Raw genomic sequence first — 57,671 nt, forward strand, 5'->3', positions numbered from 1 at the left:
CCGAGCGGATCCTCTCGGTCAGCGCCACCTGCCAGCAGCAGAAGGTGCACCCGCTCGACTTCATTGCTCTTTCCATCGCCGCCCTGCGCTCCGGCAACGCTGCACCCAAGCTCCTGGCTGCTGCCACCTGAACGGTTACGCAGCGAATTCATTCGCCCGCGGGCACCGCGCCTCGAGGTTTCGTGTCGCTGCCGCGCCCGGGTTTCTTGGCATCCCAGGCTAGCTGTCAAGACCCGGCAGATTGTGTGGGTCGTTCCGGAAGAGGTCCGGCCTCCTCCGGAACCAGTCCAGGAGCGCGGCTCGCGGGGTGACGTGACCCAGCGCGCGTTGCGGGATGTGGTTGACGTAGACCTCGCGGTACCCGTTGAGCCCGTCGGCCAGCGCCTGCGAAGAGTCGAAGCGCGTACGGGCGAGCTGGTCGGTGATCCGGCCGTTGTAGCGCTCTACCATGCCGTTCGTCTGCGGATGCCAGGGCGGACTGAGACGGTGCTCGATCCCATGGTCGGCACACACGCGATCGAAGACGTGCTTGCCCGTGGGAGCGCGCTCGCGGCCATGCACGAAACGGTCGGAGAACTCGCTGCCGTTGTCGGTGAGCACCTTGGCGATCTTCAGCGGGCACGCCTCGACCAGGCGCTCCAGGAAGCCGGCTGCGGAGGCCGACGACTTGTCCGGCAGGATCTCGTGGTAGACCCAGCGGGTGGCCCGGTCGATGGCCACGTAGAGGTACTTCCGCTTCGGCTCGTCGGGCATCTGCGGCAGGTACTTCACGTCCACGTGGAGGAATCCTGGCTCGTACGTCTTGAAGCGCTTCGACGGTTCTCGCTCCTCCTTGGGCAGGAGTTCGCGCAGCGAGGACACGCCATGGCGGCGCAGCATGCGGTCGAGCGCGGAGCGGCTCATCGTGGGGCAGATGAACTCGCGCACGACCACCAGCAGGTCGTCGATGCCCAGGAGGAGCGTTCGGCGAAGCTCGACGACGATCTCCTCCTGCTCCGGCGCCAGCGTGGACTGGAGTCGATGTGCACGATGGGAGCCGTCTTCGACGGTGTCGCGCCGCCTCCACTTGCGGACCGTGTTGGAGTGGATGGCATAGCGCTTCGCCAGCGCCTCGGTGGTAATCGAGGCGGGGGCAGCCTGGATCTCCGCACGGATGCGCGGAGTGGTACGAGCGTTCTTGTGCAGTGGGACGTTCATGGCACCTCGGCGCCGCACGCGGCTGGAGGGTCGCCGCGGCGACCCTCCAGCCGCGCGGTCAGAACAGATGCAAGCCAAACCCGTGCAGTGAAGATACGAGCTAGGCGTTCCTCACCACAATCGCACGGGACGCGACAGCTAGATCCTTCGGCCCGCACGGGATGGAGTACGGGCGAATTCGGCGCGCTTGGGCCTCTGGATGACAGAGGGTCGGGGCCGCTCGGAGTGCTGCGGTCGCCCATGTAGAAACACCCCCGCGGTCTCTCGGCCGTGGGGGTGTTTGCGTGGTGTCGGTCGGTCGCCTGGTCAGCGCCGCTCCTGGGCGGGAGGCCGCGCGTTGCTGCCGGTCGGCGGGATGGGCAGGGGCGTTGCCGGCGGGGTGCCCGGTGGCGGCGTGGGTGGCGTCGCGGGTTCAGTCGCAGGCGTCGTGGCCACCGGAGCCGGGGCGGTGGTGTCCGCCGGGACCGGTGGGGGCGGGGGAATGCTGTCCGGGCCGGGGAGCAAACCCCGGTGCGGATGGAAGCGGCCGATGATCCGCACCTGGCTGTACGCGGGCGCCTCACCGCTCCCCGCAAAGGCCGAGAGCACGGAAAGGTCGACCTCCACCGGCACGGCGGCCTGCCCCAGCGAGTACGCGCGCAACGTGCTGTACCGCGCGCCGATGCCCGCCGCGTGCGCCATCCACGCGTCGAGAGTCTCCACGGGCGACGGCAGCACGTCGCCCGTGTACGTGGTGGCACCCGCCCGCGTGAACGCGTACTGCCCGGCGAACGAGAGCTCGCGCGTCAGCCGCCAGCGCGGAACCACGTTGAAGGCCAGCTGCGACCCCGGCTCGCGGCGCACCGTGCGCACCGCGGTGTCGGGCGGAAATGGGCGGTCCGCGGCGAACGCCAGGCGCTGGACGTCCGCCGGCAGCAGCACGTCGAAGCTCGCGGAGGCGCTGACCAGCCATCGGCGCGAAAGAAAGAGGTCGTTGAACGCGTCCACGCCCAGGCCGAAGTGCCCGCCGCCCGGCACCAGCTCGGTGCGGAACATCGTGCCGCGCGCTCCCGTGGGAAGGCGGCCGCGCACGCCCACGGACGTTCGCACGGCGCGGCGTTGCACGGTGTCGGGGATGGGCCACCCCGGCGGGCCCGGCGTCAGCAGGAAGCGCGCGCCCACCTGCACGTCGCCGAAGCGGTAGCCCCGGCTATTGGAGAGCGAATCGAACGCGGCCAGCTGCTGGTTCGCCTGCAGGTTGGCGAAGTCCACCGTGGCGGTGGGTAGGTTCAGCGTGTCGGTGCCGCGCTTGCGGAGCAGCGCCTGGAGCGAGTCGCCCAATTGCGAGCCGCGCGTGGGCAGCAGCAGCCCGCCGCCGTAGCCCGCGAGCGCCGAGTCGATGTTGGCGAGCGCGGCGCGGTTCTTCACCGCGTCGGGGTTCAGCCCCACGTTGCCGCCCAGCAGGAACGGCCCCAGTGACGAGACGGCGCGCCGCTCGATGGGCAGCGTGGCAAAGACGGTGATGCGATCGCGCCAGCCGTAGCGCACGGTGAGCGGCACCTGCCGTACGTCGGCGCGCAGCCGAAGCGAGGTGGTGCCCGGATCGAGCGAGTCGGGAAGCGGACTTCCGCCCGTGAGCCTGCTCCACAATTGGCGCGTTCCTACGTTGGCCCGGGCCAGCGAGTCGCCCAGCGCCTGCAGGGCCAGGTCCTGGAACGGCTGGGCGAACTCCGAGCCCAGGCCGTCACCGCCCAGGCGGCGCTGGTAGTGGGTGAAAACGCCGGTTCCGGTCACTTCCAGCTTGCCGCGGGGCAGCACCCACGCATCGGCGTCCTGCGCCGGCGCGGGAACGGCGGCCAGCAGCAGGAGCGCCAGTGCGAACGTGGTACGAAAAGGCAGATTCATCCGCCGGAAACGTTGGTCGGGGTGTGCAGGAAAATCCGCGAAAATCGGCGCGGCTCCGGCGGGGACGCTAGCGCACGCACGGGGCGCTGTCAAACGCACGGGGCCTGCAATCACGCGGGCCCGCGGGGTTGACGGTCCACGGGATGGTACATACATTTGCCGGGCGCTGAGGGTCCCTGCCGGGGCCCTCTCGCGTGCTGGCGCCGTAGCCAAGTGGTAAGGCAGAGGACTGCAAATCCTCCATCCCCGGTTCGAATCCGGGCGGCGCCTCTGGGCAAGGAACGCCCGGCCGGCGGTTGACGATCTCCGGCCAGGCTGTTAGGTTGCAAGGCTCCAACCAGCCACGCCCCGTTCGTCTAGTGGCCTAGGACATGGCCCTCTCAAGGCCAAAACACGGGTTCGATTCCCGTACGGGGTATAGCAGGTTTCTGGAGGGCAAAGGGTCAGGTCCCCGCAGGAAGCAGCCCACCTTCCGGCGCGGGCGCGGATAACCTCCGGCCCGCGATACGGTCGTTTAGCTCAGCTGGTCCAGAGCGCTCGCTTCACACGCGAGAGGTCGTAGGTTCGAATCCTACAACGACCATTGCAGCCCCGCGACATCGCTCAGATGCCGCGGGGCTGCTTGCGTTGTCCCATGTGCCCAACATCCTTCGTTCCGCCTCCGCGTGAGACCCGTTTTTCTTTTGTCTTGACTTTCGGAACGAAGTGCTGAATATTCTGCATGTGCTGATTCTTCCGCACGTGATGCGCCCTCGCCCCTGAGTCCCGCCGGCATGGAAGCCCAGACCCGATCCGAGCTGAGCCGCAGAGAGCGGCAGATCATGGACATCGTCTACCGGCGCGGCAAGGCGACGGCCGCCGACGTGCTCGACGATCTTCCCGATCCGCCGACCTACTCCGCCGTGCGGGCCGCGCTGCGCCTGCTGGAGGAAAAAGGGCTGCTGAACCACGAGATGGACGGCAAACGCTACGTCTATCTTCCCACCACGCCCCGGACGCAGGCGCGCACTACGGCCCTGCGCCACCTGCTGCGGACGTTCTTCAACGGCAGCCCGGAGCAGGTGGTGAACGCGCTGATCGAAGATTCGCAGCCGTCGCCCGCGGAGCTGGATCGCTTGGCGAAGCTGATCGAGCAGGCCCGCAACGGCGAGGAGGGGCAATGACGGATTCGGCACTGTTCCTGGCCGTCGCCGACGCGGCGGTGCGTGGCACCCTGGTGCTGCTGGCCGCGCTGGCCGCCACGGGGCTGATGCGCCGCTCGTCCGCCTCCGCCCGGCACCTGGTGTGGCTGGCGGCGCTGGCCGCGCTCCTTCTTCTGCCCCTGGCGCGCAGCTTCGTCCCGGAATGGCGGGTGCTTCCGCTTCCCACCGCTCCCATCGCCTCGGCGCCCGCGGTTGCTTCCGCGCCTGCTTCGATCGATCAGTCGTCCGCGTCGATCACCTCGTCCGCATCCGGACCGGCTTCCACGGCTCCGGCCGCCGCTGCTGTGCCGGCGCAGCGGTGGTGGGTGTCGATGGACTGGATTCGCCTGGCGCTGATGGTGTGGGCGGCGGGCGTTCTGCTGTTCGGGCTGCGGCTGGCGTACGGCGTCGCGCGCATCCGGTGGATCGAGCGGCGCGCGACGGAGCTGACGGACGACGAGTGGGTGACGCTGACGGACGGCCTGGCGCGGCGCCTTCGCCTGGGGCGCATCGTCCGGCTGCTGCGCGAGCCCGCAGCCACGGTGCCCATGACGTGGGGCGTGTTCCATCCCGTCGTTCTCCTTCCCGCCGAGTCCGACCAGTGGGAGGCCGAGCGGCGGCGCGTGGTGCTGGCCCACGAGCTGGCGCACGTGGGCCGCTGGGACGCGGCCACGCAGTGGATCGCCCACCTCGCACTCGTGGTGTTCTGGTTCAACCCGCTGGTGTGGGTGGCCGCGCGCAAGCTGCGTGAAGAGCGCGAGCACGCCTGCGACGACGCGGTGCTGGCCATCGGCACGCGCGCGGCGGACTACGCCGACCACCTGCTGGACATCGTCCGCAAGCTGGGTTCGTCCAACGGCCCCACCCCCGCGCTGGCGATGGCGCGCCGCAGCCAGTTCGAGGGGCGGCTGCTGGCGATCCTGGACAACGCCGTGCGCCGCAACGGAGTCAGCCGCACGGCCGGGCTGGCTACGGCCGCCGCGGCCCTGGTGTGCATGCTGCCGCTCGCGGCGCTCCGCCCGGCGCCCGCCGCTGAGGTGCCGGTCACGACCGCGGCTCGGTCGACTGATCAGCCGCCGGTTTCGAAGCCGAGAATCGAGACGCCCGGCGTCGCCACGGCGCTGCGCCCGGAGAAGGCGAGTGCGCCATCCACGGTCGCGCCTCGGGTGATCGAGAACGTCGAGCGGCTTTCCGCACCGGCGGCTGAACCCAAGGCACCGGCGCGCGCGCCCGTGGTGAAGGCAGGCAGCAGCGATGGGGATGCGGCGGCCGTGCTTCGCGAGGCCATCGGCCGGGGCGATCCCGGGCTGTACACCGAGATCATCCGCGCGGCCGAAGACATCAAGTCTGCCTCGGCGCGGCGGATGGTGCTGACGGGGCTGCTGGAGAAGAGCGACCTCAGCGCGGCGAACATCTCCGGGATCGTGGCCGCGACGCGCACGATGGACTCGGACCTGGAGAAGCGCATCGTCCTCACCGCCGTCACCGAGCACCGCACCTTCCGGGCGAGTGGCTCGCTGCCTCCGGCGATGGCCTCGGCGCTGGAGTCGTTCTCGTCGTCGCTGGAGCAGCGCATCGTCATCACCGGGCTGTGGGAGGCGCGGCGCTGGGACACGCCCTCGCTGGCCGCCATCTTCCGCGTGGTCGCGAGCGTCGACTCGGACCTGGAGCGCCGCATCATCCTTACCGGCGCGGCGGCGCGGCAGACGGTGCAGGGAAGCGCGCGCGACGCGTACCTGGCCGCCGCGCGCTCCATCGACAGTGAATTGGAGCGCGGGCTGGCGCTGAACGCGCTGACTTCGAACTCGTCGACGCGCGCCGCGCCCACGGGCTCGCGGTCCTCCACTGGGAGCCGACGCTCGGGCACCGTTGCAAGCGCGCCGCGCAACGCCTCGGGTGAGGGGCAGTGGGACAGCGAAATCGAACTCAGCGGGCTGCGCAACGGAAAGCCGTGCGACGTGGAAATCCACGCGAGCAAGGTGATCTTCAGAACGGCGCGGTCCGACATCCGCCGCATCCTTCCGGGTGGGCGGCTGCACCTGGAGCGGCGCTACGACGGGCACGTGCACATCGTCCGCGGGGTTCCGGGCGAGGGCGGGCGGCCGGTGTTCACGTATACGGTCGACGGACAGCAGCGCCCGTTCGAAGCTGAGGGCCGCGCGTGGATGAACGCATTCATCCGCGAATACACGGGAGTCTGAGCTACACGGTCGCCGGGCCGCGCGCCCGGCGTTTCGTTGCCATCAAGTGCTGATTTTTCACCCCTTTGCGCTGGAGAACGACCATGATCCGTACACTTTCCCTCGCCGCCGCGCTGCTGCTGGCCGTTCCCGCCTGCGCGCAGCGCCACGAACGTAGCGAGCAGACGCACATCGTCCAGGAGCACAACGGCCAGCGGCTGGAGGTGCGCATGCGCGGCGACGTGGAGATCAACGACGACGGCAACTGGGTGCAGCGCGTGAGCCCCGGCGGCAGCCTGATGGTGGAGGAGCGCAGCCGGGGGACCACGCGCCGCGTGGACTTTACCCCCGGCCAGGGTGGACGCGTCGACGTTCGCTACCGGGTGGACGGACGCGAACGGCAGATGGATGCGCGCGGGCGCGAGTGGGCCAGCGCGGCGATCCTGCAGGCGGTGCGCGGCAGCGGCCTGGGCGCGCGCGAGCGGGTGGCGCACCTGCGCCAGCGTGGCGGCGTGCCCGCCGTGCTCCAGGAGGTGGGCCGGATGCGGGGGGACGCGGCGCGCCGCGCCTACTACCAGGCGCTGCTCGGCGGCCAGCCGCTTTCCCCGGCCGACATGTCGCGGGTGATGGCGGACGTCGATCGCAGGATGGACTCGGACTCGGAGCGGCGGATCGTCCTTGTCCACGCGATGGAGCACGCGCGCGGCGAGGGTGCCATGCGAGCGATCCTGGACGCGGCGGGCGGGATGGATTCCGACATGGAGACGCGCATCGTCCTGCATCACGCGCTGGAGCGGGGCCGGCTACCTGCAGGCGCCCAGCAGGCATTCTTCGGCGCCGTGGACGGGATGGACAGCGACATGGAACGGCGGATCGTCCTTACCCGCTGGCTTGAGCGCGGCGGAACGGCGGAGGCGGCGTTCTTTCGCGCGCTGGACGGCATCGACAGCGACATGGAGCGCCGGATCGTGCTGACGCAGGCACTCCGGGGCTCGCCCAGCGAGGCATCCACCGTCGCCGCCCTGCACTCCGCCGCGCGGATGGATTCGGACCTGGAGAAGCGGATCGTGCTGTCGCAGGTGCCGGCGAACCATCTCCGCAACCAGCGTGTGACCGCCGCCTACCGCGCGGTGGTGGACCGGATGGACTCCGATCACGAGCGCGCCATTGCCCTGCAGCGGCTGGCGCGCGGCAACTGAACCGCGGGTTCCGATCGAACGAGTGAAGGGGGAAGGGAGCCAGTGTGGGGCTGCTCCCAAACTGTCGGTGCGCAAAGGCTTGTCATCCTGAGCCCCAGGCGCGCCGGACCGGCCCGGAGTACGAACTTCGCGGGGCGAAGGATCTAGCCTGGGGCACCTTGAAACCTGGGCGCGGCAGCGGTCACCGTTGCCGAGGCCTCGGCTGCCGTGGGGCCCTCACCCCGCCGCGCTGACACGCGTGCGACCCTCTCCCACAAACAGCGTGGGAGAGGGGGTACACCCCAGTTGAGTGGCGTTTCGACTTAGGCCGGCGCATGCCTCGGCCGCCCCCCATCCCCAGCCCTTCCCCCGCAAACCCCGCGGGGGAAGGGGCCAGTGTGGCGCTGCTCCCAAGCTGAGGTCGCGCAGCAGCCTGTCATCCTGTGCGCTCCCAAACCAATGATGCGCAAAGGCTTGTCATCCTGAGCCCCAGGCGCGCCGGACTGGCCCGCAGCACTCACTTCGCGGGGCGAAGGATCTAGCCTGGGGCACCTCCAAGCGTCGGCGCGGCAGCGGTCACTGATCCCGCGGCCTCGGCTCCCCCGGCGGTGACCGGCGCGCGGACGGGCTGGCGCTCGTCTTCGAGCACGGCGAAGCGCTGCTCCCACTGCCTCATCATCTGGACGAACGAGGCGGCCACCCCGGGATCGAACTCCGTTCCCGCGCGCTCCTCAATGTACGTCAGAACCTTTTCCGCCGGCCACGCCTCGCGATAGGGACGGTGGGTGCGCAGCGCGTCGTACACGTCGCAGACGTGGGCCAAGCGGCTCGCCGAGTGGCAGCTTCGGCAGTAATGGAGCGCCGGATAGCCCCCGCCGTCGTGCATGATGTGGTGCTCGTACGCCACCACCGCCGCCATGTCCAGGTTGCGCTCGGTGTCCAGCAGCACCCGCGCGCCGTCGATCGGGTGGCGGTTGATGATCGCCCGCTCCTCGGGCGTCAGCTTGCCCGGCTTGTTCAGGATGTCGCGGGGAATGCGCACCTTACCAATGTCGTGAAGCAGGCCGGCCACGCCGAACGCGCGGATGTCCGACTGCGGATAGCCCAGGAACTCGGCCATCGCCATCGTGAGCACCGCCACGTTCATGGAGTGCGTGGTGGTGTACTCGTCGTGCGTGCGCAGCCGCAGCAGCGGCAGGATCATCTGCTGGTCGCCGTGCATGGCCACGGAAAGTGAGCGCACCACCGCCTCGGCTTCGGCCAGCGGCACCGGGCGCATCTGCTCCACCTCGTCGTGCATCCAGCGGATGGCCTGCACCTCGTCCGCCAGCGAGTAGTCCAGCGTGGCCGTCAGCGTCTCCACCGGGGCCGTCTCGCCCCGCACCCCCACCGCGCCCATGCGGATGCGCGACGGCCGCATCTGCCGGGCTTCCGGCGAGTCCATCACCTGCAGCGTCAGGCGCGCCAGGATCTCCTCCAGCAACGCCTCCAATTCGTCGCGCGACACCCGCTCGTCGAACTCCAGCCGCTGCATTCCCGCGGCGACCAGCCGGCCGCTCCACTCCCAGTTGCGCAGCTCGCCCAGCGGCGTGGAACCGTGCACCACCTCGTCGCCCAGGAATGTGAACGACTGCCGCGGCTGGGCCCCCTGCAGGTCTGCGAGCGGCTGGTAGGCGGCGTCCAGCGCCCGCTCGCGCGCGGGGTGTCCGTCCCCGTACAGCGCCAGCGTGGCGATGGCCTGCGCCATCCCGGTAAGAAAACGTACGGCGTCGCTCATGGGGCGGCGGGCGAAGCGGTGAGCAGGCGAAGCATCTCGGGATGGCCGGAGCGCCGGGCGGCGTCCAGCACGGGCTTGGCGGCTGGATGCTGAGGCCAACCGCGGCCCAGGGCGGCGATGGCGGCCAGCACTTCGGGGGTGGGATGTGCCAGGCGCACGCGGCCCAGCAGGGTGCGTCCCGCGCTGGCCACGCGCACCAGCGTGGCGACGGCGATCGGCTCACGCGAGCTGCCCAATACGCGAGCCGCCAGCGCGCGCACCTCCGGCTCGGTGGCGGGGTCGTCGATGCGCCGGCACACCAGCGGAAGCACCGGCGCCGGGCACGCGTCGGCACAGTCGGCCAGCGCCACCCGCAGCACCTGCGTGTCGGGGTCCGTCAGCGCCAGCCCCAGCACGCGCTCGCGGTCGCCGCCCAGCCGCAGCGCCGCCTTGAACGCCTCGCGCCGCACCCGCTCGTCCTCATGGCGCAGGAACGGCGCGGCGGAGAACCCGTCCGGCGCCGCGCCGATGCCGGCGATGATGGAAAGCAGGTTGCGGATCAGGTACCAACGATCGTCCGCCATCCGCCGGCCGATCTCCGGGAGCGCCGCCGGGCCCAGCGCCACCAGGCGGGCCACGGCGGCCCGCCGGACCGTGCGGCTTTCCGACTCCGCCAGCTCGTCCAGCAGGGCAGGGGCGGCGTCCGCACCCGTGCGCGCCAGCACTGCGTCGAGCGCGGCGGAGGCGTCCCCGCCTTCGCGCAGCAGCTTGCGCACGCCGTCGGGGCGGCACGCGTACGCCCATCCCGCCTCCACCAGCTCGCCTTGGCCCGGCGCGTCGCACAGCAGCTGCACCACCCGGTGCAGCTGGCCGGCCGCCTCCATCCGCTGGACCGCCGCCCAGACGGTGGGGCCGTTGCCGCCCACCTCCAGCGCCGTTTCCAGGATGCGTTCGGGCTCGGGAGAGTTGGGGCCGGGGAGCAGGTCGATGATCCCGGCCAGGGTCGTCGACAGGCCGTCCAGCACGCGGGTGTAGGCCTGCGGATTGGGATCGGCCAGCCCCCAGCCGCCCACCAGCGCCTCCACCTGCTCGCGCAGGGCCGCGTCGGCCGCGGCCCGCGTGGCGCCGGCGGGTTCGCCCGCGTGGGTGGCCAGCTTGTTCAGCAGGCGGACGAGCGAGCTGGAGATGGTCTGCCCCTCGCTCTCGGCCGCGATCTCCACCAGGCGCACGACGGCGTCGCTGGCGAACCCGTGGCTGGCATCCAGGAGAAAGCGGCGGCGCTGTGCCCCATCGCCGCCCATTTCCAGCAGGCGCTTGATGGTGGCCGGGTTCAGCCGCCCCAGCATGTCCGACATGCGGCGCCGCACTTCGGCCGAGCCGCGCCCTCCCTCCGCCCGCAGCTCCTGCGCAAGCTGAAGCAGGTAGCCCACGATCACCTGGTCGTACGCCACGGCGTGAGCGTTCTGCTCGATGGCTCTCGCCACCACGGCGGGCTCGGGCGTCTCGTCCGTGTCCGTTCCCGACGCCAGGGCGGCCCGGGCCAACCCCACCCACAGCTGCGCCGCGCGGACGCCGGCGGTGGCGTGCCCGTCGTCCGTGGCGCCGTCGCCGGTCAGCTCCAGCTGCGCGTACGACAGCGAATGGAGGCTGGCGTGGGGCCACGCCTCGTTGCCCCATTCGCGCGGCGGGCGTCCGGGCTCCGTTTCGCGGGCCAGGAAGCAGAGGAACGCCGACACCTCGTCCACATCCAGCCCGCGCCGGAGCGTGACGGCGCCCACGCGGTGGCGGTGGAGGCGGTCCGCCAGCCCGCTCAGCACCGGGTTGCTCTCGTCCGTCGCCACGCCCTCGATCACCAGCTGCCGGCGCGCAACGCCGAACGAAAGCGAGGCGCGGTCCAGCAGCACCGTGTCCAGCCGGCGCACCACGCCCTCGGCGGAGCGCGCCAGGAACGGATGCCCCGGCGGATAGACGCCGTGGTGCTGCAGCGCGATGGCCAGCTCGACGAGAAAGTTGGCGAGTCCGCGCGAAAGTGCCACGCGGTCGCCGGGCGGCGACGCCGCCACGGGATGGTTCATGGGGATGGAACGAGGGTGTTTGCAATGGAAAGATGAAAGGAAAATCCCGCGTTGACAACCCCGGTTTTACAAGGCGCCGCCTGGAGAACCCGCCCCGTTTCAACGGGCCATTCCTTTGCTGCCGACACGCACGATATACGGACTTCCGGCGCATTCGTCCGTTGGTGTGCGGGAGGCGCCGCAGGCTGGAGAAAATCGCGGGACTCCCCCCGCGCGTTCCCTGTGATGCCACGCTCATGATCCGCCACATCTCACCCTGGCCGATCCGACCCGTGCGGAAGCCGGAACGCGGGTGCTCCGCCGGCGTCTGCGTGCGCGGAGAAGGTCTGCGGCCTACATTGCGGAGCAGGTCACCTCCACCCGCCCCCGCCCGCCCATGCAGCTCGAATCCGCCGATCCGCCGATCGTCTCGCAGGCACGCGCCCACGCCGCGCGCACGGCCGTCGTGGCGCCCGAGGGCCGGTTCACGTACGCGGACCTGCTCGACGCGTCCGCGCGCGTGGCTTCGGCGCTGCTGGCCGGGGCGGACGATCTGCGCGAGGCGCGCGTCGCGTTCCTGGCGGCTCCGGGATGGCACTACGTCGCGACGCAGTGGGGCATCTGGCGGGCGGGCGGCATCGCCGTTCCCCTCGCCGTGTCGCATCCCCCCGCCGAGCTGGAGTACGTGGTGCAGGATGCCGACGCGTCCATCGTGGTGGCGGACGGCGGTTTCGCGGAGGTGCTGCGCCCCATCGCCGAGCGCAACGGGCGGCGGTTCGTGGAGAGTGCGGATGCGCTCGCCGCTGATCCCGTGGCGCTGCCCGGGGTGGACGAGGCGCGCCGGGCGATGATTGTCTACACCAGCGGCACGACGGGAAAGCCCAAGGGCGTGGTGACCACGCACGCCAACCTGCGTGCGCAGGTGACCACGCTGGTGCAGGCGTGGGAGTGGTCGGCCGACGATCGCACGCTGCTGGTGCTGCCGCTTCACCACGTACACGGCATCGTCAACGTGCTCTCGTGCGCCCTGTGGTCCGGCGCGGCGTGCGAAATCCTGCCGCGCTTCGATGCGGACGAGACGTGGCGGGCCATCGAGAGCGGGCGGCTGAGCCTGTTCATGGCCGTTCCCACCGTCTACAACCGCTTGATCACCGCGTACGACCAGGCTCCGCCCGAGCGCCAGGCGCGCATGGCCGAAGGCTGCCGGCGGATGCGGCTGATGGTGTCGGGCTCCGCCGCGCTGCCGGTGCAGACGCTGGAGCGCTGGCGGCAGATCAGCGGGCACGTGCTGCTGGAGCGGTACGGGATGACGGAGATCGGCATGGCACTCGGCAACCCGCTGCGGGGCGAGCGCCGGCCGGGGTTCGTCGGGCTGCCGCTGCCCGGCGTAGCCGTGCGGCTGGTGGACGACGAGGGCGGGGAAGCGCCGCCCGACACGCCGGGCGAGGTGGAAATCGGCGGTCCCAGCGTGTTCCTGGAGTACTGGCGCCGCCCCGCGGCCACGGCCGAGGCGTTCCGCGACGGCTGGTTCCGCACCGGCGACGTGGCCGTGGTGGAAGACGGCTACTACCGTCTGCTGGGCCGCCGCAGCGTCGACATCATCAAGACGGGCGGATACAAGGTCTCGGCGCTGGAGATCGAGGAGGTGCTGCGCACGCACCCCGCCATCGCCGAGTGCGCCGTGGTGGGCGTGGACGATCCCGACTGGGGCGAGCGCATCTGCGTGGCGGTCGAGGCGGCGGATGGGTCGGCCGTGGCGCTGGATGAGCTGCAAGGGTGGGCGCGCGACCACCTGGCGCCCTACAAGCTGCCCCGCGACCTGCGCCGGGTAGATGCGCTTCCGCGGAACGCGATGGGCAAGGTCATGAAGCCCGAGGTGGCGAAACTGTTCGCGGCCGGTGGCGGATGAAGATCCCGCGCATCACCCTGCGCGCCGCCGTGATCGGCGTGGCGCTGGCGGAGGTGGCGCTGATCGTGGGGCTGGCGATCTACCTGGCCGCCGCCGACCGGGTGCTCACGATCGGGTTTCCGACACGGGAAAGCCTGGTGGTGCCCGTGGCGGATGCGGCGGGGCTGACCGTTCCGGTCGCGGGGGTGCTGCGGAGCGAGTTGAAGGACACGTACGGTGCCGCACGTTCCGGCGGCCGGTTGCACAAGGGTGTGGACATCTTTGCGAAGCAGGGCACGCCCGTCGTCGCCGCCGCGGAGGGCGTAATCGTGAAGCGCGATTCCAACGCGGTGGGCGGGATTTCGGTGTACCAGCGGGGCACAGACGCGCGAACCATCTACTACTACGCCCACCTTCACGGGTATCGGCCGGGCCTCAAGGAAGGGGACCTCGTGCGCCCGGGCGACGTGATCGGGTACGTGGGGAGCACCGGGAATGTCACGGGCTCACCGCACCTCCATTTTTCGATCCACACGGTGACGGACCCGAACCGCTGGTGGAAGGGCCGCGACCTGAACCCCTTCGATCTCCTGGTTCCGCACGGGGCTCAGCCCGCCAAGAAAAAGTAAGCGGCGATGCGCAAACCGAGGGGCACCAAGAGCTCCGCTGGCACGATTCCGGCTCGCCACGCCGACCACAGTGGGACATAATCCGTGGTGCCGTGTAACTGCGTCCGGGAAGGGGGAAGTTCAAATGCAACCTGGGCGAGAATGGCAACGGGCCGTCGCGAGGTGCGATGTGCACCGGGCAAAGGCGAATGGCTTGTCCAGCGGGCGATGTGCGGACAGTCTGGCGGTGGGTGAATGCGGGAGCCGCCGTCTGCGATCTTGACGACGGTGAGACCGTTTTGATGCAGGCCAATGAGATCGAACCAAAACGGGAGGCACGATGAGCGATGAATCAGCAAATGGATACGACGCCCGCGCGGACGAATGGGTGGTGGTGCGCAACTGCGGTTACATGCATGAGGCCGAGCTGATCGTCGCCATGCTGGACGCAGAGGGGATCGATGCCTTCATCCCCGACGCGCAGATGGGCGGCGGCGTCGGGCTCACCGTGCTAATCCAAGGTGTTCGCGTGCTCGTCCGCGCGTCGGACCTGGAGGAGGCGAACGAAACGCTGCTCGTCTGGGATGACGAGGCCATCTCGGACGGCGAGGAAGACTTCGCGGACGATGATATTGGGGAGAGTGGGGAATCGGTCGACGACTTCCCGGAGTGATGATGTGGCCCGTAAGGACCGACTAGCTGCGCGCTGATTCCGCGTGCGTGGGTGAGGGCCCCACGGCAGCCGAGGCCTTTGCATCCGTGACCGCTACCGCGCCAAGGCTTGTTTCGTGGTTCAGGCTAGATCCTTCGGCCCGCGAGGCATGGGGTACGGGCAGGTTAGGCGCGCCTGGGCCTCAGGATGACAGGGTGTTGTGCGTCAATCCGTTGCAGGCGCACGGAAGGCGCGCGAAGCAGGTGTGGCCGAAGCGCGAGCGAATTCTCCCTTTCCCCTGCGAAGCGGGGGAGAGGGCCGGGGAGAGGGGGCTCCCGCGGCATGCGCAGGCAGCTTGTCGAACCCCGACCGAAGTTCTCCCCTCTCCCGGCGCAGTTTGCCGGGGGAGGGGCCCTTACGCCCCCGGCAGAAACCGCGAGCGCGCAATCAGTAGCGCATCCTGCGTCGCGTCCGCGGAGCCTGAGGCCATCGCCTCGGCCGCGCAGGCCAGGGCCTCGGCGAACTGCTCCTGGATGGGCGCGGGAATGCCCGACAGGTCCCACCCCGTCCTCCATTCCTCGTTCTGCAGCGCGGTCCGCACTTCATCCGTCCGCCCCTCGTTCAACGCCACCAGCAGCCCGTCCACCCACTCCACCAGGCTCGCCGAGCCCCCGGACCCGGGGAACACCGGCTCGTCGTTCTCCAATCCATCCGTCACGATACTCTCCGAGGCTCGGGCGTAGGCAGGCGCACAGGAGCAGCGGAAGCCCTCCGCGCCTCCGCTTGATTCAAAGTCGTTCCGCGATCAGGCGAGCTTCGCCAGCCGCTCTACCGCTCCGAGCAGCGTCTCGTCTTTCTTGCAGAAGCAGAAGCGCACCTGCTTCGCCCCGTCTTCCGGGCGGTGGTAGAAGCTGCTGCCGGGCACGCACGCCACGCCGATGTCGCGCACCAGGTGCATGGCGAACTCCACGTCGTTCCCGAACCCGAACGCGCTGATGTCCGTCATCACGTAGTACGCGCCCTCGGGCCGCGTTACGCCGAAGCCGGCCTTTTCCAGCGCGGGAAGGAACAGGTCCAGCCGCGCCTGGTAGTCGGCGCGCAGCTTGTGGTAGTACTCCGTCGGCAGCGACAGCGCGAACGCCCCCGCCGCCTGCAGCGGGGCCGCCGCGCCCACGGTAAGGAAGTCGTGCACCTTGCGGATGGCGCTGGTGATCTGGGGCGGGGCGATGCAGTAGCCCACGCGCCACCCGGTGACGGAATAGGTCTTCGACATGGAGTTCACCGTCCGCTCGCGCATCCCCTCCAGCTGCGCCATGCAGATGTGCCGCGCCGGCGTGCCGTCGGCGTGCGAGTAGAGGATGTGCTCGTAGATCTCGTCGGTGATGCACAGCACGTCGTGCTCGCGGCACAGTCCGGCGATGAACTCCATCTCCTCGCGGGTGAACACCTTGCCCACGGGGTTGTTGGGGTTGCACAGGATGATGGCCCGCGTGCGTCCGGAAAAGGCGGCGCGCAGCTCGTCGCGGTCGAAGCTCCAGGTGGGCGCGTACAGCTTCACGTACACCGGGCTGGCGCCGGACAGGATGGCGTCGGGGCCGTAGTTCTCGTAGAACGGCTCGAAGACGATCACCTCTTCGCCGGGGTTCACCGTGGCCATCAGCGTGGCGATCATGGCCTCGGTGCTGCCGCAGGTGACGGTGATCTCGCGCTCGGGATCGATCTCCATCCCCAGGTGCCACGCCGTCTTCTGCGCCAGCGCCTGCCGGAAGTCGCGGGCGCCCCAGGTGATGGCGTACTGGTTGACGTCCGCCGCGATGGCGTCCATCGCCGCCTGCTTGATGGCCTCCGGCGCGCCGAAGTCGGGAAAGCCCTGCGCCAGGTTGATGGCGCCGTACTTCATAGCCTCGCGCGTCATCTCGCGGATGACGGACTCGGTGAAGCGGCTGGCCTTGTCGGATACGTGCGACGCGGAGCGGGTGGAGACGGTCATCGGAAGAGGTGCGGGTGTGGAAGTTCTGGCCGCCCGCGCACGGGCGAATGAATTCGCTGCAACGAATACACGAAGTCCACCTTCGTGGACTGGCCTGCCGCGGGTGCGCCGAAAGCCGTGTGGCGCGCCGTGGGTTCCGCTGTTTCTCCGCGTGAGACTACTGCGCGTTCAGCGCCTCGCGATACGTACGCAACTCCGCCACGCGGGCGGCGCTCATGGCGTCCAGCGCCGCCCGCCAGGTGGGGACGTGCTGGCGCAGGGTGCCGGCCAGCACTTCGGCGATGGCCAGGTTGCGGAACCACTTCTTGTCGGCGGGCACCACGTACCAGGGCGCGTGCGGCGTGCTGCAGTTGCCGATGGCGTCCTCGTACGCGCGCTGGTAGTCGTCCCAGTACTGCCGCTCGCGCCAGTCGCTGGCGCTGAGCTTCCACGCCTTGGTGGGGTCCTGCTCGCGCTCCATCAGCCGCTTCTCCTGCTCGTCCTTGCCGATGTGCAGAAAGAACTTGAGGATCAGGGTGCCGCTGGCGGCCAGCATCTGCTCGAACTGGTTGATCTGCTCGTAGCGCGCACGCCACACCTCTTCCGGAACGAAGCGGTGCACGCGGGCGATCAGCACGTCCTCGTAGTGCGAGCGGTTGAAGACGCCCAGCATGCCCTTGCCCGGCGTGACCTTGTGGACGCGCCAGAGGAAGTCGTGCGCCAGCTCCTCTTCGGTGGGCACCTTGAACGACTCCACGCGGCACCCCTGCGGATTGACGTTCATCAGCACGCCGCGGACGGCGCCGTCCTTTCCGCTGGTGTCCATCCCCTGCAGGATCATCAGCACGGAGTGGGTGCCGGCAGCGTACAGCAGCTCCTGCAGGCCGGCAAGCTCCGCGTTGAGCGCCATGAAGCGCTCCTGGCCCTGGGCCTTGCCGACGCCACCGGTGTCGCGGGGATCGATGGCGCCCAGCGACACCCGGGTGCCCGGCTCGATGCGGTGCGCGTAGCTCAAGTCGCTGGTCTCGCGGAAGGAGGTCCGTCAGGCGCCCGCCACCAGCGGCGGGCGCGGGATCGGCCGCACCCGCTGCACGATGCCGGCCATCGCCAGCGCGCGCTCCTCGCCCCGCGGCGGCGCCACGATCTGCAGCCCGACCGGCATCCCGTCCGCGTCCAGCCCCGCGGGGACGGAGGCCACGGGAAGCCCCGTCAGGCTCAGCACGAAGGTGGGGGCGATCCAGTCCACGTACGTCTCCATCTCCCGCCCGCCGACGGTCTGCGGATAGTTCTCGACCACGGGGAAGGGGGGGACGGCCATCGTGGGCGTCAGCAGCACATCGTACTCGCGGAACAGCTGCCGGAAGCGCTCCCAGATGCGCCGCCGGGCCTGCTCGGCCGCGCCGATCTCCTCCGTCGTTACCGCCAATCCCGCGCGGATGTTGTTGGCCACGTTGGGGCCAAAGTGCTCCAGCTTGTCCAGGTGCGGGTGGAGCTGCGAGACGAACCACAGCCCGCGCAGCGCCAGGAACGCCTTGCGCCCGTAGGCCAGGTCCAGCTCGATCTCCTCCACCGTCGCGCCCGCGTCGCGCAGCGCGAACGCGGCCTCGCGGCACACGCGCTCCACGCCGGCGTCGATGCCGATGCCCGCGATGTCGGGGCAGTAGGCGATCCGCATCCCCCGGGCGTCTCCCTGGCGGACGGCGGAAACGAAGTCGCGCCCCTCCGTGGGCTGGGCGAGGGGCGCGCGGTCGCTGGCGCCGGCCACGGCGCCCAGGGCGAGCGCCACGTCCTCCGCTGAGCGGCCCATCACCCCGGTGACCTGCATGGGGTCCCACATGAAGTCCTGCGGCACGGTGGGCACCAGGCCCACCGATGGCCGCAGCCCCACGATGCCGCAGAACGACGCGGGAATTCGCAGGCTTCCGCCCAGGTCCGTGCCCTGCGCCAGGGCGAACATTCCAGTGGCCAGCCCCGCCGCGCCGCCGCCGGTGGATCCGCCCGCGCTGCGCTCGGGGTTCCACGGGTTGCGCGTGCGCCCGAAGACGGGGTTGAAGGTGTTGCCCCCCGCGGCGAACTCCGGCGTGTTCGTCTTGCCCAGGATCACCGCGCCGGCCGCGCGCAGCCGCTCCACGACGAGCGCGTCCTCGTCCGGCACGAAGTCGGTGAACAGCGGCGATCCGTAGGTGGTGCGCACGCCGGCCACCTCCGTCACGTCCTTGATCCCCACCGGCACCCCCGCCAGCGGGCCCACGTCCTCGCCGGCCGCAATCCGCCGTTCCAGCGCCGCCGCATCGTTGCGCGCGCCGGGATTCAGCGTCACAACGGCGTTGATCTCACCGTTGTGCCGCTCCACCTGGGCCATGCACGCGTCCAGCACCTCCACGGGCGACACCTCGCGCGTGCGGACGCGGCGCGCCAGCTCGTGCGCGGGAAGAAAAGCGAGCGAATCGTCTGGCATCGGTTTGCCTTTAGTGGGTGCAGTGCGTTTACTTGATCGTTTCGGCAGCCAAGCCGAGAACTCCCACGATGAGAGCCACCCAGATCGGGATCAAATAAGTCCATCTCTCACTCCGTCTCACCTGACGGTCATGCAGCTCGATAGCAGCTGCGAGCAGACTATCTACGTGGGCGCCATCCAACGCGGGATGATTCTGAGTATCTGCCTCACGCTTTCTTACATGACGCGATATTAAGGAGACTCGGTGATCTCCGGACGGCTTCACACGGAAGAATTCCGGGTGCTCTTTAGCCATCTCAGTCCACGATTTACCGGATCGAGGCCCCGCCTCAAGTTCTGATCGGAGTCCTTCCTCGCTGCGGTGCGTCGCATCATCAAGCGCCAACACTTGGATGAGGGCAAGCACATCCGCCAGTCTATGAGGGTGTAAATATTCCTGTTCGCGACGACTGAACCCCAGCATCCTGCCTCCAAGCATCAAGATTTTTTAAAAGAGGAAATGGAGTTACTTGCGTTCGTACTTCCAGTTGCGCGACTTGCCCTCGGCGATCCACTCGAGGGCCTGGCCGATCCGGCGCTGGCGGGTGGCGTCGCTCTTGGCGTCGGCGATCCAGTCGGCGTATTCGCGCTTGTTGCTGGGGCTGAACTTTTCGAACGCGGCCTGCGCCGCCGGATTGCCGCGAAGGGCGTCCATCAGCGCGTCGGGCACCGCCAGCTCGGGCTTGCTTCCCGTCTTGCGGGCCTTGGGCGGCTGCACGCCCTCCTCGTTCAGCTTCATCGCCGTGTGGATGTAGCGGGTCAGGAGCTCGTCCGACGGCAGGTCGTCCACGGACGTGATGCGCCCAAAGTGGCCCATGGCGTCGCGCGCGTGGTCGCCGCCCTGCTCCAGGATCAGCGAGCCCTTCCACAGCCCGAACGCGCAGTGCTGCTTGAACGAGGCCATGCTGCACAGCATTCCCTGGTACATGAAGTGGGGAAAGCTCCACTTCACCGTTTCTTCCACCGTGGGGCAGGCGGTGTGCACCACCTCGCGCAGGTGCCGCAGAATGGCCTGCGCAAACGGGGCAGACTTGTCGATGTACTGGTCGATGCGCGGGTCTCGGGTGCCCATGGCCGATTGCGGTGGATGGATCGTTCAGCTGAACAGCTGCGACAGCATGCGCTCGCGGTTCTGCAGGAACTCGCGCGTGATGAAGTAGTGCTCCGTCTCCTCGTAGTCCACCCGGCGGATGCCGTCCTCGTCCAGCAGCAGGATGTCGGCGCCCGGATAGCCCATCAGGATGGGCGAGTGGGTGGCGATCAAGAACTGGCTCTGCTCGCTGACCAGGTCGTTGATGCGGGTGAGCACGGACAGCTGGCGTGAGGGCGAAAGCGCCGCCTCGGGCTCGTCCAAAATGTAGAACCCGGCCCCGAACAGGCGATCCATGAACACGGCTAGGAACGACTCGCCGTGCGACTGCTCGTGAAGCGACTTTCCGCCGTACCAGCCGGTCATGTCCAGTTTGTCGACCTCCGTGGCCACGTTGTAGAAGCTTTCGGCGCGCAGGAAGAAGCCGTCGCGCGCCCGCTTGGTCCCGCGCGTCAGCCGCAGGTGCTCGTGCAGGCCGCTTTCCGACGGGCGCGTGGCAAACATCATGTTGCGGCTGCCGCCCTCGGGGTTGAAGCCCCACGACGAAGCGATGGCCTCCAGCAGCGTCGACTTCCCCGAGCCGTTTTCGCCAACCAGGAAGGTCACGGGCGACCTGAACTCCAGCTCGTCCAGCCCCCGGATGGCGGGAAGGGAGAACGGGTACTCGTCGAACGAGGGCACCGTCGCGCGCCGGAGCGAAACCTCGCGCAGGTAGAGGGTGGTCTGCACGGCTACCCCCGAGGCTGGCTGGCGAGCAGCGTGCCGGCGAGGGGGGTCGAAGGTGACGTGGGAGCGGGCACGTCGTCTGGTGAGTGCGGGTGGCGTTGGCCTGGGTGGACGATGTGCCCGCAAGATGGCTCTGGCCCCCGCGCGCGGCAACATCCTTGCGCAGATCGACCAGGCCGGCGCGCGCGCAAACCGCGGCCGGCAGCAGAAACACGTTCCAAGGGCACCGATGAACAGGATCGCACTCACGCTCGCGGCGGCCGTTGCGCTATCCGCGAGTTCCTTCGCGGGCGAAGCGCTCGCGGCGCCGTCCCCATTGGGAGTCCAGCAGCAGGGCGGCGGCAAGGGCAAGCAGGGCGGGGAAGCAGAGGCCGGCCGCGGCGGCCAGACCGAGTCCCGTGCCCGCGGGGGCAGCGCGCAGCGGCAGGAGGGCCGTGGCCGCGCGGATGCGGATGCGGATCGCCCGGCCCGTGAGCGCGGCAACCAGGCCGACCGCACGGAACGGAGCCGCGCATCCACCCGGCGCGATGGTGAGGAGCGGGGCAACAGCTCCGCGCGGACCGAGCGCCGGGGCTCGGGGAATGGAAACTCGTCCGCGGCGGGACGCGGCTCGTCGACCAATCGCGAGTCCGCAGCGCGGGGCCGCACCTCCAACCGCTCGGGAACGAACGCGCTGCAGAACGCGCTTTCCCGCGGCCGGACGCGTGGCTTGGCGGCGGACGCGGTGAACGTGCTCACCACCAACGGCCGCGTCCGCCTGCAGAACCGCCGCGGCGACGTGCTGATGGACATGGACGAGAACCGCGCGCGCGAGCTGGGCAACTGGCAGCTCCGGCGCATGGGAGACCGCCAGCCGAGCGCCAACGCGCCCGCGTTCTGCCGCAGCGGGGCGGGTCACCCGGTGCAGGGCCGCGAGTGGTGCATGGACAAGGGGTTCGGGCTGGGCAGCCGCTCGGGGACGCTGTGGAGCCGCGGCACCATCGAAGACGTGGTCTTCCGCCGCCGCACGGACGCGGACCGGCTGGACCGCGGCGGGCTCGCCGGTGTGCTGGGCGACATCGTGTTCGGCCGTCTGGCGCTGCAGTCCGTGGCGCTGGGCTACGACCAGCCGCTGATGGGCGTGTGGGTGGCGCAGCCGGACGGCCCGCGCATCCTGCGCGTGCGCTCGGGCGAGTACGAGGTGGCCGAGTTCGTGGACCGCGACCGCGACGACCGCGTGGAAGTGCTGTACGTCGTGCAGCCCTTCTGATCCACGGCCGCACCTCGATGGACGAACGCCCCGGCCGGTTGGACGGGGCGTTCATCGTTTCCATGGAGGCCGCCAGCGCGGGGAGGGATCAGGGCTCGGATCGACGGGTGAAGCGGCGGTATGCCCAGGTGATGAGGGCCACGAGCGCCCCGCCCGCGGCCGCGGCGGCAAGGCTGGCGAGCAGGACCACGAGCCCCACCACCACCCAAGCTCCGGGCGTGGCCCCGGTGACGTCGGAGTCGGAGTGGAGGGAGAGGACCGCGAAGGCGATGGTTCCCAGGAAGCAGAACGCGAGCAGGCCGGCGATGGTGGCCCCGATCCGGGTGGCGCGATCCAGTTGCATCCGTGGCGCGTACTGTCGAAGAAGGGTCAGCGATCGAGGCGGAACTTGACGACCTGGTGGCGGTTGCGGAACGCCGCGATCACCTCGTCGTGGTCGGTGACGGCAAGGCCGAACACCACTTCCTGCCCTCCGAACTCGCCGACGTAGTGCCCCGCCGCATCGAACACGCGGATGCCGCGGCCCAGGTCGCTCACGAGCACCCGTCCGCGTCCGTCGATGGCGATGCCCTCCGGCGATGGGGTGCTCTCCGGCCCCTCGCCGGGTCCGCCGAACCGGTCCACGAACCGGCCGTCCGGGGCCAGGTGGTACACCTCGTCCGACCAGCGGTCCAGCACGTATACGTCGCCCGTGCCCGCGACGGCCACCCGCTCCGGCGACGCATCATCGCCAACCGCCTGGCGCAGGTCGATGGTCCGCCGCACGGCGCCGTCCCGGCCCAGGTGTGCGATCTGGGACGTGCCCGCGACGGCCCACATCGTTCCGTCCAGCGCCAGCGCAACGTCGGAGTAGCTCGTCATCCGGCTAGGGCGGGGAAGCTCACCCAGCAGCTTGCCTGTCGCTCCCTCGTACCGCCGGATGCGGCCGTACTGCACCACGTAGACGGTGCCGCCGCGGTCCGCCTCCAGGTCCACCAGCGGCATCTTCGGATCGGCTATCCACTGCGTGACGAACGCGCCCGCCGAGTCGAATACCTGCACGCGGCCGCCCTGGTACTCGGCCACGTAGATCCGCCCGGCCCCGTCCACCGCCACGCCGCGCGCATCGGTGAACCGCCCGGCGCCCGTGCCCTCGCTCCCGAACCGCAGCACCTCGTCCGCAAACGCGGGGGGCGCGGACGGCCCGGGAGCGACCGCGCCCACCGGATCGCGGGACTCCTGCGCCGCGGGTGGCGTGGTCGTCTCCTCCCCGGCGCGGGACAGGCGCCAGATCATGACTGCGCCCACAATCACCAGAAGGAGCATCACCGCGCAGCCGACGGCGGACCCCTTGCCGCTGGGCGGGAGCGGCACCGTCCCCGCCGGCTGCCCGGCCGCGATGCGGTCGACCGCATCCACGGATTCCTTCAGCCCCGCGCCGAACCGCTCGCGGTACAGCTTGACCGCCTGAATCCGCTGGCCCGCGCGCAGCAGGGCCACGATGTCGCCGACGTCGTCCGCGCGAGGATCGTTCGTGGCGGCTTGCGTGCCCTGGGGACGTTCGGAGAGCAGGACGGCGACACCGCAGTACGGGCAGCGGGACGTGGCCGCGTGCTGCGCGGGAATCTCCAGTGGCGCAGAGCAGGCGGGACAGCGCAGGGTCGTGGGCATGGCGGGCGGGAGCGCGGTCGTCGATTCGGCGCGGGAGAGGATCTTTGGACGCTGCCGCACCCCGCGCAAGTGCGGCAGTCGGCCTCAGGCGGCGGGGAGCGCCAGGGTGAACGTGGTGCCCCGGCCCAGCTCGCTCATCACCTCCACCCGCCCGCCGTGCGCGTCGGCGATGCCTTTGACGATGGAGAGGCCCAGCCCCACGCCGCGCCGGTCGGCGGTGTTGGCCTGCCAATAGCGGTCGAACAGGCGCTCCACCTGCTCCGGCGCGATCCCCGTACCCGTGTCGGCGACGGAGAACCGCACCTCGTCGCCCTCCGAATCCACCGACACCGTCACGCTGCCCCCTGCGGGAGTGAACTTCAGCGCGTTGCCGATGAGGTTTCCCAGCGCCTGCAGCACGCGGTCGCGGTCGGCGTTCACCCGCGCCTCGGCGTCCATCTCGCCGCGAACCAGCGAGATCTTCTGATCCGCGGCCACGATGCCGGACAGCTCCACCGCCTCGCCCGCGATGGACGCGGCCTTGTGGGGCTCGCGGTGCAGCGAAAGGCGGCCGCTCTCGATGTGGGTGATGTCCAGCAGGTCCTGGATCAGCCGGTTGGCGCGCTCGGCGGCGCGGCGGATGATGGCCAGCTGCTTCCGTTCCATGTCGCGCCCTTCCGCCGGGATCACGTCCAGCAGGAACGACGAGCTCATGAACACCGAGTGGATGGGGTTGCGCAGGTCGTGTGAAACCACGCCCAGCATGTCGTCGCGGGCGCGGGTGGCGCGCCGGGCCGCGTCGTACAGGCGGGCGTTTTCCAGCGCCATGGCGCCGCGGCGGGCCAGCTCGTCCGCCACCGACACGTCGGCCTCCTCGAACGGCGGGCGCGAGGCGCAGCGGACGAACGTCACCGTGCCCAGCATGGCCTCGCGCGAGCGGAGCGGCGCCACGATCAGGGAACGCAGCACCAGCTCGCGCATGATCTCGGCGTGCTCCGGCGCGCGGCTGGCGCGCACGATCCACTCGTCGTCCACCTCGCGCACCAGCAAGGCCTCGCCCGAGGCGATCACCTGTGCCTGCGGGCCGTCGTCGTCCAGCGCCGGCGGAAAGTGGCGCGCGCGCTCGAGCAGCACCGACGCCCCCTCGCTGGCGTGCGACCAGGCCGCGCGCCGCATGGCGGGGCCCTCGATCAGGTCTACCACCACCATCTCGGCCAGCTGCGGCACCGCCATCCGGCCAATGGCCTGCAGCGTCTCGTCCTCGTCCAGCGAGGCCGAGAGCAGGCGGCCGGACTCGGCCAGCAGCTGAAGCCCCTCGGTGGCGCGCTTCTGCTCGGCGATGTCGGTAAAGCGCACCACGGCGCCCACCGTCTGCCCGTCGCGGTGCACCGGCGACGACGCGTACGCCACTGCCAGCGGCGTCCCGTCCTTGCGCCACAGCACCTCGCCCGATACATGGACGGGCATTCCGGAGCGCGCGGCGCGCGAGATGGGGCACGCGTCGTGGGGGTACGGGGTGCCGTCGGGATAGGAATGATGGAAGAGCTCGTGCGCGTTGCGCCCCACCATCTCTTCCGGCGCAAAGCCCAGCAGCTGGGCCGCGGCGCGGTTGGCGAACAGGATGACCCCGTCGCGGTCCACCGTGTAGACGCCGTCCGTGGTGGCGTCCAGCAGCTCCTGGTGCTCGCGATGGACACGCTCCAGCTCCCGGGCCGCGCGGCGCGAGGTTTCCAGCGCCAGCCGCAGCTCGATCTCGCGCTGCGCCGAAGCGCCCAGCTGCGTGAGCACCTCCACGTCGTCCTCGCTCCACGCGCGGGGGTGGTGGTCGATGGCGCACAACGAGCCGATGGGCTGGCCTTCGAAGAAGATGGGAACGCCCAGGTAGGCGCGAACGCCCAGCGCATCCACGGTAGGCACCTCCCGGTAGGCCGGGTGCTCGTGCGTGTCGGGGATCACCAGCGGCCCGGGGGCGTCCGCCACCGTGTAGTGGCAGAAGGTGCGGCCGTGCATCTCGCGCTCCGTCCCCAGCGGCTCGCCGAACCCGCACGCGGCCTTGTAGAAGTCGCGGTCCTCGTCCACCAGTGCCATGAACGCGGCTGGAACGCGCAGGAGGCGCGCGGCCAGCTGGGTCAGCGCGTCGAACGCGGGCTCCGGGGGCGAGTCCAGCAGCCCGGTGGCGTCGACGGCCGCCAGGCGCTCCGGCGCCTGGACCACCGCGTCCACTTCGGACCGGGGCTGCGGGTCGGGCAGGGGCTGGGGGGAGCCGGCGGGCGGCGCATCCGTCATGTCGAAGCGATCGTCGAGCGAGTGTTGAGGCAGGTTTCGCCGCCGCGGGCCTGCGCAAGAACCGCGCGCGGTGGAGTATGGATTTTGCCCCGCCCCGCCCGCAACCATCCAAAGAGAACGGCCATGACCGACGGCGGCAACATCGATCCACAGGAACGGCTGGACCTGGAGATCCGCGGGTCCGTGGAGCCGGAGCAGGGCGCCATCCGCGGCGACGACCGCGACAAGCCCCAGCCCGACGCCTGGGAAGCCGCCAAGATCGATCTGGCGAGCGAGGAGGGCGTGCGCCAGGAGCTGGTGGATGAGGGGAAGCACCCTGCCACCTCCGCCGACGAGGCCTCTCACGGCGACGTGCACGCCCACACGCCCGAGGAGTTCACCGGGCTCAAGCTGGGGAAGGTGAAGCGCACGGCCGCGGGGCTCAAGGCCGTGCAGGTGGCCATGCAGTACGCCGTCGGCGAGATGGGCGCGGTGAACGGCACGCGCATGCTGCTGAACCTCAACCAGCCGGGCGGGCTTGACTGCCAGAGCTGCGCCTGGCCCGATCCCGCGCCCGGCGAGCGCTCGGGCTTCGCGGAGTACTGCGAGAACGGCGCGAAGGTCACGGCCGAAGAGAATACGCGCACCCTGATTCGGCCGGAGTTCTTCGCGCAGAATAGCGTGGCGGAGCTGTCGCGCAGGTCTGACTTCTGGCTGGCCAAACAGGGGCGCATCGCCCAACCCATGGTGCTGCGCGACGGCGCCACGCACTACCAGCCGATCGCCTGGGACGAGGCGTTCCAGCTGCTTGCCAGCGAGTTGAACGGGCTGGACTCGCCCGACGAGGCCGCGTTCTACACCTCCGGCCGCACCAGCAACGAGGCGGCGTTCCTGTACCAGCTGTTCGTCCGGCAGTTCGGCACCAACAACCTGCCGGACTGCAGCAACATGTGCCACGAGTCCAGCGGCGCGGCGCTCACCGACGCCATCGGCATCGGCAAGGGCACGGTGACGCTGGACGACGTGATGCACACCCACCTGTTGATCGACATCGGCCACAACCCGGGCAGCTGCCACCCGCGCATGCTGTCCGCAATGCAGGAGCTGAAGCGCAACGGCGGGAGGATCATCGCCATCAATCCCCTGCCGGAAACGGGGCTCAACCACTTCAACAACCCGCAGGAGCTGAAGAACCCGCTGCGGGCGATGAGCGTGCTGACGGGCGCCGGCACCCCGCTGGCCGACCTCTTCGTTCCCGTGCGCATCGCTGGCGACGTGGCGCTGCTCAAGGGTGTGGTCAAGGAGATGCTCGAGGAGGAGCGCCGGTCGCCCGGCACCGTGTTCGATCACGCCTTCATCCGCCAGCACACGCACGGCTACGACGCCTTCATCGAAGACCTGGGGCACGAAAGCTGGCGGGTGATCATCGAGCAGAGCGGCGTCACGCGCGAGGAGATCAACCGCGTCGCGCAGATGGTGATGCAAAGCCGCACGGTGATCGTCGCCTGGGCCATGGGGCTCACCCAGCAGCCGCAGGCCGTGGCCGCCATCCAGGAGATCGTGAACCTGCTGCTGCTGAAGGGGAGCATCGGCAAGCCCGGGGCGGGGGCGCTGCCGGTGCGCGGCCACAGCAACGTGCAGGGCGATCGCACGGTAGGCATCTGGGAGCGGATGCCGGAAAAGTTCCTGGAGCGCATCGGCGAGGAGTTCGGCTTCGATCCCCCGCGCCACCACGGCTACGACACGGTGGAAACGCTCAAGGCCATGCACGCCGGCAAGGTGAAGGTGTTCCTGGGGATGGGCGGCAACTTCCTCTCCGCCGGTCCCGACACGGAGTACGCGGCGGAGGCCATGCGCCGCTGCCGCCTGACGGCGCAGGTTTCCATCAAGCTCAACCGCGGGCATCTGGTCACGGGGCGCACCGCGCTCATCCTCCCCACGCTTGGCCGCGCCGAGCGCGACGTGCAGGCGTCGGGGGTGCAGATCGTGTCGATGGAGAACTCGATGGGGATCGTCCACTCCTCGCGCGGCATGCTGGCGCCGGCTTCAGAGCACCTGGTCAGCGAGGTGTCCATCGTCTGCCGCCTGGCGAAGGCCACGCTGGGGGCGCGCAGCACGGTGGACTGGGACGCGATGGCGGCGGACTACGACCTGATCCGCGAGCGCATCCAGCGGGTGATTCCCGGGTTCGACGACTACAATCGGCGCGTGCGCGAACCTGGCGGCTTCTACCTCCCCAACCTGGCGCGCGACAAGCGCCAGTTCACCACCACGACGGGCAAGGCCAACTTCACCGTGCACCCCATCCACCGGGTGCAACTGGAGCCGGGGCAGCTGATCATGATGTCCATGCGCAGCCACGACCAGTTCAACACCACGGTGTTCGGGCTGAACGACCGCTACCGGGGCATCCACAACGAGCGCCGCGTGTTGATGATGAATGCGCAGGACATCGCCGAGCAGGGGCTGCAGCCGGGGCAGGTGGTGGACCTGACCAGCCACTACGAGGGCGAGACGAGGGTCGCCCGGCGCTTCATCGTGCTGTCGTACCCCATTCCGCGCCGCTGCGCCGCCACGTACTATCCCGAGGCGAACGTGCTCGTCCCCATCAACTCCGTGGCGGAACGCAGCAACACACCCACCTCCAAGTTCGTCATTATCACCGTCGCCCCCTCCGCCACGCAGGAGCGGTTCGACTACGACCACGTGGAGCAGGAACAGCCCATGGCGCGCGCGTAGAGGCGACCGGGCGAGGGCCGCACGCGCTTGGGCCCCTTGCCAATAATTCCACCGTTCCGCTCCCAACGGGACTGTTGCCTTTCCTTTGGGCTCGATTTATAGTGCTCGGGCGCACCGATTCCGACATTCATGACGGGAGAGGCAAATGAAAGCCATCGTGTTGCTGGCCATCGCGGCGGCTGCCATCTGGACGGCACCCGCGCGGGCTCAGCCCTCCACGCCGATGACCGAGGTGCGCGGGACCGGGCCCCGGCTCGTGCTCACGGAAACGAGGCGGGTCGGCAGCATGGATGGGCCGGACGCCTTCGGCCGGGTGATGGACGCCACGCTGGACAGGTCGGGCCGGCTGTTGGTCGCGGACGATCTCAATCACCGGGTCGCGGTGTTCGGCCGCGACGGCAGGTTCGTCGGTTCCCTGGGCCGGCGGGGGCGCGGGCCGGGCGAGTTCGAAAGCCCCTGGCTCGTGGCCACCGATGCGCGCGACAGCATCTTCGTCTGGGACATGGGCCTCAGCCGGATGAGCGTGTTCAGCCCCGACCTGCGATTCAGGCGGAGCTTCGCGGTGCCGCCACAGTGGAGCGTCAGTTCGCTCCGCTTCTTCCCCGACGGCCGGCTCCTTGTTGCTGCGTATGGCAGGAACGAGCCAGGCACCCTCCACATCCTGAGCCGGACAGGGCAGCGTCAGCGCTCGTTTGGACCCCGGCCCAATCCGGCGGGCCTATCGGGCTTCGAGTCCAGTCTGCTCGGCGGCAGCGTGGACATCGCCGGCTCGACCATCGTGTATTCCACGAAGAGCCCCTATGAATTGTGGTTCTTCGACCTGGACGGGCGGCTCCTCACCCGGTGCGCGGGCCAACGGGCGTGGACCACCCGGCCTGAAGCGGTTGTCCAAACGAGCGCCGCTCAAAACCAGCTCAAGTGGCGCGATTTCGTCCATTCGAACAATGTGGTGGGGCTTGGGAACGGGATGTTCCTGAACCAGGTGCTGGACCCCGCGGGCGAGCGAACCGTCCTGGATCTCGTCACGCAGGATTGCAGGCTGTTGCGGCGTACCTCGCCGGGCGCACCCATCAACGTTACGGACGCGGTGGGAACTCAGCTCATCGCGGTGCGAAATCTTGAATACCCGGAGGTGCTGGTGTACGAGCGGCGTGTGGCGCGGTGAGCGTAGGGCCGGAGATCTGAACCCCCACTTTCACGAGGTCCGCATGAAAAGATTGATTACCTCCCTGGCGATGGCGGTGTGCGTCGCCGCGGTCTCAGCCGCAGTGGCCCCTTCGTCGCTCGAAGCACAATGCGTGTACGGATGTACCTGCATGGGCGGGGCATGCGGGTGCAACTCCAACGGAAGCGGTGCCCGGTGTGATACTGGCGGCACCGGCTGCGTCGTATCGGCATGTGACCCCAAGAGCCTCACTTTCGCGCCCGACGGGTCGGTGATCCGGTTGGCGTCCATGGACGCAGAGGCGAACGCTGCCGCTCCTTCTGCCCCGGCAGATCCCGGCAGCGAGCCGGGTGGCGGCGCAACCCGCTGGGAGTACGTGTCGGACGGGTTATCGGTCGCGCGAGACTGCAGGGGCGTGATCGTCGCGCGGTACTACGATCCGCAGCTGGCCGCGGAAATCCGGAGGAAGGATCGCACGATCACGCTCTGAACGCTGCACACTGAACGCGTACCAGACGTACCTGCTCGATTTTCGCCCGCTTCTCGCCCCTTGAGCTGCACCGTTGCCGGTGCGGCTCTCGGCGCTCCAGGCACGTTGGTTCGGAGGACACCCGCGTGGGCGCAGCCTTCCACGCTGATGTGGGAGGTGCGCGGGGCTGAGCCCCGGTTCGTGCTTACGGCAACGAGGCGATTTGGCCGTGAAGATCCGTCACGCAGAGCCTTGTTGAACCGCTGCTTCCACGGCCGAACTGATGAATGCGTTGAGGCTCTGCTTCTCGCTTCTTGCTCTCCGCGTAGCCGCACGGTGTAAGTCGGGGTTCATGCGGAGCACGAGTTTGCCCGAGAACGGCCGGTTCGGCTCTCGGCCTTCCTCCTTGCAAAACTCCAGATAGTCCTCGACAGCCGTGTGGAACTCGGCCTCGAGTTCAGCGACGGAATCGGCCTGAAAGGTCACCACATCCGAGATGTCCTCGACTTCGCCGTGTAGAAGCCCCGCTTCGGCGACGAACTCGACTTTAGCCGTGTAGCCTTTGTACTTCATCGTGGTTCTACTCCCGCGTTCCTCAAGAAACGGCGCACGGACCGAAGCGCCGAGGGCCAAACCGTACACTCGGCTGATCCTGGGGTCAAGCAAACGTTCGTGGGCCTGGTCAGGTGGGGACACGTAAGTTGTTGGTATGCGAAAAGGCCGCGTTCTGGGTGACGCGGCCTTTTCCGGTATTTCTGAGGATCAACGCCTACTCGGCGTGGACCATCTCCTCGGCGACGGCGATGGACGATTCGCCGGTTTCCAGCATGGGGACAGCGCCGATGTGCTCGTGGTGCGCCAGCCAGCGCTCCGCTTCGAGCGCCGCCATGCACCCCGTTCCCGCGGCCGTGATCGCCTGGCGGTAGTAGTCGTCCATCACGTCGCCCGCGGCGAACACGCCTTCCACGGTTGTGGAGGTGCGCCACGGCACCGGGCACTTCACGTAGCCGTGCTCCGTGAGGTCGATCTGCCCCTTGAGGAACGCGGTGTTGGGCGTGTGGCCGATGGCGACGAAGAGCCCGCCCACCTCCAGCTCGCGCTGCTCGCCGGTGACGGAGTCCTCCAGCCGAAGCGCGGTGACGAAGTCGTCGCCCACCACCGCGGCCACGCGGCTGTTCCACTCCACGCGGATCTTGGGATTGGCGAGCACCCGCTCGGCCATGATCTTGGAGGCCCGGAAGGCGTCGCGGCGGTGCACGATCACCACCTCGCCGGCGTACTTGGTGAGGTAGGTGGCTTCTTCCATCGCCGTGTCGCCGCCGCCCACCACGGCCAGCCGCTTGCCCCGGAACGCGGGCAGGGCGCCATCGCACACCGCGCAGGCCGACACGCCGCCACCGGTTTGCGCCAGGCGGATCTCGTTGTCCAGCCCCAGCCAGTTGGCGCGTGCGCCGGTAGCCACGATCACGGCGCGGGCGCGGATCTCGTCGCTGTACGTGGGGCGCAGCACGAAGGGATAGGTGGAGAAATCCACCGAGTCGATGTTCTCCATCAGCGAGCGCGTGCCGAAGCGCTCGGCCTGCTCCTTCATGCGCGTGGGGAGCTCCTGCCCGCTGACGCCCTCCGGAAAGCCGGGAAAGTTCTCCACGTCGCCGGTGAACATCAGCTGGCCCCCGGGGATCATGTCGCGCGAGATTTCGCCCTCGACCACCAGGGGGGCCAGGTTGGCGCGGGCGGCGTAGATGGCGGCGGTCCATGCCGCGGGCCCCGACCCGATGATCACCAGCGTCTCGACGTTGCCTTCCACGCGCAGCTCCTGTGTGTTTCCCATGGCGATTGCTGTCGACGAATATAACGGAAACGCATCGCAGGCTGCCAGCGGGACGACGCAGAGTCAGGAGTCTTGTTCCCGGAGGCAGCATGGGAAGTGAGTGCCCGCCTGCACGGGCGAATGAATTCGCTGCAACGACCACACGAAGTCTGCCTTCGCAGACTGGCCTGCTGGGATGTGAGTTGCAACCTGTGGCGCGCCCGGAGCCTGGTGCAGTTCTCCCCCTCTCCCGCTTGCGGGAGAGGGGGCCGGGGGGAGAGGGCAGCCGGGGCACGCGCCGGACCTCCCGAAGCGCATCAAGCCATGCAAGCGGTCCTTGCCCACACATCGGCACAACGGACGCGCACTACACTGGCTCCCTTCCCCCGCGGCTGTTTGCGGGGGAAGGGCTGGGGATGGGGGGCGGCCGCGGAATGGGCCGGGGCCAAGCTTACGGGTGGGACCTCGGCAGCGGCGAGGGATGATGTGCGGGCCAGTGTGGTGCGCCTGGGCCTCAGGAGACAGCCGGGTGAGCACCCGCCGTTGCCGCCGCCGCCTCTGCGCGTGTAACCTTCCCGCATGAAAACCGCACTCGTCACCGGCGGCGCAGTCCGCATCGGCCGCGAAATCTCTTCCGCGCTCGCCGGGCGCGGATACCGGCTCGTCATCCATTACAACTCGTCCGCGCGGCCCGCGGAGAAGCTGCGCGACGAGATCGTGGCGGGCGGTGGGGAGGCGGCCATCATCGGAGCGGACCTGTCGAACGATGCGGAGGTGCGGCGGCTGGCAAGCGAGGCCGTTGATGCGTTCGGCGGCATCGACCTGCTCGTCAACAACGCATCCGTGTTCCCGTCCGAGCGTCTGGAGCAGACCAGCGAAGAGCTCTGGGACCACACGCTCGCCGTCAACCTGAAGGCGCCCTTCTTCCTCATCCGGCACCTCGCGCCCACCCTTCGCGAACGGAAGGGCACCGTCATCAACCTCGCGGACCTCGCGGGGATGCAGGCGTGGGCCGCCTACGCCGCCCACGCGGTGTCGAAAGCGGGGCTCATTCACCTGACGAAGGTAGCCGCGCGAAACCTTGCGCCCGACGTTCGCGTAAACGCCATTGCGCCCGGCACCGTGCTGCCGCCGGAACACCTCACCGAGGCAGAGATCGCGGAGCTGGCGCGGCGCGCGCCGCTGCAGCGCAACGGATCGCCGCAAGACGTGGTGCGCGCATTGTTGTATCTTGTGGAGGCGGACTTCGTTACCGGCGAAACGCTGGTCGTCGACGGCGGGCGGCTGCTGCGCGGCTGAGTCTCCACCCGTCGACGGAAACCGGAGCAGCGGCGGACTCGGAACACCACCCGTCCCGCGCCGGTACACAGCTGGACCTCCTGGCAGACTCTCCATCCCGTTTTCCCCGAGCCAGATGGCACGCAAGACCACCCGGCCCCGTGCCGCCACCCGCGGCGGACGCTCACGGCTGCGCACCACCGTTCGCGTCCTGCTGGTCGTGCTGGCCGTCGGCGCGGCGGCGGGCGTGGGCGCGCTGGCGTGGCTGTGGCCCCGCTGCTCGGGCGCGGACTGCCCATCGGTCGTGGCGCTGCGTGACTACGCGCCCCCGCAGGCCACGCGTGTGTACGACGGCCGTGGCCAGCTGGTGGCCCATCTTGCCCCCGAGCGCCGCATCGTGGTGCCGCTGGAGCGCATTCCCGCCCACGTGTCGGGCGCCTTCCTGGCCGTGGAAGACAAGCGTTTCTATCGCCACAAGGGCGTGGACTGGCGCCGTGCGTTCGGCGCCATGGCCCGTAACGTCCGCTCGCTCAGCTGGAGCCAGGGCTTCAGCACCGTCACCATGCAGCTGGCGCGGAACGTCTTTCCCCAGCACCTGAAGCGCGAAAAGACGCTGCGGCGCAAGCTGTGGGAGATCACTTTGGCGCGGAAGATCGAGGGCGAGTTCTCCAAGGACGAGATCCTGGAGATGTACCTGAGCCAGATCTACCTGAGCGCCGGTCTCTATGGGGTGGAAGCGGCGTCGCAGGGGTACTTCGGCAAGTCGGCGACGAAGCTGACCAACGCCCAGGCCGCCATGTTGGCCGCCATCCCGCGCAACCCGTCGTTCTACGATCCCCGCCGCAACCCCGACGCGGTGCGCAGCCGCCGCGACCTGGTGCTGGGGATGATGGCATCATCCGGCGTGATCTCGCGCGAAGAGGCGCAGGCCGCCATCGCCGAGCCGCTGGGCCTGGCCCCGCCGCCCGAGGCCCGCGGTCGTGCGCCGTACTTCGTCGCCGCGGTGCGCCGCGAGCTTCGCGAGCGCTTCGGCACCGACGCCGACCAGGCGGGCTACCGCGTGTACACCTCGCTCGACCCGGCCCTGCAGTCCGCCGCCGAGCAGGCGCTTGTCGCGCAGATCCGCGCGGTGGAGCGCGGAGCCCACGGCCGCTTCCGCGGTGCATCCTGCGGCGGGGGCAAGCCGGCCAACCCCGGCGCGTGCCTGCAGGGGATGTTCGTGGCGATGGACCCCGATAACGGCAACGTGCTGGCCCTGGTGGGCGGCCGCGACTACGCGCTCAGCCAGTTCGACCGCGCCACGCAGGCGCGCCGGCAGGCGGGTTCGGCCTTCAAGCCCATTGTGTACTCCGCGGCGCTGGCGAAGGGCATTCCCATCACCGAGCCGCTGGTGGGTCCGGGTGCCACGGATTCCACGGGCGGCTACTATCCCGCCGACCACATCTCCGACTCGCTCACGATGGACATGCGCGGGGCGCTGCGCACCTCGTCCAACCGCGCGGCGGTGGTCCTGGGGCAGAAGGTGGGCGCCACGCGCGTGGTGCAGGCCGCGCACGACATGGGCATCACGACGGAGATCAAGCCGTATCCGTCTACCTTCCTGGGCGCGGCCTCGGTGATCCCCATCGAGCTCGTGGCCGCCTATGCCCCGTTCGCCAACGGCGGCGCCGCGGTGAAGCCCCGGCTCATCCAGCGGGTGGTGGATTCCAATGGCCGCGTGGTGTGGGAGGCCAAGTCGGCCAAGCGCTACGTGATGTCGCCTGGGGTGGCCTACCTGACCACCTCGCTGATGCGCGACGTGGTGGACCGGGGCACGGGATCGGGCGTGCGGACGGCGGGGCTGCCGTACACCATCGCCGCCGCGGGGAAGACGGGAACGACGAACGATGCGGCGGACGTGTGGTTCGTGGGTGCCACTCCCGACGTGGTGGCGGGCGTGTGGCTGGGCTTCGACCGTCCCGCGCGCATCCTGGCCAACGCGTCGGGCGGCGGACTGGCGGCGCCGGTGTGGGGCAAGGTGATGGCGTCGTATTACCAGCGGCACGGCGCGCCCACCGCGTGGACGCCGCCCTCGGACCTTACGAGCGTGCAGATCGACCGCTCAACGGGCCGCCTGGCGACCGGCGGATGCCCCGGCGAGCAGGTGGCGACGGAGTACTTCCTTCCCGGCACCGAGCCGACGGAGCAATGCCCGCTGCACCCGGACGACTTCGGCGGCTGGTTCGGCCGCACGATGCGCGGCGTGGGCGACTGGCTGGGCATCGGCGGCGACCCCAAGCAGGCGCTCCCGCCCAAGCCCCGAGCCCGCGATCCGCTGTCCGGCACGCATTAGACTGAACGGGTGGATTCGGGTCGGCGAATCGGAACGGTGGATGAACGCGGGACTTGGGATTATGTTGAAGCACGCGAGTCGTCCCGATCGGACCGTTCTCGCTGCGCCTGGGTGGTGAAATCGGCAAACACAGCAGACTTAAAATCTGCCGGGCTACGCCCTTACGGGTTCGAGTCCCGTCCCAGGCATTCACGGACATGCGCAAACCCCGGAGCCCCGCTCCGGGGTTTGCGCGTTTATGCCACGCTTGTCCTTGCACCGAGCCTAAAGTACAATGTATGATACGGAGAGGCCCTATCACGTTCGATACACAAGGCTATGAAGTCCGGAGTGTTCGACCTGATGCCGACGCGTCTGCGGCGTTCGCTGGAGAAGCTCGGACGGGATATCTCACTCGCGCGGCGCAAGCGCGGTCTCACCATCGCCATGATGGCCGAGCGCATCGGCGTGGCGAGGGGTACGTACCTGCGGGTGGAGAAGGGTGACGCGACGGTGGCGATCGGCACGTATGCGATGGCACTGTTCGTTCTCGGATTGGGATCGCCGTTCGAAGACGTCGCCGACGCACGGCACGACGAGCATGGGTTGATGCTCGACGCCGAGCGCGTTCCCAAGCGCGTTCGCGTTTCCCGGAAGGTCCGGGCGTTGTGACGCGCACGATCGACGTGTGCCTGGGCGACTCTGGCCGCCTGATCGGGCTCCTGCGCTACAACCAGGAGGGGCCGCGGGAGAGTGCCTCGTTCGAGTACCATCCCGAGTGGCTGGCGGCTGCGGACCGCTTCAGCCTGGAGCCCGGGCTCCGGCTGGTCGCGGGTCCGCAGTTCCATCGCAAGTCGAAGGAGGGTTCCGTCTTCCACGCCGCCATCGCGGACACCGAACCAGATGGGTGGGCCCGCCGCGTCATCTTGCGCGACCACGCCAAGAGGCGGGAACAGGCCCGCCGCGGCGGGAACGACGTGCCCCCGATTGCGGGGTCGCTGGACTTTCTCCTGGCGGTCGACGATGCCAGCCGGATCGGCGCGCTCAGGTTTCGCGATGAAGAGGGCGTTTTCCGCCGGGCCCCGGAGCCGGGCGGGCGCGGGGTGCCGCCCCTGGTGGAGTTGCGGGATCTTTTGGCCGCGACACGCGCGGTAGAGACGAACACGGAGTCGGCCGCGGACCTCGCGTACCTGCGGGGCCGCGGAACGTCGTTGGGTGGCATGCGTCCGAAGTGCACCGTAGTCGACGATGCCGGCCACCTCTCCATCGGCAAGTTCCCGAGCGTGCACGACGAACGAGCGGTCACTAAAGGAGAGGTGCTGGCGATGCAGCTTGCCGAGCGCGCCGGCATCCGCGCCGCACACACGAGGCTGGTTACCAGCGCCGGAGTTCCCGTAGCGCTGGTTCGGCGCTTCGATCGCATGGATGGCGGCCGGATCATGTACGTCTCGGCGGCGACCATGCTGGGGGTTGAGCCTGACGATCCGAGCGACCACACCTATGCGGAGATCGCCGATGCTCTTCGAATGTACGGCGCCGAGCCGCGTGCAGACGTGGAAGAACTCTGGCGTCGGATCGCCTTTTCGATCTTGATCACCAACGTCGACGATCACCTGCACAACCATGGATTCCTCCACGTAGACCGCGGCAAGTGGCGCTTGGCACCCGCGTTCGACGTGAACCCGTTCCCGGACCGGCAGCGCGAGTTGAAGACGTGGATCACGGAAGAGACTGGCCCCGGCGCCACGATCGAAGCTCTACTGGACTCCGCTTCGTATTTTCAGGTCGGTCCAAGCCGCGCGAGAGAGATCCTCGGCGAGGTCGAGCGCGCGGTGAATAGTTGGCGGGAGCATGGAAGGGCATTGGGAATGGATGCCGCTGAACTCGGTGAGTTCGCTGAAGCGTTCGAGCACCCGGAGCGCGGGAATGCGCGCCGGGCCGTCAGCCGTGCGTAGCCCGTCCCGACTAGCGAGCGACGATTTGCACAGGATCGCCGGATACGCTCTTAGTGTTCCATGTATCGATAACGTCCGGTGATTATGATCCATATATGGAATGTAACCAGTGAAACGACGGCGGCTGGAGCGCGCCGTCAAACGTGGTGCGAAAGATGCCCCTGAGTTCGTGTCGTGACAGTTGACCGTAGTCTGCTCCCGGCCATCCAGGGGTGGTGGCACAGGAAGCGATGGCTATCGCCGCGGCAGACGGTCCCTTGCGGCGGGGGGCGGGCGGGGGCAGGATTCCAATGGCGCCCCGGCATCGCGCGGGACGCACACGGGCCGGGAACCATCGACGGACGGCGGATGAGCGAGAACGGGTTTGGAGCGGCGGGGCACGAAACGGCCGAGGCGCTGGTGGCCGAGGTGGAGGCGCTGGGCGAGCAGGATCGCTGGCACGAGGCTCACCAGCTTCTGGCCGATGAGCTGGAGTCGCACGCCGACGATCCCCGCGTGCTGTGCTGGATGGGGATCGCCGCGCAGCGCCTGGGCGAGGAAGGCGAGGCGTACGACATGTTCCGCCGCACGCTGGAACTGCAGCCGGAAGACCCGTTCGTCCTGGCCGTCGCCGGCACCGCCGTCGCCGCGCTGGACGACCCCGCGGGTGAGGGGGCGCTGCGCATGGCCGCACTCACTGCGCCCGACTTTCCCTTCGCGCGCCAGGCGTACGGGGCCTACCTGTCTCGCGAGGGGCTGTTCGACGAGGCGCTGGTGGAGCTGGAGGCCGCCCGCAGGCTGGCGCCCGACGACGCGGCCATCCACATGGAGCTCGGCATCGCTCTTCTCCTGGCCCGGAAGACCAGCGAGGGGCTTGACGCGCTGGAAGAAGCGCTGTCGCACGCGCCCGACGACAGCTGGTTACGCGCCCTGTTCGGCCTGTCGCTGGCGGACGCGGGACGCGGCGAGGAGAGCGCCGAGCAGCTTCACCAGGCGGCCGGGGAGCGCCACGAAGACGTCGAGGTGCAGCTGCTGGCCGCGCTGGCGATGGGCGCGCAGGGGTGGGAAGACCCTGCGTGGGAAGCCTTCGCCCGGGCCGAGGGCGCGGCCGACAGCGCCGACCGCGAGCTGCTGGCCGAGGTGGAGGACCGGCTGACGGCCGGCGCCGACGAAGCGGAGCAGTTCCTGCGAGCCGACCTGGGACCCACACTCCTTCGCGAGCGCCTTCTGCAGCGGACCTGACCTCGTGACCCACTCCGATCCCCACGCCCCTCCGCCCGTCGCGCCGGGGGACCGCGCGCCGGCCCCCCCGCGCCGGCGCGACCCGTGGCCCGTGCGCATCGTCCGCGGGCTGGTGAAGCTGGCGATCTTCATGGTTGCCTGCTGGGCGCTCACCGTGGCCGCCATCCACCTGTATGGGCGTCGCAACGAGGCGCAAAAGGCGGATGCCATCGTGGTGCTGGGCGCGGCCCAGTACGACGGCCGCCCCTCGCCCGTGCTGCAGGCGCGGCTGGACCACGCCATCTCGCTGTATGAAAAGGGAATCGCGCCGCGGATGATCATGACGGGCGGGCAGGCCCCGGGCGACACCGTCAGCGAGGGCGAGGTGGGCCGGCGCTACGCCATGCGGCGCGGCGTTCCCGGCAACGCCATCCTGGTGGAGAAGTCGGGGATGACGACGCTGGAATCCATGCAGTCCGTCTCCGAATTGATGGGCAACCGCAAGATGGACACGGCCGTGCTGGTGAGCGACCCCTTCCACATGCTGCGGCTGAAGCTGCTGGCGCGGCTGGTGGGCTTCCGCGGATACACCTCGCCCACGCTCACCAGCCCCATCTCCGAGAGCCGCAGCGTGGAGCGCAAGCACCTGATCCGCGAAAGCTTCAGCCTGCCGTTCGCGCTGCTGCAGGCGCTGTGAACTTCGGCAACCACGGTAACTACGGTCGGGACGGTCACCACGGGATGCGCCGCGATGGGCTCTTCGTGCTCCCGCCCCGGTCACCGCAGTTGCCGTTTTTACCGTTCTTACCGTCTTTCCCGTAGTTACCCGATGCAGATCCCCATCGAACGATACACGCTCGGCAACGGCCTGCGGGTAGTGCTTTCCGCAGACCATTCCCTTCCCGTGGTGACGGTGAACTTCTGGTACAACGTCGGCAGCCGGAACGAGCGGCCGGGGCGCACCGGGCTGGCGCACCTGTTCGAGCACATGATGTTCCAGGGCTCGCAGAACGTTCCCGACACGCAGCACATGCAGATGGTGGAGCGCGTGGGCGGGTCCATCAACGCCAGCACCTGGCTGGACCGCACCACCTACTACACCACGGTCCCCGCCAGCCACCTGGAGCTGGCGCTGTGGCTGGACAGCGACCGGATGGGCTTCTTCCTCCCCGCGCTCACCCAGGAAAAGTTCGACAACCAGCGCGAGGTGGTGAAGAACGAGCGCCGCCAGCGCATGGACAACGCGCCGTACGGCGACTGGGACGAGCGGATGCAGCGGCTGGTGTTTCCGCCCGACCACCCGTACCACCACTCGGTCATGGGCAGCATGGAAGACCTGGACGCGACCAGCCTGGACGACGTCGCCGACTTCTTCCGCACCTTCTACGCGCCAGACAACGCCGTGCTCACCCTGTGCGGCGACTTCGACCGCGACACGGCGCGGTCGCTGATCGAGCGCTACTTCGGGCCCATCCCCCGGGGCCCCGGGCTCCCGCCGCTCCCCGGCACGCCCGGCGTCAGCCCCCTGCAGCTGGGCCGCGAGATCCGCGAAACGGTGGCGCAGGCCGTGGCCGCGGCACGCGTGTACCTGGGATACCGCATTCCCCCGTACGGCACCCCCGACTACTACGCCGCCGACGTGCTTTCCGAGCTGCTGGCGGGCGGCAAGTCGGCCCGGCTGTACCGCTCTCTCGTACGCGAGCGGCGGCTGGCCAGCGCCATCACCGCCATGGTGTTTCCCGTGGTCACCGGCGCGTCGTTGTTCGTCATGCGCGGCAGCGTGCTGCCGGGCCAGCCGCCCGGGCCGGTGGAGCAGGCGCTGCTGGAGGAGCTGGGCACGCTGGGACGGGAAGGCCCGACGGACCGCGAGATGGAACGGGCCGTCACCGGACTGGAGGCGCGGCACCTCCTCGGCCTGCAGAAGACCAGCGAGCGGGCGGACGCCCTGTCCATGCTGGAAACCTACTTCGGCGACCCGGGGCTGATCGAAACCGAGCTGGACCGCTACCGCGCCGTCACCGCCGCCGACGTGCGCCGCTTCGTAAACGAGTACCTTTCCGGGGAGAGCCGCGTGGTGCTGACGTACGTTCCCCAGGAGGCCGCGTGACCGCGCCCGCCGCCGTCCTGGACCGCGCCCGTCCCCCCGCGCCAGGGCCGCTGCGGCCCTTTCACTTTCCGGCCGTGCAGCGCGCCACGCTGGCGAACGGGCTGCAGGTGCTGGTGGCAGAAAGGCACGCCTTTCCGCTGGTCACCATCGACCTGGTGATTCCGGCCGGCGGGCTCTCCGAAACGGAGGAGCGCGCGGGCCTGAGCTCGTTCACCTCGGGCCTGCTGGAGTCCGGCGCAGGCGAACGCGACGCCGCCGCCATCGCCGAGCGGGTAGACGAGCTGGGGCTGGTGCTGGACAGCACCAACTCGTGGGACATCACCCTCGTCGGCTTTACGGGCCTGCGCGCCCGGGCCGACGAGGCGATGCAGGTGGTGGCCGACCTGGCGATGCGCCCCACGTTCCCCGAGCACGAGGCGCAGCGCATCCGCGACGAGCGGCTGGCCTCGCTGGCGCAGCGCCGAGCGGACCCCTCCGGGCTGGCCGACGAGCTGGTGACGAAGTTCATCTACCCCGAAGACCATCCGTTCTCGCGCCGGCTGACCGGCCCGGCCGAAACCCTCGCAACGCTCACGAGGGAGGACGCGGCGGCGTTCCACGAATCGCACTTCCGCCCCGGCGGCGCCTGGCTGTGCGCGGGCGGCGACCTGACGCTGGACGAGGTGGTGAGCCTGGCGGAAAGGCACTTCGGCGGCTGGACGGGCACCGTGCCGCCTCCGCGCGCGCCGGAGACGCACAACCGGCTGGGGGAAACCACCATCATCCTGGCCGACCGCCCCGGCGCGGTACAGAGCGAGGTGCGGGTGGGGCACGTGGGCGTGCCGCGGACCACGGACGACTTCTTCGCCATCACGGTGCTGAACACCATGCTGGGAGGCAGCTTTGCGTCGCGTCTGAACCTGAACCTGCGCGAGCGGCTGGGCTACAGCTACGGCGTAAGTTCCAGCTTTGGGATGCGCAGGCTGCCGGGCACCTTTCACGTGGGCGGGGCCATCCAGGTCGAGGGCACCGCGCACTCCGTCAGCGAGATCCTGCTCGACATGCGCAAGCTCCAGGAGCAGCTGGTGCCCGAGGACGAGATCGACAACGCGCGCAGCTACCTGGCGGGGATCTTTCCCTTGGGGATGGAAACCACGGAGGGCATCACCGGGAAGCTGAGCACCATCGCCACCTTCGACCTTTCCGACGACTACTACCAGACGTACCGCGACCGGCTGGTGGCCGTCACCCGCGAGGAGGTGCGCGAAGCCGCCCGGCGCCGCCTGATGCCCGACCGCGCCGCCGTCATCGTCGTCGGCGACGCCGCGCGGCTGCGGGAGCCGCTGGAGGCGCTGGGCGTAGGGCCCGTGCAGGTCGTCGATCCCGCCCAGCTGCTGCGCTGAAGCCTGTCATCCAGAGGCGCAAGCGCACGGCACCAGCCCGAACGCCGAAGCCGGAGCGTCGAAGGATCTAGCGGCGGACACGTACCAGCCAGGGCGCGGCAGCGGTCACGGAAGCCGAGGCCTCGGCTGCCGTGGGGCCCTCACCCGGCCGCGTTGACACGCGTGCCACCCTCTCCCACAAACAGCGTGGGAGAGGGGGTACACCCCAGAATCCGAGTGCGCCGGGCCAGCCGAAGCGCGATCGAATTCTCCCCTCTCCCGCTTGCGGGAGAGGGGCCGGGGGTGAGGGCAGCCGCGGAGTGCGCCGGACTGGCTCGAAGCGCACCGGCCAGCAGCCCCTGCCCGCGCACCAGGTCCCGCCGAAGCGCACCGGGTTGGCTCCCTTCCCCCGCGCAGTTTGCGGGGGAAGGGTTGGGGATGGGGGGCGCCCGCGGCATGCGCCAGTGCCGGCCGAAGCGCACTCGAATTCTCCCCTCTCCGCATGCGCAGCATGCGGAGAGGGGCCGGGGGAGGGGCCACCCGCGGAATGCGCCGGACTGATTCGACGCGCGGCCAGACCCGTCCAGCAGCTTCCGCCGCGACGCGGAGCAGGTACCGACACCCGATTAGGATCCAGTTACCGCCGTTCAGCGCCCATACCGCTGGCGGCGTTCCTCCATCATCTTCAGCGTAGAGAGAAACGGATGGCAGACGGAGAACGCGGGACCGAACCGGGGCTCATCAACCGCCGGCCCGTGCACAGCGGGCGCATCGTTGACCTGGGGGTGGACACCGTCCGCTTTCCCGACGGGTCCACCGGTGAGATGGAGATGATCCGCCACTCCGGCGCGTCGGCGGTGCTGCCGGTGCTGAGCGACCCCGGCGGACCGGACCCGCAGATCGTGCTCGTCAGGCAGTACCGGTACGCATCCGGCGGCTACCTGTACGAAGTGCCCGCCGGGCGCCCCGACCGCCCCGGTGAGCCCTGGGAAGAATGCGCGCGCCGGGAGCTGCGCGAAGAAACCGGGCTGGAGGCGGGCACGCTGCGCCCCCTGACCTCCATCTGGACGACGCCCGGCTTCACCGACGAGCGCATTCACCTGTTCCTGGCCACGGACCTGACCGCCGGCGAAACGGAGTACGACGCCGACGAGTTCATGGAAACCATCAAGCTGCCCATGTCCGAGGCGCTGCGGATGGTGCGCGACGGCGAGATCACCGACGCCAAGACCATCTGTACGCTGCTGTACGCCGCCGGGTTCGTGTTCGGCCACTGACCGTCAGAGTGGGGCGGGGACGAACGTTGTACGGGCACGCGGATGTCAGGCCGACACGCGGCGGGTGTCACTCCCTCGCACCGGCTGTCCCCCCCAGGGGACGGGCGCCGGGGAGGCGGCAGCGGCGGAAAAGCGCGGAAGCCTTGCAACCATGCGGGGTTGCGGCGCATCCAACCCCACAACGGCCCGGGGTACGGCACGTGCCCTATGGTGAGCGGCGCAGCCGCCCGTCCGGTTAAACCCCTGGAGACCCAACGTATGCTGAAACTCCTCGTCAACGATCGCGACCGCGAGGCCCGGCAGCCCACCCCGCGAGAGCGGCTCAAGCAGCTGGACGACAGCGGAGTGGTCGCCGCGCACCTCGAGGGCGACCGGCTGGCCTTCGGCGAGTTGGTGGAGCGCTACCAGAACCGCCTGCTGAACTTCGTCTACCGCACCACGGGCGACCGTGAGCGCGGCGAAGACCTGGTGCAGGAAACGTTCATCCGCGTCTACCGGCACATTCACCGCTTCGACCAGAGCAAGAAGTTCTCGACCTGGATCTACACGATCGCGTCGAACCTGGCCAAGAACGAGCTGCGCAACCGCTCGCGCAACCCGCTGGTGCTCTTTCAGACGCTGATGAAGAACCGCGACGCCGACACGCGTCCGCTGGAGTGGGAAGACAACACGTACCGGCCGGACGACCTGTTCCGGAAGCGGCACCTGAAGAGCCAGGTGGACTCGGCGGTCGACCAGCTTCCCGAGCACCACCGCACCGTCTTCGTCCTGCGCGAGATGGAGGGCAAGACGTACGAGGAAATCGCCGAGATCACCAGCACCAACCTGGGCACCGTGAAGAGCCGCCTGAACCGGGCGCGCAACAACTTCGCCCAGCTGATCGCGCCGCTGCTGGACTGATCGCACGCAGTCGCCGCATCGAGAGGGGCGGGCCCGGAGAACGGGCCCGACCCTTTCCTTTTGGCGCGCGCCGATGCATCGTATGGGGCGTTCGCCCGCGCCGCTGTCCACCGGCGGGGACGAAGGCGTGTCCGAGCGACGCGCACGGTGGAACTCCCGCGCGGCTGCCGCGTACAACCGCGCGTCACCGGCCCCCGCGGTCGGGACCCCGATGGACCCAGGCAGGCGACGACACCGATGGACTGCGACGTTTTTCTCGACGGCTACTCCGACTTCCGCGACGGCCTGCTCGCCCAGGACGCGCGCGCCGGGTTCGTGGCGCACCTCGCGACGTGTGCGTCGTGCGCGCGCTACGACCGCGTGCTGGGGCAGGGCGTGTGCATGCTGCGCGACGAGGCCCCGCTGGAGGTATCGGAAGATTTCATGGCGCGGCTTCAGCACCGCATCTACCACGAGGACGAGGCCCGCGCGTCGCGCGGCCGCGGCTCGCGGGCGCGGGTGGTGGCCGGAACGCTGGCCGCGGCCGCCGCGGTGGGCGCCGTGACGCTGGTGCAGACGGACGGGGCCCGCCCGCAGCCCGAAGCGCCGCTGGCCGTGCAGTCCGCCGGGGCCAGCGAGATGGCGGCCGAGGCACACGACGCGCAGACCGGGCTGGGCGCGCGGCTGGAGCAGGTGGGCGTGCAGGTGTACCCCATGCCCTACCGCGACGTGCTGTACCGCACCGCCTCCGTCGCGACGTCCGCCGGGCACGCAGCGGACGCGGACGCCGCGCAGGAGTAGGCTTGCCGCCCATCCGTGCCGGCCAGCTGGACCGCACTCTCCGCGACCGTGTCGCGGGGGGTGCGTTCTTCTTTCACGGCGACGAAGAGTTCCTGCGCGAAGAGGCCGTGGCCCGCGTCGTGGCGGCCTACGTGGACCCCGCCACCCGCGACTTCAACTTCGACCAGCTGCGCGGCACCGACGTCGCCGCCGAAAGCCTGGCCTCCATGATCGGCACGCCGCCGATGATGGCCGAGCACCGCGTGGTCATCGTCCGCGACGCGCAGGGGCTTTCGGTCACCGCGCGCGACGTGGTGCTGGCCGCGTGCAAGGCGCCCCCGGCCGGGCTGGTGCTCGTTCTCACCGCCGCCATCCCCTCCGGCTCCAAGGCCAAGTTTTACGACGAGCTGAAGAAGCACGCCGTTTCCATCGAGTTCTCGCCCCTTTCCCACGACGACGCGCCGGGATGGGTGATGGAGAGCGCCCGCGAGGAGACCGGGGTGGAGTGGGAGCCCGAGGCGGCGCGCGCGCTGGTCGGCGGGGTGGGGGTAGACCTGGGGACGCTCTCGTCCGAGATCCGGAAGCTGGCGGCCTACGTCCAGGGCCGGAAGCGCGTGACGCTGGACGACGTGCGCGCCGTGGGCGGGGCCGTGCCCCGGCAGGACCGCTGGGCGTGGTTCGACTTGGTCGCCGAGCGCCGCTTCCGCGAAGCCATCGCCACCCTTCCCGTGCTGCTGGAGCAGGGGGAGAACGGCGTGGGGCTGGTGATCGGCATGGGAGGGACGCTGCTGCGCATCGGCCTGGTGTGCGCGGGGGGGCAGGGCGCACTGGAGCGCGAGCTGAAGCCGTACCAGAAGTGGATGGCCCGCCGCATCGGCCCGCAGGCGCGGAAGTGGTCGCTGCCGGAGGTGGACCGGGCGATGACCGAGCTGCTGCGGACGGACCGGCTGCTGAAGTCGGCGTCGCTGAACGACCGCCAGGCCATCGAAGAGCTGCTGCTGCGCCTGTGGGCCGTAGGCAGCCGGCGCGAGGCGGCGTAGGGTGGCGGTGACGCGGCGCAAGCTGGGGATCGGCGTCGCGCTGGCCGCGCTCGCGGGCGCGGCGTCGGCGGGCGCCGTGCGCCGGCGCGCGGCGCCCGTGGCGGGGGACCGGCGCGAACTGGTGTTCCTGGTGCACGGCCTGGGACGCACCCCCGTTTCCATGCTGCTGCTCGCGCGGCGCCTGGAGCGCCAGGGCTTTCGCGCCGCCAGCTTCGGCTACTGGAGCACGACCGGGACGATTCGCGGGCTCAGCGGAACCCTGGCCCGCCACGTGGAAGCCGCCCTGGGCGACGCGCCCGCGGTCCACTTCGTGGGCCACAGCATGGGCAACATCATCATCCGGGGGCTGCTGGCGGAGCACCGGCCGGAGCGCGTGGGCCGCGTGGTGATGCTGGCGCCGCCCAACCAGGGGAGCACCACCGCGGACCGCTACGCCCGCTGGATCGGCTGGCTGATGCCGCACATCCACGACCTGGTGACGCATCCCGAGAGCACTGCCCGCACCCTGCGCCTTCCCGGCGACGTGGACGTGGGAATCATCGCCGGCCTGCGCGACGGCAAGGTCCAGGTGTCCGAAACCCACCTGGAAGGCGCCCGCGAGCACGCCGTGGTCCCTAGCCGCCACACCTTCATCATGAACCGCCGCGACGTGCAGGGCCTGATCACGGGCTTCCTGCGCGAGGGCAGCTTCGGCCTGGGCGCCGCCGCCTGATCGCGCGCTCGGCCGACCAACCCATCAGGGGGTCGGCGGCACAGCCGACTTCCGGGTGGGGACCTCCGGCATGCGGTACGGTTGGCCTGGCGTCGCCTCTCGAAGGCGCGCGCGGATCCATGCGAAGGCTTCGTCCCCCGGAATCCCTTCGCCTCGGTCCAGCGAGTCGCGTCCCTTCTGGATTTCTGCTCGAAGCGCATTCAGCCGGATACGGTACTCCTCCTGATAGCGAGGCGACCGGCGAATGTCCTCTGCAACGATCTCGCTGGCTGTTCGATACTGGCCCGAAGGCGCGTTTGATTCCACGATTCGCTCCCATTCGGCGTAGGTGACCGTTCCCCACTCGCGTCGTACGTGGACAAAGTATACAGGACCGCCGCCCCGTCAATGGCCGGTCGCGCGGCAAAAACGAACCGGCCGACGGCTCGTGTGAGCCGCCGGCCTGTTTCGATCCCGACCCGCCGAGGCGGATCAGGGCATGGTGGTGTCGCTGCGGCCGCTGAGGGCGAAGGTGTACACCCAGCCGTGCCGCTCGCCGGCCCCGCTCAGGCGCGCGACGCCCAGCTGGATGGGGCCCAGCGTCAGCCCGCCGGTGAGCATGCTGCCGTCCGCCATGTCGCTGGCCAGACCGGCGCGCAGGGTGATGATGGGCAGCTTCTGCTGCACGCCCACGCTCACCTGGTTCTCCCACATGCCGCTCACCGGGCTGTCCTCCAGCTGCGACTGGTACTGCACGCCCAGCGTGGTGGAGGTGGGCAGGGCGAAGGCCCCACCCACGCGCAGCGTCATGGGCAGCCCCTGGTCGCGCTCGCCCAGGATCTGCTGGGCCAGCGCGCGGGTCTGCGGGTCGGCGCCGGTGTCGGCGTAGTCCGCGTCGCTCTCCTCGTAGCGGGTCAGCAGCGCTTCGGCGTCGCCCGTCTCGTAGTCGTTGCGGTCGAGCGTCAGCGTGCGCACGCGCAGGTCCTCGTTCCACTGCAGCGAGTTGAAGGCGTTGTCCAGCGCCACGCCCAGGGTGAGCCCCGGGATGGGCTGCAGGGCCGCGCCCACGTCTACGCCGAACCCGCTGCCGCCCTCGGCGCGCACGCCCTGGTACGTCACCCGGATGTCGCTGGGAATGGGGCCGGTGAAGATGGTGTCCTGCTCCACGAACGCCGACCGCACCATCTCCTGCGGGATGTAGTAGTGGCCGGTGACGCCCAGCGCGAGGGGCCCGATGCGCCGGCCGTACGCGGCGTGGATGTCGAAGAACGACGCGCGGAACCCGCCCGTGTTCTGGATGTTGTACTGGCCGAGCTTGCTCTGCTCGAACCCGTTGAGCACCAGGTCCACGATGCTGCGGTTGACGGTGTGATCGCCCACCAGCGCGTAGCCCGCGCCCACGGCGAAGCGGCCCACCTGCAGCGAGAACAGCGGCGCGCGCAGGTCGATCTCGCCGCCCGTGCCCGATGCGGGAATCTTCGCCAGGAAAGCCTCGCGCTCGGCCGGCTCCATGCCGCCGAACTCGCGCAGGTCCCACAGGTCGCCCGGTTCCACGCCGATGGTCTGCACGCCGAACGCCAGCTGCGGGATGGCCGCCGACCAGTGCGGGCTGTTGGCGAGCCCCAGGTTGGCGGGGTTCAGGTGCAGCGACTCCTGGCCGCGGGCCACGCCGATGTAGGCGCCGCCCATGCCCAGCGCGCGCGAGTTCAGCGACACCTGCGCCGTGGCGGGAACGGCGGCGAGCACCGCGGCCGTAATCACAAAATGCTTCATCATGTCTTGATGCGGGGTCTGGGGAAGGTCGGGTCGCACGGCTCACCGCGGGGAAAGGCAACGGGCGGAACAATAGGGGCCACCCGGTTGCGCGGCAACGGGTTGAATGACCCATGCGCGGGCAGGGGCTTTCTCGCGCCCCGGCCGGGGGGTTACCTTACAGAGCTTTGCACCAGACCTGACCGACGAATTTCTGCGAGCGGGAAACGCACGTTGCGACTTGAAAATATCCGGAACTTCTGCATCGTCGCCCACATCGACCACGGCAAGAGCACACTGGCCGACCGCCTCTTGGAGCAGACGGGAACGCTTCAGCTGCGCGAGATGAAGGACCAGGTGCTCGATTCCATGGACATCGAGCGCGAGCGGGGGATCACCATCAAGCTCAACGCCGTGCGCATGCGCTACCGCGCGAACGACGGCCTCGAGTACCAGCTGAACCTGATCGACACCCCCGGGCACGTCGACTTCACCTACGAGGTGTCGCGCTCGCTGGCGGCGTGCGAGGGCGCCATCCTGGTGGTGGACGCCTCGCAGGGGGTGCAGGCGCAGACGCTTTCGAACCTGTTCCTGGCGATGGAGGCGGGGCTGGAGATCATCCCCGTGCTCAACAAGATCGACCTTCCGGGCGCCGAGCCGGAGCGCCGCCGCGGCGAGCTGGTGGACCTGCTGGGGGTGGACCCCGGCGACGTGCTGCTGGCCTCGGCCAAGTCGGGGATCGGGGTCGACGGGATCCTGGAGGCCGTCGTCGCCAAGGTGCCGCCGCCGCGGGGTGACCGTGACGCCCCGCCGCGCGCGCTGATCTTCGACTCGTACTACGACAAGTACGTGGGCGCGGTGCCCAGCATCCGCGTGGTGGACGGGGTGTTCCGCCCGGGGACGCGCATCGCCTTCGGCAGCAACGACTCGGTGTACCCCATCGACGAGGTGGGCTACATGCAGCTGGGCCGGCAGCCGGTGCCCGAGCTGGGGCCGGGCGAGGTGGGCTACATCATCGCCGGCATCAAGCGGGTGGCCGACACCCGCTCCGGCGACACCATCCTCGACGCCGAAAACCAGGCGACGGAGCTGCTCCCCGGCTACCAGGAAGTGAAGCCCATGGTGTTCGCGGGGATCTATCCCACCGACACCGAGCAGTACGAGGAGCTGCGCGACGCCCTCGCCAAGCTGAAGCTGAACGACGCCTCGCTGGTGTACGAGCCCGAGACGTCGCTGGCGCTGGGCTTCGGCTTCCGCTGCGGGTTCCTGGGGCTGCTGCACATGGAGATCGTCCAGGAGCGGCTGGAGCGCGAGCACGATCTGGACCTGATCACCACCGTGCCCAACGTAAAGTACACGGTGAAGATGACGGACGGCCGGGAGCTGTGGGTGGAAAGCCCCAGCACCCTTCCGGACCCCACCAAGATCGACGAGATCGAGGAGCCGTACGTCCGCACCCGGGTGATGTGCCCAGCGGAGTACATCGGCGCCGTCCAGAAGCTGTGCCACGAGCGGCGCGGCAACTTCATGGGGATGACGTACCCGGACCCGCAGCGGGTGGAGCTGCAGTACGAGCTGCCCCTGGCCGAGATCGTCCTGGACTTCTACGACCGGCTGAAGTCGGTGACCCGCGGCTACGCGTCGCTGGACTACGACCTGGCGGGGTACCGGCCCAACCCGCTGGTGAAGCTGGACATGCTGATCAACGGCGACCCGGTGGACGCGTTCAGCGTGATCATCCACCGCGAAAAGGCGTACGAGTACGGCCGCAACATCGCCGAAAAGCTCAAGGAGCTGATCCCCAAGCAGCAGTTCGAGGTGGTGATCCAGGCGGCCATCGGGCAGAAGATCATCGCCCGCGAAAGCATCAGCGCCCTGCGGAAGAACGTGACCGCCAAGTGCTACGGCGGCGACATCTCGCGCAAGCGCAAGCTCCTGGAAAAGCAGAAGGAGGGCAAGAAGCGGATGAAGCAGGTGGGCAGCGTCGAAATCCCCCAGGAGGCCTTCCTGGCGGTGCTGCAGCTGGGGTCGTGAGGCTTCCGATCGTCGCGGGGCGGCTGCGGGGGCGCTGGTGGCTGCCGGCCAGCCGCGGCAAGATCCTCCGCATCCTCAACGGCACCTACGAGCGCGAGCAGACGCACCTGTTCGAGCGGCACCTGCGCTCCGGCGCCACCGTGCTGGACGTGGGCGCGCACGTGGGCTACTACACCCTTCTCTCCTCTGTCCTCGTCGGCGACGCGGGGCGGGTGCACGCGTTCGAGCCCAACCCCGCGAACGCCGATTTCCTGCGCCGCCACGTGCGCATCAACCGGCTGTCGAACGTCCGAGTCGAGCAGGCGGCCGTCGCCGACCGGGCGGGGACGGCGCGCTTCGACTTCGGCACCGGGAGCGGCACGGGGCGCCTGGCCGACGCGGGCGCGCTGGAGGTGAGGACGGTGCGGCTGGACGACTACTGCGCGGAGCATGGGCTGGCGCCTTCGGCGATGAAGATCGACGTCGAGGGGGCGGAGCTTTCCGTGCTGGAGGGCGGACGCGACACGCTGGCCCGCCATCGCCCCGTCATCTTCCTTTCCACCCACGGACCGGAAGTGCACCACGCGTCGCTGCAGGTGCTGCGCGGCCTGGGCTACACGCTGTCTCCCATCCTGGGAAGCGACCTGGACGCCACCAGCGAAGTGCTGGCGCTTCCCGCGGGCTGACCCGTGGCCCTGTCGGTCATCGTTTCCACGTACAACAAGCCGCGCGACCTGGAGCGGGTGCTCTGGGGTTACGCCGGCCAGTCTCGGAAAGATTTCGAGCTGCTGGTGGCCGACGACGGCTCCGGGCCCGAAACGCCCGAGGTCATCCGTCGCGTCTGCGCCGCGTCGGGGCTGGAAGTGGTGCACGTGTGGCATGAGGACCGGGGCTTCCGCAAGAGCGAGATCGTCAACCGGGCCATCGAAGCTGCGGGGGGCGACACGCTGATGTTCACGGACGGCGACACCATCCCGCGGAGCGACCTCGTCGAGGCGCATCTCCAGCTCGCGCGCCCGGGGAGATACCTGGGCGGCGGCTACGTGAAGCTGCCCGCTGAGGTCAGCGACGCCATCACCGTGGATGACGTGCGCCAAGGGCGGTTCGCCGACCTGGGCTGGCTGCGTGACCGTGGATGGCGCCCGGGCCGGCGCGCGCTGCGGCTCATCCGCTCTCCCCGCGCCGCGGCGCTGCTGGACCGGCTGACGCCGACGGCGCCGCTGTTCGCGGGCAACAACTCGTCCGTGGCGCGCGACGCCATCTACGCGGTCAACGGCTTCGACATGGCGATGGGCTACGGCGGGCTGGACCGGGCTGTGGGCTACCGGCTCGTGAACCTGGGGGTGCGTGGGATCCAGGTTCGGCACCGGGCCGTCTGCATGCACCTTCACCACGATCGCCCGTACAAGGATCCGCAGGTGGTCCGGCGGAACCGGGAGATCCTGGAAACCATCCGGCGCACGGGGCAGACGCGGGCCCTCGCGGGCCTCGCCGAGCTGCGGCCGGACCCTTCGCTGCGCGTGACCCGCATCAGCTGACGGCCCGCCCCGCGTGCCTGCGACCGCACGCACTTTCAACCGTCCAGACCGCATGTTACCTTGGCGCCCGATCGCCGCACGGGCGCGGCGAGGCGCCCAACAGGAGAGCGTATGACGCCCGGAACGGCCGAGAAGAAGTGGATCGTGGGGGTGGACCTTGGGGGCACCAACATCGTCGTGGGGCTGGTGCCCATCGAGGGTGGCGAGGTGCTGGGCTTCCGCACGGTTCCCACCGAGTCGGTGCGCGGCGCCAAGTTCGTCGTGGACCGCATCGTGTCGCTGGTGGAGGCGGCCATCACCGAGGTGACGGCGGCGCAGGGCACGTCGCGGGCGGCGGTGGCGGGGGTGGGCATCGGCTCGCCGGGGCCGCTGGACCGCAAGACGGGCACGGTGATCAACACTCCCAACCTGGGATGGCGCAACTTTCCCCTGCGCGACCTGGTGGCCAACCAGGTGAAACTGCCCTGCGCCCTGGACAACGACGCTAACTGCGCCACCTACGGCGAATGGTGGCTGGGCGCGGGCCGCGGCGTGAGCAGCCTGGTGGGGCTGACGCTGGGCACCGGCATCGGCGGCGGGATCGTGCTGGACGGGCAGATCTATCACGGCTGCAGCGACGTGGCCGGTGAGATCGGGCACATGACCATCGACAGCAACGGCCGCAAGTGCAAGTGCGGCAACTACGGCTGCCTGGAGCAGTACGCCAGCGGCCCGGCCATCGCGCTGCGCGCGGCCGAGGGGATCGAGGCGGGCGCCGAGACCTCGCTGGTGGACATGGTGGACGGCAAGCTCGAGGACATCACCGCCGCCACGGTGTACGAGGCCACGGTGCAGGGCGACGCCTACGCGGCCGAGGTGATGAAGGACACGGCGCGGTTCCTGGGGGCCGGGGTGGCGAGCATCATCAACATCCTGAACCCCGAGATGGTGGTGATCGCGGGCGGCGTGACGCGCGCGGGTGACACCCTGTTCGAGCCGCTGCGCGCCGAGGTGCGCCGCCGCGCGTTCCGCAGCGCGCAGGAGTGCTGCAAGATCGTTCCGGCCGAGCTTCCCGGCACCGCCGGCGTGGTGGGCGCCGCGGCTGTGTTCAAGCTGGAGAACTACGGGGCGGTGTAGGGGGCGCGCCCCACTTTGGGTTGAGGCGTGGGGAGGCAGGGCCGGTGCTCGGGCCGGCGCCCCCCATCCCCAACCCTTCCCCCGCAAACTGCGCGGGGGAAGGGAGCCAGCTCGGTGCGCGAGGCCAGCCGAAGCGCAATGTGTCATCCTGAGGCCCAGGCGCACTGGACTCGCCCACAGCACAGACCTGGCGGGCCGAAGGATCTAGCCCGGGGCACGAACCAGCCGGGGCGCGGCAGCGGTCACCGTAGCCGAGGCCTCGGCTGCCGTGGGGCCCTCACCCCGCCGCGCTGACACGTGTGCGACCCTCTCCCACAAACAGCGTGGGAGAGGGGGTACACTTCGGGGGTTGGTGCACCAGGCCAGCCGAAGCGCAATTCAGGTCTCCCCCTCCCCTGCGCAGCGGGGGAAGGGGGCCGGGGGGAGGGGGCTCCCAAGGCATGCACGACAGCCCGCTTCACCACAAGCGAAGTTCTCCCCTCTCCGCACGTAGTTTGTGCGGGGAGGGGCCGGGGGAGGGGCCTCCCGCCTGACGGATCAGGCCCACAGACGACGGACGAATGTTCATTCTCTGCACCAACGACGACGGATACCTGGCCCCGGGGCTGGGCGTGCTTTCCGAGGCGGCCAAGGCGCTGGGCGACGTGCACGTCGTGGCGCCCGACCGCGAGCAGAGCGCGCAGAGCCACGCGCTGACCATGCACTTTCCCCTGCGCGCCAAGCAGGTGCGCGAGGGGGTCCATCACGTGGACGGCACGCCCACGGACTGCGTGGCCGTGGCGCTCGGGGCGCTGCTGGAACGCAAGCCCGACCTGGTGCTCAGCGGCATCAACCACGGCCCGAACATGGGCGAGGACGTGCTGTACTCGGGCACCGTCGCCGCGGCCATGGAGGCGACGATCCTGGGCATTCCCGCGGTCGCCGTTTCGTACGCCGGGCGCGACGCCGCGCACATGCAGAGCTACGGGCCGCTGCTGGAGGCGCTGCTTCCGCAGCTCGCCACCCGCGGCGAGTTCCCGGCGGAAACGCTGCTGAACGTGAACCTGCCGCCCATCGACGCGTCTGCCGTCAAAGGCGTGCAGGTTACCCGGCTGGCGCGCCGCGTCTACGCCGATTCGCTCACCCGCGCGCACGACCCCAATGGCCGCGAGTACTTCTGGATCGGCGGGGGCAACGTGGAGTGGTCGGCGCCGGAGGGAACGGACTTCCACGCGGTGAACGAGGGCTACGTCTCGGTGACGCCGCTGCACCTGGACCTCACCAACCACGCCCTGATCCAGGACGTCGCCGCGTGGAACCTCGCGGTATGAGCGACCGCTACACCGGGCAGCGGCGCGCGCTCATCGGCACCATGCAGGAGCGCGGGATCCGCGACCTGAACGTGCTGCGCGCCTTCGACGAGGTGCACCGCCACGAGTTTTTGCCAGACGCGGTGCGCCACCGCGCGTACGAAGACGCGCCTGTCCCCATCGGCTACCAGCAGACGGCGTCGCAGCCCTCGTTGCAGGCGCTGTACATGCAGGTGCTCGACCTGCAGCGCGACGACAAGGTGCTGGAGATCGGCACGGGGTGCGGCTTTCAGACGGCCGTGCTTGCCAAGCTGGTGGACCGCGTCTACTCGGTGGAGCGCATCCGCGAGCTTTCCATCCGCTCCCGTGAAAAGCTCGACCAGCTCCGCATCAGCAACGTAGCGCTGCTGGTGGGGGACGGGACGATCGGATGGAGCCGCTACGCGCCCTTCGACGCCATCTTGGTGGCCGCGGCGGCGCCGGACGTACCGCAGCCGCTGCTGGACCAGCTGGCGCCGGGCGGGCGGATGCTGATTCCCGTCGGCGGGCGCGATATGCAGCAGCTGATGCTGATCACCCGCGAGGCCGACGGCTTCAGCGAGCGCGAGGTGACGGCGTGCACCTTCGTGCCGCTGCTGGGCCGCTTCGGCTGGATGGACGCGCCCCGCGCCTGAGACGTGGGGCAGGGTGGCGGGCCGCAAATCGTTGACACCGCTCGCCGTCCGCCGTACGTTCCGCCCAGCATCCCGCTGCTCCAGGCACCACCGCGGACACCCGCGCGCCCCCTTCTCCCAAGACCCAATGACCGGTCCCAACGGCGATTCCTTCGACGGCTTCGTCTTTCCGCCGTTCATCCCCACCGCCTCTCGCGCCACTCCAGCGCCGCCCCCGGCACCCGCTGCCGCGCCGCCGACCCCCCCGGTCGAGGCGCCGCGGCCCGTCACGAATGAGGTGGTGGATGCGCAGCCCGCGCGGGTGACCATGCCATGGGACGCGGAGACGCCCATCGTCCGCGACGCCGATGCGGGCCGTGCGGACGCTGAGGCGGACGAGGATGACCACGAGGATCTTCCGTGGCTGGAGGTGCCGGCGCCGCGCGAGCCGGCGGCACCCGAGGCTGAGACGCCCGCGTTCGTGGCGGACGACGTCGTTCCCGTGGCCGAGTCTACGGCAGCGGAAGCGGATGAGCCCCGCGCCGCGCCTGCCGCTGACGACGCGTTCCCCGACTGGATGGCGTGGGGCGCCACGGACGAGGCCGACGCCGCGCGAGAGATGGGCAACGTCGATCCCATCGCCGGGCTGGAGAACCTGGTGCCGATGAACGACGCGACAGACACGCGCGACGTCGCCCCGGACGAGGACGCCACGCTGGCCGCATTCCCGGTCGAGGACGAGCCCGCGTTCGATCCGGCCGACCTCCACGCCCCCCGGCCGGAACCCCGCCACCAGCCCGCAGCTGCGGACGCCGATTTCCTGGCCGCAGGCTTCGGCGGGGGCGACTTCCTGCTGCGCGCACTCCAGGCCAGCCAGCTCGCGCCCGCCGAGGAGCCGGTCCGCACCCCCGTGGAGGACACGCCGGAGATCGCCGCTTCAACCACGGACGACGCACAGGCGATCGCCCCGGAGCCCGATCCGTTCACCGCGGCCGCCGTTGCCGAAGCGGAGGCGTTCGCCCCGGCGGAGCCCGAAGCTGATGTCGAGACCACCCCGGTCGCCGCCACGTCGCCCGGCGCGCAGCCGGCTGCCGTGGCCCACGGGCTGGCCGACGCGTTCGGTGAGGTGGCCGGACGGCTGGAGGACATCGCGCGCACCCTGCGCGAGCGCCCCGACTCGCTCCTCTCCGGCGGCTCCGACGATCCGCTGGCGCTGCTGGTGACGGGATACGTGCTCGGCTACACGCAGGGCCGCCGGTCGTAGCCTGCATGAACGAAGCAGACCGGCCCTCCCGCGATCGATCGCGGGAGGGCCGGTCTGCGTTCACGCTCGTACGCTCAGCGCGCGTGCGCGGCGTCCTTGCCCTGTTCCGAAAGCACGTCCGCCAGCGCCATGATGGCGCCCGTGGCGATGGCCCAGCCCAGCATCATTCCCAGCCCGCTCTGGCGGCGCGCCTTCCGCGGCAGCCGCGGCGCGCCGTTTTCCCGGTGCAGCATCCCCCGCGTGTAGCTGCGCGCCATCTTCGACGCCGCCGTTCCCGCCACCGCCCACATCAGCTTGCCACCCAGACTGGCCATGTATGCCTCCTGTTCTCTGCGTTTCCCCCGCCAGAAGGCGCCGCTGCAGTGCAGGAGGCGGGCCATTCGTCTTCGCGCTGAGGGGCCAAGAAAGAACGGCGGGAGCAAGCTTCTCGCCACCCTGAACGCGGTACGGCTCTTGCCCCTCTCCGCTGCCACTGAGGGACGGAAAACTCGTACTGGAGGGAAGATACCATGGACGATCGCAACCTTACCGAGCGCGGTGTCGACAACAACATCACCGGCGCGCTGAAGGACCTGGGCGGCAAGGTCAAGGACGCCGTGGGCGGTCTTACCGGCGACAGCAGCCTGCAGGCCGAGGGCAAGCTCGACCAGGGCGAGGGCAAGCTGCAGGACAAGCTGGGCGACCTGCAGCGCGGCATCGACCGCAAGCTGTAAGCACCGGCAGACCTACGGAGCGCGGCGGCCACGACGGCCGCCGCGCTTTTCTTTTCCGAGCACGGAGGCAGAGTTGACGGACGTCTCTTCACGGGTGCAGGCGGCCGGGCGGCGTGCGGCCAGCGACGCCGCGCCCTGGGTCACGCGGCTGGCGCGCATGGGCTACGCGGCCAAGGGCCTGGTGTACCTCACGATCGGCGGCCTCTCGGCGCAGGCGGCGTGGTCCGCCGGGCGTGTGGAAGGCTCCGAGGGCGCGCTCTCCACCCTG

Annotated in this window: 49 protein-coding genes and 4 tRNA genes (1 of these 53 running past the window's edge); 36 read left to right on the plus strand and 17 right to left on the minus strand. The window is 69.8% G+C overall.

What is annotated here, in order from left to right; all coding sequences use genetic code 11:
- Nucleotides 1-219: 219 nt before the first annotated feature.
- Nucleotides 220-1,197 carry an IS481 family transposase gene (locus VF632_RS02340; RefSeq protein WP_331021233.1) on the minus strand — a complete coding sequence of 326 codons (978 nt, stop codon included), beginning with the start codon at nt 1,195-1,197 and terminating at the stop codon, nt 220-222.
- A 306-nt stretch (nt 1,198-1,503) separates the two neighbouring features.
- The gene (locus VF632_RS02345; RefSeq protein ID WP_331021234.1) at nt 1,504-3,081 is read right to left on the minus strand and encodes a hypothetical protein; all 1,578 of its coding nucleotides are present in this window, start codon (nt 3,079-3,081) and stop codon (nt 1,504-1,506) included.
- 199 nt (nt 3,082-3,280) lie between these two features.
- Between VF632_RS02345 and VF632_RS02350 the strand changes: the two genes are divergently transcribed.
- The 6 genes from VF632_RS02350 (at nt 3,281) to VF632_RS02375 (ending at nt 7,641) form a co-directional block, all read left to right on the plus strand.
- A tRNA-Cys gene (locus VF632_RS02350) sits at nt 3,281-3,351 on the plus strand.
- 75 nt (nt 3,352-3,426) lie between these two features.
- Nucleotides 3,427-3,499, plus strand: a tRNA-Glu gene (locus VF632_RS02355).
- Nucleotides 3,500-3,589: 90 nt separating this feature from the next.
- A tRNA-Val gene (locus VF632_RS02360) sits at nt 3,590-3,664 on the plus strand.
- Nucleotides 3,665-3,854: 190 nt separating this feature from the next.
- The gene (locus VF632_RS02365) at nt 3,855-4,244 is read left to right on the plus strand and encodes a BlaI/MecI/CopY family transcriptional regulator (protein ID WP_331021235.1); all 390 of its coding nucleotides are present in this window, start codon (nt 3,855-3,857) and stop codon (nt 4,242-4,244) included.
- Complete coding sequence (locus VF632_RS02370; RefSeq protein WP_331021236.1) at nt 4,241-6,463, plus strand: M56 family metallopeptidase; 2,223 nt, start codon at nt 4,241-4,243, stop codon at nt 6,461-6,463. The genes VF632_RS02365 and VF632_RS02370 overlap by 4 nt, the downstream gene beginning before the upstream one ends.
- Before the next feature lie 83 nt (nt 6,464-6,546).
- Nucleotides 6,547-7,641: a hypothetical protein gene (locus VF632_RS02375; RefSeq protein ID WP_331021237.1), complete on the plus strand. Its 1,095-nt coding sequence runs from the start codon at nt 6,547-6,549 to the stop codon at nt 7,639-7,641.
- Between the two features lie 517 nt (nt 7,642-8,158).
- Here VF632_RS02375 and VF632_RS02380 read toward each other — a convergent pair.
- Nucleotides 8,159-9,397 (minus strand): HD-GYP domain-containing protein, encoded by a 1,239-nt coding sequence (locus tag VF632_RS02380; RefSeq protein ID WP_331021238.1) that lies wholly within the window; start codon nt 9,395-9,397, stop codon nt 8,159-8,161.
- A complete protein-coding gene (locus VF632_RS02385) occupies nt 9,394-11,451 on the minus strand; it encodes a hypothetical protein (RefSeq protein ID WP_331021239.1) in 2,058 nt (685 codons plus the stop codon). The genes VF632_RS02380 and VF632_RS02385 overlap by 4 nt, the downstream gene beginning before the upstream one ends.
- A gap of 376 nt (nt 11,452-11,827) precedes the next feature.
- Here VF632_RS02385 and VF632_RS02390 point away from each other — a divergent pair, with 376 nt between their 5' ends.
- From VF632_RS02390 to VF632_RS02400, 3 genes are all read left to right on the plus strand, one after another.
- Nucleotides 11,828-13,339: an acyl-CoA synthetase gene (locus VF632_RS02390; protein WP_331021240.1), complete on the plus strand. Its 1,512-nt coding sequence runs from the start codon at nt 11,828-11,830 to the stop codon at nt 13,337-13,339.
- Nucleotides 13,336-13,947 carry a M23 family metallopeptidase gene (locus tag VF632_RS02395; RefSeq protein ID WP_331021241.1) on the plus strand — a complete coding sequence of 204 codons (612 nt, stop codon included), beginning with the start codon at nt 13,336-13,338 and terminating at the stop codon, nt 13,945-13,947. Before VF632_RS02390 ends, VF632_RS02395 begins: the two co-directional genes overlap by 4 nt.
- Before the next feature lie 319 nt (nt 13,948-14,266).
- The gene (locus VF632_RS02400) at nt 14,267-14,599 is read left to right on the plus strand and encodes a putative signal transducing protein (protein ID WP_331021242.1); all 333 of its coding nucleotides are present in this window, start codon (nt 14,267-14,269) and stop codon (nt 14,597-14,599) included.
- Between the two features lie 394 nt (nt 14,600-14,993).
- Here VF632_RS02400 and VF632_RS02405 read toward each other — a convergent pair whose 3' ends face one another.
- The 6 genes from VF632_RS02405 to VF632_RS02430 form a co-directional block, all read right to left on the minus strand.
- Complete coding sequence (locus tag VF632_RS02405) at nt 14,994-15,296, minus strand: hypothetical protein (RefSeq protein WP_331021243.1); 303 nt, start codon at nt 15,294-15,296, stop codon at nt 14,994-14,996.
- A gap of 87 nt (nt 15,297-15,383) precedes the next feature.
- The gene (locus VF632_RS02410) at nt 15,384-16,568 is read right to left on the minus strand and encodes a pyridoxal phosphate-dependent aminotransferase (protein ID WP_331021244.1); all 1,185 of its coding nucleotides are present in this window, start codon (nt 16,566-16,568) and stop codon (nt 15,384-15,386) included.
- A gap of 157 nt (nt 16,569-16,725) precedes the next feature.
- Nucleotides 16,726-17,562, minus strand: coding sequence for a polyphosphate kinase 2 family protein (locus tag VF632_RS02415; protein ID WP_331021245.1), 837 nt, complete (start codon nt 17,560-17,562; stop codon nt 16,726-16,728).
- A gap of 27 nt (nt 17,563-17,589) precedes the next feature.
- Complete coding sequence (locus VF632_RS02420; RefSeq protein ID WP_331021246.1) at nt 17,590-19,005, minus strand: amidase; 1,416 nt, start codon at nt 19,003-19,005, stop codon at nt 17,590-17,592.
- Nucleotides 19,006-19,510: 505 nt separating this feature from the next.
- Nucleotides 19,511-20,116 (minus strand): YdeI/OmpD-associated family protein, encoded by a 606-nt coding sequence (locus VF632_RS02425; RefSeq protein ID WP_331021247.1) that lies wholly within the window; start codon nt 20,114-20,116, stop codon nt 19,511-19,513.
- Nucleotides 20,117-20,140: 24 nt separating this feature from the next.
- Nucleotides 20,141-20,863, minus strand: coding sequence for an AAA family ATPase (locus tag VF632_RS02430; RefSeq protein WP_331021248.1), 723 nt, complete (start codon nt 20,861-20,863; stop codon nt 20,141-20,143).
- Nucleotides 20,864-21,089: 226 nt separating this feature from the next.
- Here VF632_RS02430 and VF632_RS02435 point away from each other — a divergent pair, with 226 nt between their 5' ends.
- Entirely contained in the window at nt 21,090-22,109 is a 1,020-nt protein-coding gene (locus tag VF632_RS02435; protein WP_331021249.1) for a hypothetical protein, read from the plus strand.
- 88 nt (nt 22,110-22,197) lie between these two features.
- Here VF632_RS02435 and VF632_RS02440 read toward each other — a convergent pair whose 3' ends face one another.
- The 3 genes from VF632_RS02440 to VF632_RS02450 all read right to left on the minus strand — a co-directional run bounded on the left by VF632_RS02440 (nt 22,198) and on the right by VF632_RS02450 (nt 26,024).
- Nucleotides 22,198-22,452, minus strand: coding sequence for a hypothetical protein (locus VF632_RS02440; protein ID WP_331021250.1), 255 nt, complete (start codon nt 22,450-22,452; stop codon nt 22,198-22,200).
- 26 nt (nt 22,453-22,478) lie between these two features.
- Nucleotides 22,479-23,759, minus strand: a complete 1,281-nt coding sequence (locus tag VF632_RS02445; protein ID WP_331021251.1) for a hypothetical protein — start codon at nt 23,757-23,759, stop codon at nt 22,479-22,481.
- Nucleotides 23,760-23,843: 84 nt separating this feature from the next.
- Nucleotides 23,844-26,024: a GAF domain-containing protein gene (locus VF632_RS02450; protein WP_331021252.1), complete on the minus strand. Its 2,181-nt coding sequence runs from the start codon at nt 26,022-26,024 to the stop codon at nt 23,844-23,846.
- 297 nt (nt 26,025-26,321) lie between these two features.
- Here VF632_RS02450 and VF632_RS02455 point away from each other — a divergent pair, with 297 nt between their 5' ends.
- From VF632_RS02455 to VF632_RS02465, 3 genes are all read left to right on the plus strand, one after another.
- A complete protein-coding gene (locus tag VF632_RS02455; protein ID WP_414682877.1) occupies nt 26,322-28,742 on the plus strand; it encodes an FdhF/YdeP family oxidoreductase in 2,421 nt (806 codons plus the stop codon).
- A gap of 145 nt (nt 28,743-28,887) precedes the next feature.
- Entirely contained in the window at nt 28,888-29,907 is a 1,020-nt protein-coding gene (locus VF632_RS02460) for a 6-bladed beta-propeller (RefSeq protein ID WP_331021254.1), read from the plus strand.
- 43 nt (nt 29,908-29,950) lie between these two features.
- A complete protein-coding gene (locus VF632_RS02465) occupies nt 29,951-30,397 on the plus strand; it encodes a hypothetical protein (RefSeq protein ID WP_331021255.1) in 447 nt (148 codons plus the stop codon).
- Between the two features lie 219 nt (nt 30,398-30,616).
- Here VF632_RS02465 and VF632_RS02470 read toward each other — a convergent pair whose 3' ends face one another.
- Together VF632_RS02470 and trxB are read right to left on the minus strand one after the other, a co-directional pair.
- Complete coding sequence (locus tag VF632_RS02470) at nt 30,617-30,949, minus strand: type II toxin-antitoxin system HicB family antitoxin (RefSeq protein ID WP_331021256.1); 333 nt, start codon at nt 30,947-30,949, stop codon at nt 30,617-30,619.
- Between the two features lie 196 nt (nt 30,950-31,145).
- A complete protein-coding gene (gene trxB / locus VF632_RS02475; protein WP_331021257.1) occupies nt 31,146-32,207 on the minus strand; it encodes a thioredoxin-disulfide reductase in 1,062 nt (353 codons plus the stop codon).
- Between the two features lie 558 nt (nt 32,208-32,765).
- Here trxB and VF632_RS02480 point away from each other — a divergent pair.
- The 14 genes from VF632_RS02480 to VF632_RS02545 all read left to right on the plus strand — a co-directional run bounded on the left by VF632_RS02480 (nt 32,766) and on the right by VF632_RS02545 (nt 47,086).
- A complete protein-coding gene (locus VF632_RS02480; protein WP_331021258.1) occupies nt 32,766-33,485 on the plus strand; it encodes an SDR family oxidoreductase in 720 nt (239 codons plus the stop codon).
- 115 nt (nt 33,486-33,600) lie between these two features.
- On the plus strand, nt 33,601-35,796 hold the full coding sequence (locus VF632_RS02485) for a PBP1A family penicillin-binding protein (protein WP_331021259.1): 2,196 nt from the start codon (nt 33,601-33,603) through the stop codon (nt 35,794-35,796).
- Between the two features lie 105 nt (nt 35,797-35,901).
- Nucleotides 35,902-35,984 (plus strand) — tRNA-Leu (locus VF632_RS02490).
- Nucleotides 35,985-36,126: 142 nt separating this feature from the next.
- Nucleotides 36,127-36,447: a helix-turn-helix transcriptional regulator gene (locus VF632_RS02495; protein ID WP_331021260.1), complete on the plus strand. Its 321-nt coding sequence runs from the start codon at nt 36,127-36,129 to the stop codon at nt 36,445-36,447.
- Nucleotides 36,444-37,730 carry a type II toxin-antitoxin system HipA family toxin gene (locus VF632_RS02500; RefSeq protein ID WP_331021261.1) on the plus strand — a complete coding sequence of 429 codons (1,287 nt, stop codon included), beginning with the start codon at nt 36,444-36,446 and terminating at the stop codon, nt 37,728-37,730. The genes VF632_RS02495 and VF632_RS02500 overlap by 4 nt, the downstream gene beginning before the upstream one ends.
- Before the next feature lie 348 nt (nt 37,731-38,078).
- Complete coding sequence (locus VF632_RS02505; protein WP_331021262.1) at nt 38,079-38,951, plus strand: hypothetical protein; 873 nt, start codon at nt 38,079-38,081, stop codon at nt 38,949-38,951.
- 4 nt (nt 38,952-38,955) lie between these two features.
- Nucleotides 38,956-39,627: a YdcF family protein gene (locus VF632_RS02510; RefSeq protein WP_331021263.1), complete on the plus strand. Its 672-nt coding sequence runs from the start codon at nt 38,956-38,958 to the stop codon at nt 39,625-39,627.
- 132 nt (nt 39,628-39,759) lie between these two features.
- Complete coding sequence (locus tag VF632_RS02515) at nt 39,760-41,037, plus strand: pitrilysin family protein (protein WP_331021264.1); 1,278 nt, start codon at nt 39,760-39,762, stop codon at nt 41,035-41,037.
- Nucleotides 41,034-42,419: a pitrilysin family protein gene (locus VF632_RS02520; protein ID WP_331021265.1), complete on the plus strand. Its 1,386-nt coding sequence runs from the start codon at nt 41,034-41,036 to the stop codon at nt 42,417-42,419. Before VF632_RS02515 ends, VF632_RS02520 begins: the two co-directional genes overlap by 4 nt.
- A 683-nt stretch (nt 42,420-43,102) precedes the next feature.
- Nucleotides 43,103-43,675, plus strand: coding sequence for an NUDIX hydrolase (locus VF632_RS02525; RefSeq protein ID WP_331021266.1), 573 nt, complete (start codon nt 43,103-43,105; stop codon nt 43,673-43,675).
- 258 nt (nt 43,676-43,933) lie between these two features.
- Nucleotides 43,934-44,575 (plus strand): sigma-70 family RNA polymerase sigma factor, encoded by a 642-nt coding sequence (locus VF632_RS02530; protein WP_331021267.1) that lies wholly within the window; start codon nt 43,934-43,936, stop codon nt 44,573-44,575.
- A 237-nt stretch (nt 44,576-44,812) separates the two neighbouring features.
- Nucleotides 44,813-45,355 carry a hypothetical protein gene (locus VF632_RS02535; protein ID WP_331021268.1) on the plus strand — a complete coding sequence of 181 codons (543 nt, stop codon included), beginning with the start codon at nt 44,813-44,815 and terminating at the stop codon, nt 45,353-45,355.
- A gap of 2 nt (nt 45,356-45,357) precedes the next feature.
- Complete coding sequence (holA, locus tag VF632_RS02540) at nt 45,358-46,374, plus strand: DNA polymerase III subunit delta (protein WP_331021269.1); 1,017 nt, start codon at nt 45,358-45,360, stop codon at nt 46,372-46,374.
- 1 nt (nt 46,375) lies between these two features.
- The gene (locus tag VF632_RS02545) at nt 46,376-47,086 is read left to right on the plus strand and encodes an alpha/beta fold hydrolase (protein WP_331021270.1); all 711 of its coding nucleotides are present in this window, start codon (nt 46,376-46,378) and stop codon (nt 47,084-47,086) included.
- Nucleotides 47,087-47,557: 471 nt separating this feature from the next.
- Here the strand turns inward: VF632_RS02545 and VF632_RS02550 are convergent, their stop codons facing one another.
- Entirely contained in the window at nt 47,558-48,841 is a 1,284-nt protein-coding gene (locus tag VF632_RS02550) for a hypothetical protein (protein WP_331021271.1), read from the minus strand.
- A 210-nt stretch (nt 48,842-49,051) separates the two neighbouring features.
- On the opposite strand from VF632_RS02550, the gene lepA reads away from it, so the two are divergent.
- The 7 genes from lepA (at nt 49,052) to VF632_RS02585 (ending at nt 56,690) form a co-directional block, all read left to right on the plus strand.
- On the plus strand, nt 49,052-50,851 hold the full coding sequence (gene lepA, locus VF632_RS02555; protein WP_331021272.1) for a translation elongation factor 4: 1,800 nt from the start codon (nt 49,052-49,054) through the stop codon (nt 50,849-50,851).
- Nucleotides 50,848-51,516 carry an FkbM family methyltransferase gene (locus tag VF632_RS02560; RefSeq protein WP_331021273.1) on the plus strand — a complete coding sequence of 223 codons (669 nt, stop codon included), beginning with the start codon at nt 50,848-50,850 and terminating at the stop codon, nt 51,514-51,516. Before lepA ends, VF632_RS02560 begins: the two co-directional genes overlap by 4 nt.
- Nucleotides 51,517-51,519: 3 nt before the next feature.
- Nucleotides 51,520-52,368, plus strand: a complete 849-nt coding sequence (locus tag VF632_RS02565; protein WP_331021274.1) for a glycosyltransferase — start codon at nt 51,520-51,522, stop codon at nt 52,366-52,368.
- 111 nt (nt 52,369-52,479) lie between these two features.
- On the plus strand, nt 52,480-53,484 hold the full coding sequence (locus VF632_RS02570; RefSeq protein ID WP_331021275.1) for an ROK family protein: 1,005 nt from the start codon (nt 52,480-52,482) through the stop codon (nt 53,482-53,484).
- A 560-nt stretch (nt 53,485-54,044) separates the two neighbouring features.
- A complete protein-coding gene (surE, locus tag VF632_RS02575) occupies nt 54,045-54,794 on the plus strand; it encodes a 5'/3'-nucleotidase SurE (RefSeq protein WP_331021276.1) in 750 nt (249 codons plus the stop codon).
- Nucleotides 54,791-55,447 carry a protein-L-isoaspartate(D-aspartate) O-methyltransferase gene (locus tag VF632_RS02580; protein WP_331021277.1) on the plus strand — a complete coding sequence of 219 codons (657 nt, stop codon included), beginning with the start codon at nt 54,791-54,793 and terminating at the stop codon, nt 55,445-55,447. The genes surE and VF632_RS02580 overlap by 4 nt, the downstream gene beginning before the upstream one ends.
- 127 nt (nt 55,448-55,574) lie before the next feature.
- Entirely contained in the window at nt 55,575-56,690 is a 1,116-nt protein-coding gene (locus tag VF632_RS02585; protein WP_331021278.1) for a hypothetical protein, read from the plus strand.
- A 74-nt stretch (nt 56,691-56,764) separates the two neighbouring features.
- Here the strand turns inward: VF632_RS02585 and VF632_RS02590 are convergent, their stop codons facing one another.
- Nucleotides 56,765-57,004 carry a hypothetical protein gene (locus VF632_RS02590; RefSeq protein WP_331021279.1) on the minus strand — a complete coding sequence of 80 codons (240 nt, stop codon included), beginning with the start codon at nt 57,002-57,004 and terminating at the stop codon, nt 56,765-56,767.
- A 195-nt stretch (nt 57,005-57,199) separates the two neighbouring features.
- Here VF632_RS02590 and VF632_RS02595 point away from each other — a divergent pair, with 195 nt between their 5' ends.
- Together VF632_RS02595 and VF632_RS02600 are read left to right on the plus strand one after the other, a co-directional pair.
- A complete protein-coding gene (locus tag VF632_RS02595; RefSeq protein ID WP_331021280.1) occupies nt 57,200-57,403 on the plus strand; it encodes a CsbD family protein in 204 nt (67 codons plus the stop codon).
- 73 nt (nt 57,404-57,476) lie between these two features.
- Nucleotides 57,477-57,671, plus strand: the 5' end (the start) of a protein-coding gene (locus VF632_RS02600) for a DUF1206 domain-containing protein (RefSeq protein WP_331021281.1). 642 nt of this gene lie beyond the right edge of the window; the window shows 195 of its 837 coding nt (coding positions 1-195); its start codon is at nt 57,477-57,479; its stop codon lies off the right edge, out of view.

Origin of the sequence: Longimicrobium sp. (assembly GCF_036388275.1) — a bacterium.
GTDB lineage: Bacteria > Gemmatimonadota > Gemmatimonadetes > Longimicrobiales > Longimicrobiaceae > Longimicrobium.

Excerpts from the sequence above, each read along its gene's own strand:
- VF632_RS02340 (WP_331021233.1), bottom strand. The coding sequence starts at position 1,197 with ATGAACGTCCCACTGCACAAGAACGCTCGTACCACTCCGCGCATCCGT.
- VF632_RS02345 (WP_331021234.1), bottom strand. The coding sequence starts at position 3,081 with ATGAATCTGCCTTTTCGTACCACGTTCGCACTGGCGCTCCTGCTGCTG.
- VF632_RS02365 (WP_331021235.1), top strand. The coding sequence starts at position 3,855 with ATGGAAGCCCAGACCCGATCCGAGCTGAGCCGCAGAGAGCGGCAGATC.
- VF632_RS02370 (WP_331021236.1), top strand. The coding sequence starts at position 4,241 with ATGACGGATTCGGCACTGTTCCTGGCCGTCGCCGACGCGGCGGTGCGT.
- VF632_RS02375 (WP_331021237.1), top strand. The coding sequence starts at position 6,547 with ATGATCCGTACACTTTCCCTCGCCGCCGCGCTGCTGCTGGCCGTTCCC.
- VF632_RS02380 (WP_331021238.1), bottom strand. The coding sequence starts at position 9,397 with ATGAGCGACGCCGTACGTTTTCTTACCGGGATGGCGCAGGCCATCGCC.
- VF632_RS02385 (WP_331021239.1), bottom strand. The coding sequence starts at position 11,451 with ATGAACCATCCCGTGGCGGCGTCGCCGCCCGGCGACCGCGTGGCACTT.
- VF632_RS02390 (WP_331021240.1), top strand. The coding sequence starts at position 11,828 with ATGCAGCTCGAATCCGCCGATCCGCCGATCGTCTCGCAGGCACGCGCC.
- VF632_RS02395 (WP_331021241.1), top strand. The coding sequence starts at position 13,336 with ATGAAGATCCCGCGCATCACCCTGCGCGCCGCCGTGATCGGCGTGGCG.
- VF632_RS02400 (WP_331021242.1), top strand. The coding sequence starts at position 14,267 with ATGAGCGATGAATCAGCAAATGGATACGACGCCCGCGCGGACGAATGG.
- VF632_RS02410 (WP_331021244.1), bottom strand. The coding sequence starts at position 16,568 with ATGACCGTCTCCACCCGCTCCGCGTCGCACGTATCCGACAAGGCCAGC.
- VF632_RS02420 (WP_331021246.1), bottom strand. The coding sequence starts at position 19,005 with ATGCCAGACGATTCGCTCGCTTTTCTTCCCGCGCACGAGCTGGCGCGC.
- VF632_RS02425 (WP_331021247.1), bottom strand. The coding sequence starts at position 20,116 with ATGGGCACCCGAGACCCGCGCATCGACCAGTACATCGACAAGTCTGCC.
- VF632_RS02435 (WP_331021249.1), top strand. The coding sequence starts at position 21,090 with ATGAACAGGATCGCACTCACGCTCGCGGCGGCCGTTGCGCTATCCGCG.
- VF632_RS02440 (WP_331021250.1), bottom strand. The coding sequence starts at position 22,452 with ATGCAACTGGATCGCGCCACCCGGATCGGGGCCACCATCGCCGGCCTG.
- VF632_RS02445 (WP_331021251.1), bottom strand. The coding sequence starts at position 23,759 with ATGCCCACGACCCTGCGCTGTCCCGCCTGCTCTGCGCCACTGGAGATT.
- VF632_RS02450 (WP_331021252.1), bottom strand. The coding sequence starts at position 26,024 with ATGACGGATGCGCCGCCCGCCGGCTCCCCCCAGCCCCTGCCCGACCCG.
- VF632_RS02460 (WP_331021254.1), top strand. The coding sequence starts at position 28,888 with ATGAAAGCCATCGTGTTGCTGGCCATCGCGGCGGCTGCCATCTGGACG.
- VF632_RS02465 (WP_331021255.1), top strand. The coding sequence starts at position 29,951 with ATGAAAAGATTGATTACCTCCCTGGCGATGGCGGTGTGCGTCGCCGCG.
- VF632_RS02470 (WP_331021256.1), bottom strand. The coding sequence starts at position 30,949 with ATGAAGTACAAAGGCTACACGGCTAAAGTCGAGTTCGTCGCCGAAGCG.
- trxB (WP_331021257.1), bottom strand. The coding sequence starts at position 32,207 with ATGGGAAACACACAGGAGCTGCGCGTGGAAGGCAACGTCGAGACGCTG.
- VF632_RS02480 (WP_331021258.1), top strand. The coding sequence starts at position 32,766 with ATGAAAACCGCACTCGTCACCGGCGGCGCAGTCCGCATCGGCCGCGAA.
- VF632_RS02485 (WP_331021259.1), top strand. The coding sequence starts at position 33,601 with ATGGCACGCAAGACCACCCGGCCCCGTGCCGCCACCCGCGGCGGACGC.
- VF632_RS02505 (WP_331021262.1), top strand. The coding sequence starts at position 38,079 with ATGAGCGAGAACGGGTTTGGAGCGGCGGGGCACGAAACGGCCGAGGCG.
- VF632_RS02515 (WP_331021264.1), top strand. The coding sequence starts at position 39,760 with ATGCAGATCCCCATCGAACGATACACGCTCGGCAACGGCCTGCGGGTA.
- VF632_RS02525 (WP_331021266.1), top strand. The coding sequence starts at position 43,103 with ATGGCAGACGGAGAACGCGGGACCGAACCGGGGCTCATCAACCGCCGG.
- VF632_RS02530 (WP_331021267.1), top strand. The coding sequence starts at position 43,934 with ATGCTGAAACTCCTCGTCAACGATCGCGACCGCGAGGCCCGGCAGCCC.
- VF632_RS02535 (WP_331021268.1), top strand. The coding sequence starts at position 44,813 with ATGGACTGCGACGTTTTTCTCGACGGCTACTCCGACTTCCGCGACGGC.
- VF632_RS02550 (WP_331021271.1), bottom strand. The coding sequence starts at position 48,841 with ATGATGAAGCATTTTGTGATTACGGCCGCGGTGCTCGCCGCCGTTCCC.
- VF632_RS02570 (WP_331021275.1), top strand. The coding sequence starts at position 52,480 with ATGACGCCCGGAACGGCCGAGAAGAAGTGGATCGTGGGGGTGGACCTT.
- surE (WP_331021276.1), top strand. The coding sequence starts at position 54,045 with ATGTTCATTCTCTGCACCAACGACGACGGATACCTGGCCCCGGGGCTG.
- VF632_RS02580 (WP_331021277.1), top strand. The coding sequence starts at position 54,791 with ATGAGCGACCGCTACACCGGGCAGCGGCGCGCGCTCATCGGCACCATG.
- VF632_RS02585 (WP_331021278.1), top strand. The coding sequence starts at position 55,575 with ATGACCGGTCCCAACGGCGATTCCTTCGACGGCTTCGTCTTTCCGCCG.
- VF632_RS02590 (WP_331021279.1), bottom strand. The coding sequence starts at position 57,004 with ATGGCCAGTCTGGGTGGCAAGCTGATGTGGGCGGTGGCGGGAACGGCG.
- VF632_RS02595 (WP_331021280.1), top strand. The coding sequence starts at position 57,200 with ATGGACGATCGCAACCTTACCGAGCGCGGTGTCGACAACAACATCACC.